The sequence below is a fragment of the Methylobacterium sp. DB0501 genome, assembly GCF_011043735.1.
In the GTDB taxonomy this organism is placed as follows: domain Bacteria; phylum Pseudomonadota; class Alphaproteobacteria; order Rhizobiales; family Beijerinckiaceae; genus Methylobacterium; species Methylobacterium alsaeris.
The window spans coordinates 167,290-221,867 of the sequence record NZ_JAAKGV010000009.1 but is presented as its reverse complement, the minus strand read 5'-3'; the positions used below and the strand labels follow the sequence as shown (position 1 = coordinate 221,867).

General features: G+C 71.1%; 56 protein-coding genes and 1 other RNA gene (2 of these 57 only partly in view). 30 read left to right on the top strand and 27 right to left on the bottom strand.

Features of this window, described 5'->3' with window-relative positions; translation table 11 throughout:
• The 6 genes from G4G93_RS15605 to G4G93_RS15580 form a co-directional block, all read left to right on the top strand.
• Nucleotides 1-1,181, top strand: partial view of a S41 family peptidase gene (locus tag G4G93_RS15605; protein WP_165085325.1) — the 3' portion only. Its footprint begins 148 nt before the window's first position; the window shows 1,181 of its 1,329 coding nt (coding positions 149-1,329); the start codon falls outside the window, past its left edge; it ends in the stop codon at nucleotides 1,179-1,181.
• A gap of 145 nt (nucleotides 1,182-1,326) precedes the next feature.
• A complete protein-coding gene (locus G4G93_RS15600) occupies nucleotides 1,327-2,520 on the top strand; it encodes a divergent polysaccharide deacetylase family protein (RefSeq protein ID WP_165085323.1) in 1,194 nt (397 codons plus the stop codon).
• Between the two features lie 81 nt (nucleotides 2,521-2,601).
• A complete protein-coding gene (locus G4G93_RS15595) occupies nucleotides 2,602-3,135 on the top strand; it encodes an RNA pyrophosphohydrolase (RefSeq protein ID WP_165085321.1) in 534 nt (177 codons plus the stop codon).
• Between the two features lie 49 nt (nucleotides 3,136-3,184).
• A complete protein-coding gene (locus tag G4G93_RS15590) occupies nucleotides 3,185-3,859 on the top strand; it encodes a DUF2939 domain-containing protein (protein ID WP_165085320.1) in 675 nt (224 codons plus the stop codon).
• A gap of 166 nt (nucleotides 3,860-4,025) precedes the next feature.
• A complete protein-coding gene (locus G4G93_RS15585) occupies nucleotides 4,026-4,460 on the top strand; it encodes an Hsp20 family protein (protein WP_165085405.1) in 435 nt (144 codons plus the stop codon).
• A 90-nt stretch (nucleotides 4,461-4,550) separates the two neighbouring features.
• Nucleotides 4,551-4,808 carry a DUF1150 domain-containing protein gene (locus tag G4G93_RS15580; protein WP_165085318.1) on the top strand — a complete coding sequence of 86 codons (258 nt, stop codon included), beginning with the start codon at nucleotides 4,551-4,553 and terminating at the stop codon, nucleotides 4,806-4,808.
• 18 nt (nucleotides 4,809-4,826) lie between these two features.
• Here G4G93_RS15580 and G4G93_RS15575 read toward each other — a convergent pair whose 3' ends face one another.
• The gene (locus G4G93_RS15575; protein WP_165085316.1) at nucleotides 4,827-5,588 is read right to left on the bottom strand and encodes a carboxylesterase; all 762 of its coding nucleotides are present in this window, start codon (nucleotides 5,586-5,588) and stop codon (nucleotides 4,827-4,829) included.
• A 226-nt stretch (nucleotides 5,589-5,814) separates the two neighbouring features.
• On the opposite strand from G4G93_RS15575, the gene G4G93_RS15570 reads away from it, so the two are divergent.
• Together G4G93_RS15570 and infC are read left to right on the top strand one after the other, a co-directional pair.
• Nucleotides 5,815-7,047 (top strand): glycosyltransferase family 4 protein, encoded by a 1,233-nt coding sequence (locus tag G4G93_RS15570; RefSeq protein ID WP_165085315.1) that lies wholly within the window; start codon nucleotides 5,815-5,817, stop codon nucleotides 7,045-7,047.
• A 231-nt stretch (nucleotides 7,048-7,278) separates the two neighbouring features.
• Nucleotides 7,279-7,800 (top strand): translation initiation factor IF-3, encoded by a 522-nt coding sequence (infC, locus tag G4G93_RS15565; RefSeq protein ID WP_063920055.1) that lies wholly within the window; start codon nucleotides 7,279-7,281, stop codon nucleotides 7,798-7,800.
• Between the two features lie 136 nt (nucleotides 7,801-7,936).
• Here infC and G4G93_RS15560 read toward each other — a convergent pair whose 3' ends face one another.
• Nucleotides 7,937-10,201: an amylo-alpha-1,6-glucosidase gene (locus G4G93_RS15560; RefSeq protein ID WP_165085403.1), complete on the bottom strand. Its 2,265-nt coding sequence runs from the start codon at nucleotides 10,199-10,201 to the stop codon at nucleotides 7,937-7,939.
• A 591-nt stretch (nucleotides 10,202-10,792) separates the two neighbouring features.
• Entirely contained in the window at nucleotides 10,793-11,926 is a 1,134-nt protein-coding gene (locus G4G93_RS15555; protein WP_165085313.1) for a glycosyltransferase family 4 protein, read from the bottom strand.
• 349 nt (nucleotides 11,927-12,275) lie between these two features.
• On the opposite strand from G4G93_RS15555, the gene rpmI reads away from it, so the two are divergent.
• The 8 genes from rpmI (at nucleotide 12,276) to G4G93_RS15515 (ending at nucleotide 20,742) form a co-directional block, all read left to right on the top strand.
• Complete coding sequence (rpmI, locus tag G4G93_RS15550) at nucleotides 12,276-12,479, top strand: 50S ribosomal protein L35 (RefSeq protein ID WP_007561407.1); 204 nt, start codon at nucleotides 12,276-12,278, stop codon at nucleotides 12,477-12,479.
• A gap of 65 nt (nucleotides 12,480-12,544) precedes the next feature.
• Complete coding sequence (rplT, locus tag G4G93_RS15545; RefSeq protein WP_048428158.1) at nucleotides 12,545-12,922, top strand: 50S ribosomal protein L20; 378 nt, start codon at nucleotides 12,545-12,547, stop codon at nucleotides 12,920-12,922.
• A 172-nt stretch (nucleotides 12,923-13,094) separates the two neighbouring features.
• The gene (gene pheS / locus G4G93_RS15540) at nucleotides 13,095-14,177 is read left to right on the top strand and encodes a phenylalanine--tRNA ligase subunit alpha (protein WP_165085311.1); all 1,083 of its coding nucleotides are present in this window, start codon (nucleotides 13,095-13,097) and stop codon (nucleotides 14,175-14,177) included.
• A 23-nt stretch (nucleotides 14,178-14,200) separates the two neighbouring features.
• Nucleotides 14,201-14,530, top strand: a complete 330-nt coding sequence (locus tag G4G93_RS15535; RefSeq protein ID WP_165085309.1) for a hypothetical protein — start codon at nucleotides 14,201-14,203, stop codon at nucleotides 14,528-14,530.
• Nucleotides 14,530-15,015, top strand: coding sequence for a hypothetical protein (locus G4G93_RS15530; protein ID WP_165085307.1), 486 nt, complete (start codon nucleotides 14,530-14,532; stop codon nucleotides 15,013-15,015). The genes G4G93_RS15535 and G4G93_RS15530 overlap by 1 nt, the downstream gene beginning before the upstream one ends.
• Before the next feature lie 18 nt (nucleotides 15,016-15,033).
• Complete coding sequence (gene pheT, locus G4G93_RS15525) at nucleotides 15,034-17,457, top strand: phenylalanine--tRNA ligase subunit beta (protein ID WP_165085306.1); 2,424 nt, start codon at nucleotides 15,034-15,036, stop codon at nucleotides 17,455-17,457.
• Between the two features lie 60 nt (nucleotides 17,458-17,517).
• Nucleotides 17,518-18,441: a DUF1186 domain-containing protein gene (locus tag G4G93_RS15520; protein ID WP_165085304.1), complete on the top strand. Its 924-nt coding sequence runs from the start codon at nucleotides 17,518-17,520 to the stop codon at nucleotides 18,439-18,441.
• A gap of 303 nt (nucleotides 18,442-18,744) precedes the next feature.
• Nucleotides 18,745-20,742, top strand: coding sequence for a methyl-accepting chemotaxis protein (locus G4G93_RS15515; protein ID WP_206289787.1), 1,998 nt, complete (start codon nucleotides 18,745-18,747; stop codon nucleotides 20,740-20,742).
• 18 nt (nucleotides 20,743-20,760) lie between these two features.
• Here the strand turns inward: G4G93_RS15515 and G4G93_RS15510 are convergent, their stop codons facing one another.
• Nucleotides 20,761-21,180, bottom strand: coding sequence for a hypothetical protein (locus G4G93_RS15510; protein ID WP_165085303.1), 420 nt, complete (start codon nucleotides 21,178-21,180; stop codon nucleotides 20,761-20,763).
• Nucleotides 21,181-21,213: 33 nt separating this feature from the next.
• Nucleotides 21,214-21,993, bottom strand: a complete 780-nt coding sequence (locus G4G93_RS15505) for a molybdopterin-synthase adenylyltransferase MoeB (RefSeq protein WP_165085399.1) — start codon at nucleotides 21,991-21,993, stop codon at nucleotides 21,214-21,216.
• A gap of 184 nt (nucleotides 21,994-22,177) precedes the next feature.
• On the opposite strand from G4G93_RS15505, the gene dapE reads away from it, so the two are divergent.
• Nucleotides 22,178-23,344, top strand: coding sequence for a succinyl-diaminopimelate desuccinylase (gene dapE / locus G4G93_RS15500; protein ID WP_206289786.1), 1,167 nt, complete (start codon nucleotides 22,178-22,180; stop codon nucleotides 23,342-23,344).
• A gap of 51 nt (nucleotides 23,345-23,395) precedes the next feature.
• Nucleotides 23,396-23,965, top strand: a complete 570-nt coding sequence (locus G4G93_RS15495; protein ID WP_165085301.1) for a hypothetical protein — start codon at nucleotides 23,396-23,398, stop codon at nucleotides 23,963-23,965.
• On the opposite strand, the gene G4G93_RS15490 is transcribed toward G4G93_RS15495, so the two are convergent.
• From G4G93_RS15490 to ffs, 8 genes are all read right to left on the bottom strand, one after another.
• A complete protein-coding gene (locus G4G93_RS15490) occupies nucleotides 23,904-24,269 on the bottom strand; it encodes a hypothetical protein (RefSeq protein WP_165085300.1) in 366 nt (121 codons plus the stop codon). The two genes, G4G93_RS15495 and G4G93_RS15490, sit on opposite strands and share 62 nt — an antisense overlap.
• A gap of 92 nt (nucleotides 24,270-24,361) precedes the next feature.
• Entirely contained in the window at nucleotides 24,362-25,114 is a 753-nt protein-coding gene (gene truA / locus G4G93_RS15485; RefSeq protein WP_165085299.1) for a tRNA pseudouridine(38-40) synthase TruA, read from the bottom strand.
• Complete coding sequence (gene fmt / locus G4G93_RS15480) at nucleotides 25,114-26,046, bottom strand: methionyl-tRNA formyltransferase (RefSeq protein WP_165085298.1); 933 nt, start codon at nucleotides 26,044-26,046, stop codon at nucleotides 25,114-25,116. Before fmt ends, truA begins: the two co-directional genes overlap by 1 nt.
• 1 nt (nucleotide 26,047) lies before the next feature.
• Nucleotides 26,048-26,563, bottom strand: coding sequence for a peptide deformylase (gene def / locus G4G93_RS15475; RefSeq protein ID WP_165085297.1), 516 nt, complete (start codon nucleotides 26,561-26,563; stop codon nucleotides 26,048-26,050).
• Nucleotides 26,564-26,706: 143 nt separating this feature from the next.
• A complete protein-coding gene (recR, locus tag G4G93_RS15470) occupies nucleotides 26,707-27,312 on the bottom strand; it encodes a recombination mediator RecR (protein WP_165085296.1) in 606 nt (201 codons plus the stop codon).
• A 168-nt stretch (nucleotides 27,313-27,480) separates the two neighbouring features.
• A complete protein-coding gene (locus G4G93_RS15465; protein WP_165085295.1) occupies nucleotides 27,481-27,801 on the bottom strand; it encodes a YbaB/EbfC family nucleoid-associated protein in 321 nt (106 codons plus the stop codon).
• 63 nt (nucleotides 27,802-27,864) lie between these two features.
• Nucleotides 27,865-29,790, bottom strand: coding sequence for a DNA polymerase III subunit gamma/tau (locus G4G93_RS15460; RefSeq protein WP_165085293.1), 1,926 nt, complete (start codon nucleotides 29,788-29,790; stop codon nucleotides 27,865-27,867).
• Nucleotides 29,791-29,852: 62 nt separating this feature from the next.
• An RNA gene (ffs, locus tag G4G93_RS15455) (signal recognition particle sRNA small type) lies at nucleotides 29,853-29,949 on the bottom strand.
• A 114-nt stretch (nucleotides 29,950-30,063) separates the two neighbouring features.
• Here ffs and G4G93_RS15450 point away from each other — a divergent pair.
• Nucleotides 30,064-31,065 carry an alpha/beta fold hydrolase gene (locus tag G4G93_RS15450; RefSeq protein ID WP_165085292.1) on the top strand — a complete coding sequence of 334 codons (1,002 nt, stop codon included), beginning with the start codon at nucleotides 30,064-30,066 and terminating at the stop codon, nucleotides 31,063-31,065.
• 43 nt (nucleotides 31,066-31,108) lie between these two features.
• On the opposite strand, the gene G4G93_RS15445 is transcribed toward G4G93_RS15450, so the two are convergent.
• The 3 genes from G4G93_RS15445 to zapE form a co-directional block, all read right to left on the bottom strand.
• Nucleotides 31,109-31,699 (bottom strand): NUDIX hydrolase, encoded by a 591-nt coding sequence (locus G4G93_RS15445; protein ID WP_165085290.1) that lies wholly within the window; start codon nucleotides 31,697-31,699, stop codon nucleotides 31,109-31,111.
• 251 nt (nucleotides 31,700-31,950) lie between these two features.
• Nucleotides 31,951-33,084 carry a M20 family metallopeptidase gene (locus G4G93_RS15440; RefSeq protein ID WP_165085289.1) on the bottom strand — a complete coding sequence of 378 codons (1,134 nt, stop codon included), beginning with the start codon at nucleotides 33,082-33,084 and terminating at the stop codon, nucleotides 31,951-31,953.
• Nucleotides 33,085-33,177: 93 nt separating this feature from the next.
• A complete protein-coding gene (gene zapE / locus G4G93_RS15435; protein ID WP_165085287.1) occupies nucleotides 33,178-34,374 on the bottom strand; it encodes a cell division protein ZapE in 1,197 nt (398 codons plus the stop codon).
• A 200-nt stretch (nucleotides 34,375-34,574) separates the two neighbouring features.
• Here zapE and G4G93_RS15430 point away from each other — a divergent pair, with 200 nt between their 5' ends.
• Both G4G93_RS15430 and G4G93_RS15425 read left to right on the top strand, forming a co-directional pair.
• Nucleotides 34,575-35,144, top strand: a complete 570-nt coding sequence (locus tag G4G93_RS15430) for a GNAT family N-acetyltransferase (protein WP_165085285.1) — start codon at nucleotides 34,575-34,577, stop codon at nucleotides 35,142-35,144.
• Between the two features lie 291 nt (nucleotides 35,145-35,435).
• Nucleotides 35,436-35,633: a hypothetical protein gene (locus tag G4G93_RS15425; protein WP_165085284.1), complete on the top strand. Its 198-nt coding sequence runs from the start codon at nucleotides 35,436-35,438 to the stop codon at nucleotides 35,631-35,633.
• A gap of 70 nt (nucleotides 35,634-35,703) precedes the next feature.
• On the opposite strand, the gene G4G93_RS15420 is transcribed toward G4G93_RS15425, so the two are convergent.
• Nucleotides 35,704-36,756 (bottom strand): phosphotransferase, encoded by a 1,053-nt coding sequence (locus G4G93_RS15420; RefSeq protein ID WP_165085283.1) that lies wholly within the window; start codon nucleotides 36,754-36,756, stop codon nucleotides 35,704-35,706.
• Between the two features lie 173 nt (nucleotides 36,757-36,929).
• On the opposite strand from G4G93_RS15420, the gene G4G93_RS15415 reads away from it, so the two are divergent.
• The 4 genes from G4G93_RS15415 to G4G93_RS15400 all read left to right on the top strand — a co-directional run bounded on the left by G4G93_RS15415 (nucleotide 36,930) and on the right by G4G93_RS15400 (nucleotide 41,474).
• The gene (locus G4G93_RS15415; RefSeq protein ID WP_165085281.1) at nucleotides 36,930-37,532 is read left to right on the top strand and encodes a hypothetical protein; all 603 of its coding nucleotides are present in this window, start codon (nucleotides 36,930-36,932) and stop codon (nucleotides 37,530-37,532) included.
• Between the two features lie 318 nt (nucleotides 37,533-37,850).
• Complete coding sequence (gene rlmN / locus G4G93_RS15410) at nucleotides 37,851-39,155, top strand: 23S rRNA (adenine(2503)-C(2))-methyltransferase RlmN (RefSeq protein ID WP_165085279.1); 1,305 nt, start codon at nucleotides 37,851-37,853, stop codon at nucleotides 39,153-39,155.
• A gap of 15 nt (nucleotides 39,156-39,170) precedes the next feature.
• Complete coding sequence (locus G4G93_RS15405; protein WP_165085278.1) at nucleotides 39,171-39,680, top strand: hypothetical protein; 510 nt, start codon at nucleotides 39,171-39,173, stop codon at nucleotides 39,678-39,680.
• Nucleotides 39,681-39,935: 255 nt separating this feature from the next.
• Entirely contained in the window at nucleotides 39,936-41,474 is a 1,539-nt protein-coding gene (locus G4G93_RS15400; RefSeq protein ID WP_165085276.1) for a sensor domain-containing diguanylate cyclase, read from the top strand.
• Nucleotides 41,475-41,699: 225 nt separating this feature from the next.
• Here the strand turns inward: G4G93_RS15400 and G4G93_RS15395 are convergent, their stop codons facing one another.
• From G4G93_RS15395 to G4G93_RS15385, 3 genes are all read right to left on the bottom strand, one after another.
• The gene (locus G4G93_RS15395) at nucleotides 41,700-42,335 is read right to left on the bottom strand and encodes a LysE family translocator (RefSeq protein WP_165085275.1); all 636 of its coding nucleotides are present in this window, start codon (nucleotides 42,333-42,335) and stop codon (nucleotides 41,700-41,702) included.
• Nucleotides 42,336-42,480: 145 nt separating this feature from the next.
• Nucleotides 42,481-43,743 (bottom strand): porin, encoded by a 1,263-nt coding sequence (locus tag G4G93_RS15390; protein WP_165085273.1) that lies wholly within the window; start codon nucleotides 43,741-43,743, stop codon nucleotides 42,481-42,483.
• A gap of 174 nt (nucleotides 43,744-43,917) precedes the next feature.
• Nucleotides 43,918-44,862 carry a LysR family transcriptional regulator gene (locus tag G4G93_RS15385; RefSeq protein ID WP_165085272.1) on the bottom strand — a complete coding sequence of 315 codons (945 nt, stop codon included), beginning with the start codon at nucleotides 44,860-44,862 and terminating at the stop codon, nucleotides 43,918-43,920.
• A gap of 106 nt (nucleotides 44,863-44,968) precedes the next feature.
• On the opposite strand from G4G93_RS15385, the gene G4G93_RS15380 reads away from it, so the two are divergent.
• From G4G93_RS15380 to G4G93_RS15365, 4 genes are all read left to right on the top strand, one after another.
• Nucleotides 44,969-45,235 (top strand): DUF1127 domain-containing protein, encoded by a 267-nt coding sequence (locus G4G93_RS15380; protein ID WP_246736790.1) that lies wholly within the window; start codon nucleotides 44,969-44,971, stop codon nucleotides 45,233-45,235.
• A 94-nt stretch (nucleotides 45,236-45,329) separates the two neighbouring features.
• Complete coding sequence (locus G4G93_RS15375; protein WP_165085270.1) at nucleotides 45,330-46,460, top strand: zinc-dependent alcohol dehydrogenase family protein; 1,131 nt, start codon at nucleotides 45,330-45,332, stop codon at nucleotides 46,458-46,460.
• A gap of 347 nt (nucleotides 46,461-46,807) precedes the next feature.
• Nucleotides 46,808-47,245: a Tellurite resistance protein TerB gene (locus tag G4G93_RS15370; protein WP_165085268.1), complete on the top strand. Its 438-nt coding sequence runs from the start codon at nucleotides 46,808-46,810 to the stop codon at nucleotides 47,243-47,245.
• A gap of 60 nt (nucleotides 47,246-47,305) precedes the next feature.
• Nucleotides 47,306-48,181, top strand: coding sequence for an NAD(P)-dependent oxidoreductase (locus G4G93_RS15365; RefSeq protein ID WP_165085267.1), 876 nt, complete (start codon nucleotides 47,306-47,308; stop codon nucleotides 48,179-48,181).
• 164 nt (nucleotides 48,182-48,345) lie between these two features.
• Here the strand turns inward: G4G93_RS15365 and G4G93_RS15360 are convergent, their stop codons facing one another.
• From G4G93_RS15360 to G4G93_RS35955, 5 genes are all read right to left on the bottom strand, one after another.
• A complete protein-coding gene (locus G4G93_RS15360; RefSeq protein WP_165085265.1) occupies nucleotides 48,346-48,690 on the bottom strand; it encodes a nitrile hydratase accessory protein in 345 nt (114 codons plus the stop codon).
• Nucleotides 48,687-49,376 carry a nitrile hydratase subunit beta gene (gene nthB, locus G4G93_RS15355; protein ID WP_165085263.1) on the bottom strand — a complete coding sequence of 230 codons (690 nt, stop codon included), beginning with the start codon at nucleotides 49,374-49,376 and terminating at the stop codon, nucleotides 48,687-48,689. Before nthB ends, G4G93_RS15360 begins: the two co-directional genes overlap by 4 nt.
• The gene (nthA, locus tag G4G93_RS15350) at nucleotides 49,373-50,041 is read right to left on the bottom strand and encodes a nitrile hydratase subunit alpha (RefSeq protein WP_165085262.1); all 669 of its coding nucleotides are present in this window, start codon (nucleotides 50,039-50,041) and stop codon (nucleotides 49,373-49,375) included. Before nthA ends, nthB begins: the two co-directional genes overlap by 4 nt.
• 53 nt (nucleotides 50,042-50,094) lie before the next feature.
• Nucleotides 50,095-50,895, bottom strand: a complete 801-nt coding sequence (gene soxA / locus G4G93_RS15345) for a sulfur oxidation c-type cytochrome SoxA (protein ID WP_395410968.1) — start codon at nucleotides 50,893-50,895, stop codon at nucleotides 50,095-50,097.
• 159 nt (nucleotides 50,896-51,054) lie between these two features.
• On the bottom strand, nucleotides 51,055-51,483 hold the full coding sequence (locus G4G93_RS35955) for a hypothetical protein (protein WP_246736789.1): 429 nt from the start codon (nucleotides 51,481-51,483) through the stop codon (nucleotides 51,055-51,057).
• Nucleotides 51,484-51,661: 178 nt separating this feature from the next.
• Between G4G93_RS35955 and msrP the strand changes: the two genes are divergently transcribed.
• Entirely contained in the window at nucleotides 51,662-52,636 is a 975-nt protein-coding gene (gene msrP, locus G4G93_RS15335) for a protein-methionine-sulfoxide reductase catalytic subunit MsrP (protein ID WP_165085261.1), read from the top strand.
• A gap of 98 nt (nucleotides 52,637-52,734) precedes the next feature.
• Here msrP and G4G93_RS15330 read toward each other — a convergent pair whose 3' ends face one another.
• Both G4G93_RS15330 and G4G93_RS15325 read right to left on the bottom strand, forming a co-directional pair.
• Nucleotides 52,735-54,084, bottom strand: a complete 1,350-nt coding sequence (locus tag G4G93_RS15330) for an MFS family transporter (protein ID WP_165085260.1) — start codon at nucleotides 54,082-54,084, stop codon at nucleotides 52,735-52,737.
• Between the two features lie 300 nt (nucleotides 54,085-54,384).
• Nucleotides 54,385-54,578, bottom strand: partial view of an ABC transporter substrate-binding protein gene (locus tag G4G93_RS15325; RefSeq protein WP_165085259.1) — the final stretch only. It continues 1,237 nt past the right edge of the window; the window shows 194 of its 1,431 coding nt (coding positions 1,238-1,431); its start codon lies off the right edge, out of view — the gene reads right to left on this strand; the stop codon is at nucleotides 54,385-54,387.

Below are 54,578 nucleotides of genomic sequence, written 5' to 3'. Positions count from 1 at the left end.
TCGAGAAGATCCGCACCGACTACGTCGAGAAGCCCGACGAGGCCAAGCTGATCGAGGCGGCCGTCAACGGCATGCTGACCTCGCTCGACCCGCATTCGAGCTACATGGACGCCAAGAGCTTCCGTGACATGCAGGTCCAGACCAAGGGCGAGTTCGGCGGCCTCGGCATCGAGGTCACGATGGAGGACGGCCTGATCAAGGTCGTCACCCCGATCGACGACACGCCGGCCGCCCGCGCCGGCCTGCTGGCCAACGACGTCATCACCCAGATCGACGGCGACCAGGTCCAGGGGCTGACCCTCAACCAGGCCGTCGACAAGATGCGCGGCCCGGTCAACTCGCCGGTGAAGCTCAAGATCACCCGCAAGGAGGCCAAGGAGCCGCTCGAGGTCACGCTCAACCGCGACCTGATCCGGATCAAGCCCGTCCGCTCGCGCACCGAGGGTGGCGACATCGGCTACATCCGCCTGACCCAGTTCAACGAGCAGACCTATGACGGCCTCAAGGCCGCGATCGACAAGCTCTCGACCGACCTGCCGGGCGACAAGCTCAAGGGCTTCATCATCGACCTGCGCAACAACCCGGGCGGCCTGCTCGATCAGGCGGTGATGGTCTCCGACGCCTTCCTCGACCGCGGCGAGATCGTCTCGACCCGCGGCCGCAACCCGGACGAGACCCAGCGCTTCTCGGCCAAATCCGGCGACCTGACCAAGGGCAAGCCGATCGTGGTGCTGGTGAACGGCGGCTCGGCCTCGGCCTCCGAGATCGTCGCCGGTGCGCTCCAGGACCACAAGCGGGCCACCGTCCTCGGCACCCGCTCCTTCGGCAAGGGCTCGGTGCAGTCGATCATCCCGCTCGGCGGCAACGGCGCCCTGCGGCTCACCACCGCGCGCTACTACACCCCGTCCGGCCGCTCGATCCAGGCCAAGGGCATCGAGCCCGACCAGGAAGTGCTGCAGGACGTGCCCGACGAGCTGAAGGGCAAGGACGAGACCAAGGGCGAGGCCGGCCTGAAGGGCCACCTCAAGCAGAAGGACACCGAGGAGCGCGGCGGCTCGTCGGCCTACGTCCCGCCGGATCCGGCCAAGGACAAGCAGTTGATCGCGGCGGTCGATTTCCTGCACGGCGTGCAGAAGGGCGCTGCCAACACCGCCAAGACCACGGTCCCGAACCCGAACTGACGCCGCGAACGCACCCGGAGACGGGCGCGTCCTGCGCCCGCCTTAACGCAGCGTTTACCACGAAGGCCCGCAATACCGGTCGAACGACCGGCGCTGCGGGCCTTCCGCTTATCCAGCAGCGACACGGTCGCGGGACCTCACGCCTGTGCCGCTCGCGTCCGACACCATCCTGACCCGTCCGCTCGGGCTGCGGGACGCGGCGACCGCCCGCGCCGCGCGCTGGCGCGCCGCCCTGACGCTCCGCGGGCTCGCCGGCGCCGCCCTCGGCGCGAGCGCCCTGGCGCTCGCCGCCTTCCTAGTCCTCGGCGACGACCCGCTGGCGGGCGAGCCCTACGCCGTGGTGACCATCGCCGTGCGGGCGCCGAGCACCCCCGTGCCCGAGCCGGCGGTCCCGGCCCGCCCCGACCCGGCGAGCCGCACCGCCGACGAGGTCGAGCGCGCCTCGGGCGTCTCGGTGAGCCGGCCGGACGGCACGGCGGCGCCGGATTCGGTGGTGATCCGGGTGCCGGGCAACGGCCCGGTCCGGCTCAAACCCGCCCCCGACCCGCGCCTCTCCGAGCGCGGCCGCTACGGCCCGCTGCCGAGGATCGGGCCGGACGGCGCCCGTGCCCTCGACGTCTATGCGAGGCCCGAGGCCGCAGGGCTGGAGCGGGGCGGGGCGGTCGCCGGCCGCATCGCACTGGTCGTGTCGGGCCTCGGCATCGGCCAGGCGGCGACCCAGGACGCGGTGCAGCGCCTGCCGCCGGCGGTGACCCTCGCCTTCGCGCCCTACGGCGCCGACGTCACCCGCAGCGCCGCGCGCGCGCGCGAGGCCGGGCACGAGGTGATGGTCCAGGCGCCGATGGAGCCGTTCGACTATCCCGACAACGATCCCGGCCCCCAGACCCTGCTGGCCGGTGCCAAGCCCGCCGAGAATCTCGACCGGCTCGCCTTCGTGCTCGCCCGGGTGCCCGGCGCAGTCGGGGTGACGAACTTCATGGGCGCGCGTCTCACCGGCGAGGCCACCGCCCTCGAGCCGGTCCTGCGCGAGATCGGCGGGCGCGGCCTCGGCTTCCTCGACGACGGCACCTCGCCGCGCTCGCTGTCCCGCGAGGTCGGCCGCAAGGCCAAGGTGCCGGTGGCCCGGGCCGAGATCGTCGTCGACGCGGTGCCGCGCCCCGACGCCATCGACCGCGAGCTCGCCCGGCTGGAGGAGGCGGCGCGCAAGTCAGGGTTCGCCCTCGGCTCGGCCACCGCCCTGCCGCTCTCGATCGACCGCATCGCCCGCTGGGCGCGGGACCTCGAATCGCGCGGCATCCTGCTGGTGCCGGCGAGCCGAGCCATGCGTTCAGGCGCGTGAATCGCCGGCCGTCCCCCGCTCACCCCGCAATTTCGCCGGATCTCCAGTCCACAGCCGGAGAAATTGCTCTAAGGTCGCCCCATGGCTTCGCTTCACCGCCCCGAGACCGCCCTGGCCAACCTTCCCTACAGGCCCTGCGTCGGCATCGCCCTGTTCAACCGCGACGGCCTGGTCTTCGCCGGGCACCGGCGGCACGATTCCGCCGATCTCGGCGCCCATGCCTGGCAGATGCCGCAGGGCGGCATCGACGAGGGCGAGGCGCCGCGGGACGCCGCCTTGCGCGAGCTCTTCGAGGAGACCAACGTGGCGCCCGCTTCCGTGCGCCTGCTCGCCGAGGCGCCGGGCTGGTACTCCTACGACCTGCCGAGCTTCGCGGCGGGCAAGCCCTGGAAGGGGCGCTATCGCGGTCAGACCCAGAAATGGTTCGCCTTCGCCTTCGAGGGCGACGAGCGTGAGATCGACATCCTGCGGCCGGGCGGCGGCGCCCACAAGGCGGAGTTCGACGGCTGGCGCTGGGAACCGCTGGCCAACCTCGCCGCACTGGTGATCCCGTTCAAGCGCCCGGTCTACGAGCAGGTGATCGCCGCCTTCGCCCATCTCGCGCGCCCGGCGTGACGGTTCCCCCGCGCCCTTCCGATCGCGAGACCGCGACGCGCAGGATTCCATGACGCGCTGGTGGCTCTGCGGCTTCGGCGTCCTGCTGCTGTGGGTCGCCTACGGGCTCTCGCCCTATGTCGCGCTCTACCGCCTGTCGCAGGCCGTGCAGGCCCACGACCCGGCGGCGGTCGCGCAGCGGGTGAACTTCCGCACCCTGCGGCTGTCCCTTACCAAGCAGGCCCTCGCGGCCTCGCTCGATGCCATCGCGGCCCGACGCGACCTCTCGGCCCGGGAGCGCACCATCCTCACCGAGGCGAGCGGAGCGCTGGCCGGACCGCTGGTCGAATCCCTCGTCACGCCCGAGACCCTGATCGACCTCCTCGACGACGGCTGGCCGGTCCGCGCCGGCCTCGCGCGCCGGACCCCGCCCGGCGATGCCGCCGACAAGGACGCGCCCGCGACGGAATCCGCCTCTCCTCCCGACGCGTCTCACCCCGAGACGACGGGCGGCCTCGGCCTGCACGCCTCGACCGCGAGCCAGCTCTTCGCCCTGTTCCGCTCGGCCGAGCCGCGGGGCTTTCGCGGGATGGTGGTGAGCTATCCGCCCGACCGGCCGCTCGAGAACCGCTTCCGCCTTCGCTTGCGCCTGCGCGGCTGGACCTGGCGGGTCGTCGACCTCGAACTGCCCTCCGCCCTGCGCGAGCGCATCAGCCAGCGGCTCACCGGCGCGATGCAGCGCTGACCGCGCGGGGGGCACTTCCAGCGGCCACGCTTCCCCTTGATGCGGGGAACCGCCCCCCTCATATCTCGGGGCGGGGCCGGCGGAGTTGCGGTCGGACCCGGCGGGTGCTGCGAATGCGGGCCCGGACCTGACCGAAGTGCCTCCGCAACAGGGCTTCGCCGACACCATGACGCGTCCATCGCCGTTCGGGCATCCGTTCCTGCTGGGCTTCGACGAGATCGAGCAGGCGCTCGACCGCGTCGCCAAGGCCGCCAATGACGGTTACCCGCCCTACAACATCGAGCGCCTGCCCCGAACCGAGCGGGAGCCGGAGCGGCTGCGCATCACCCTGGCGGTGGCCGGCTTCACCCGCGACCAGCTCGACGTGACCCTTGAGGAGAGCCAGCTCATCGTCCGCGGCCGCCAGGCCGACGACAAGAGCCGGACCTTCCTGCATCGCGGCATCGCCGCGCGGCAGTTCCAGCGCGCCTTCCTGCTCGCCGACGGCATGGAGGTGCTGGGCGCCGACCTGTCGAACGGCCTCCTGTCGATCGACCTCGCCCGGCCCGAGCCGGAGCGCATCGTGCGACGGATCGACATTGGGGCGCGCGACGCCGAGTGACCGTCCCCATATAGGGGTTACACTGTCGGCGGGCCGCTTCGGGGCCTTGGCCGACGACCCGTCCTGCTGCCTTTGAGAGGAGGGCGCATCATGTCCGACACCATCCAGAACCTCGACCTCGACCCCTCTGCGCTCGCTGCGCTCGGCGAGGGCCACGTGGCCTATGTCCGCGCCATGCGCTCGGAGGAGGTGAAGCGCCTCTTCCCCGAGGCGCCTGACCTCACCCCCGGTCTCGACCTGTTCGCCCTGCTGTCGGCGAGCGGCGCCCCGATCCTGCTAACCGACAGCCGCGACGCCGCCTTCGCCAATGCCTGGGCGCACGACCTGCAGGCGCTCAGCGTGCACTGAGCGCCCGCGGGCGGGGCCTCAGCCTTCCGGTGACGCGATCCCCTCGACCGCCGCGACCAGGCGGTCGAGGTCGGCCGGGCCGGAGAGGCGGTGATCGCCCTCCTTGACCAGGGTGAGCACCACGCCCGCCTCCGGCAGCCGCTCGACGAGCCGTAGCGCATGGCGCCACGGCACGTCGGGGTCGGCCATGCCCTGCAGGATGTGTACCGGGCAGCCGGGATCGATGGACTTGTCCAGCATCAGGTGGCGGCGCCCGTCCTCGATCAGCGCGCGGGTCACCGGCGTCGGCTCCGGCGAGTATTGCGATTCGCGCCGCCATACGCCGTCGCGCAGGATCTGCGTCCGGATCTCCTCCGGAAACTGCTCCCACATCAGCGCCTCGGTGAAGTCCGTCGCCGGCGCGATCAGCACCAGGCCGGCGGGCCGGACCTTGGCGGCGGCCAGGAGGGCGATCCAGCCGCCCATCGACGAGCCGACCAGTACCGGGCGCCGCGGCGCCAGGGCGGCGATCACGCCTTCCGCATCGGCGAGCCAGTCCGAGATCGTGCAGTCGGCGAAATCTCCCTCCGATTCGCCGTGGCCGGCATAATCGAGGCGCACGAAGGCGCGGCCGGTCCTCGCCGCCCAGGCATCGAGCGCCTCGGCCTTGGTGGCCCGCATGTCGGAGCGGAATCCGCCGAGCCAGACCACCGGCGGGCCGGCGCCCGGCCGCACCAGGGTGGCGAGGCGGCGCCCCCCGACGGTCAGCATGGTGGCGGGTGGGCGATGCGTGTCGTCCATACTTTATCCCCGTTATTCCGGCATCGACCCTGGTCGCGGGCCGTCCGTGACCAAGGTTTACCGATCCGCAACGGCGTCGGGCCACCTTGATGCATCGTCCCGGTGCGGATCGTGACAGGCGGCTTCTACACCGGCGGCCGCCGGCGCACCCTCAATTCCTGCGCGGAGCGGGCATCGATACGCCACGAGTGCTGCGATCAGACCCCTGACCCTGACCCGGAGTCCCATGCCGTCGAGCCAGGCCACGCCGTTCCCGGCCGCGAGCCATCCGCTGGCGGGCCGGACCATCCTGCAGATCATCCCCGAGCTCGACGCCGGCGGCGCCGAGAGGACCGCCGTGGACGTGGCGGCCGCCCTCGCCTCGGCCGGCGCCCGGGCGCTGGTCGCGACCGAGGGCGGGCGCCTCGTCGGCGAGTTGCAGGCCAAGGGCGGCGCCTGGGTGCCGTTCCCGGCGCGGACCAAGAACCCGCTCGCCATGGCGCTCAATGTCGGGCGGCTCGCGCGGATCTGCCGCGCCGAGCGGGTCGACCTGATCCATGCCCGCTCCCGCGCCCCGGCCTGGGTTGCCTTGGGCGCGGCGCGGCGGCTGCGGATCCCCTTCGTCACCACCTATCACGGCAGCTATGCCGGCCGCTCGCCGGCCAAGCTCCTGTACAATTCGGTGATGGCCCGCGGCGACGTGGTCATCGCCAACTCGCACTTCACCGCCGACGCGATCCGGCGGCTCTTTCCGCAGGTCGCCGGGGATCGGGTGCGGGTGATCCACCGCGGCACCGATCTGGCGGCGTTCGCCGCCGGGCAGGTGGCGCCGCAGCGGGTCGAGGCGCTGCGCCGGGCCTGGGGTGTCGCCCCGCACGTGCGGGTGGTGCTGCTCGCCGCCCGGCTCACCGCCTGGAAGGGCCACCGGGTGCTGATCGAAGCCGCGGCCGCGCTCCGAGCCCAGGGGCTCGGCGACTTCACGGTGGTGCTTGCCGGCGATCCGCAGGGGCGCACCGCTTACCTGCGCGAGATCGACGCGATGATCGCCGCCCACGGCCTCGCGGGCCAGGTCAAGCGCGTCGGTCATTGCAGCGACATGCCGGCGGCCTACCGGGCCGCCTCGGTGGTGGCGGTGCCCTCCACCGAACCCGAGGCCTTCGGCCGCTCGGCGGTGGAGGCCCAGGCCCTCGGCACGCCCGTCGTGGTCTCCGATCTCGGCGCCGTGCCCGAGACGGTGCTGGCCCCGCCGGAGGTGCCGGCGCATGAGCGCACCGGCTGGCGCGTCCCGGCCGGCGACCCCCAGGCCCTGGCCGGCGCCCTCGCCGAGGCGTTGCAGCTCGGCGCCAGCGCCCGCGACGCCCTGGTGCGCCGTGCCCGCCGCCACGTCGAGACGCATTTCTCCCTCGAGCTGATGCTGGCCGACACCCTGGCGATCTATGCCGAGCTGCTCGGGACGGCGCCGGACGGGGAGGGGACGTAAGGCGATGCCCGGGACCCGCGGCGGTCGCGGCTTCACGGATGCTTGACCGGCCCGCAACCCACAGAGGCCTCCGCGAGTTGACAAATTGGGCGATCTCGCCAAGGTGATAGCGTACACCGGAGTATGCTCGCGCGGTGGTTCGGGGCCGACCCTGAGGGGCGTTCGGTCAGCGGACCGCCGACCGACGACGTGATTGAGGAGAATGAAGCCATTCGCAGACCTATGAGAGCCATGCCGGCCCCGCAGAAGGACGGGCCGCGCGCCAACCGAGACATCCGCGGCGTCCGCGAGGTGCAGCTCATCGACGATACCGGCCAGAACCGCGGCGTCATGGGCTTCTTCGAGGCGCTGCAGGTCGCCGAGGAAGCGGGCCTCGACCTCGTCGAGATCGCGCCGAACTCCGTGCCTCCGGTCTGCAAGCTTCTCGACTACGGCCGCTTCCGCTTCAACGAGCAGAAGAAGCAGGCCGAGGCGCGCAAGCGGCAGAAGACCGTCGAGGTCAAGGAGATCAAGCTCCGGCCCGGCATCGACAAGCATGACTACGAAGTCAAGATGAAGGCCGTGCAGCGGTTCTTCGAGGAAGGCGACAAGGTCAAGGTGACCCTGCGGTTCCGCGGCCGCGAGATGGCGCACCAGGATCTGGGCCTGCGCCTGCTCGAGCGCGTCAAGGCCGAGACGCAGGAGATCGCCAAGGTGGAGAGCGAGCCGCAGCTCGAGGGCCGCCAGATGATCATGATCCTGGCGCCGCGCTGAACGCAGCGTCGGGCCCCACCGCGCTCCAGGGCGCGGCACGGATCACGGAAGCGCTTCGGGCACGGGCCTGTCGTCGAAGACCCGCGCGAGAAGCATCGAAGGGCCGGGCATGTCCCGGCCCATCGCATTTTCGAGGCTACTTCAGCAGCACTACCTGCGCGTCGCCGGTCCGGCGCAGCACGTTCACCGTCACGTCGGTACCGTGGCGGTGCAGCAGCAGGTCGACGTGGCTGTCACCGAGCTTCAGGTTGCGGATCAGCACGTCGTCGAGGAAGGCCGGCAGGATCGGATCGCGGAATCGGATCCGGTTGCGGTCGTGCCGCAGTTCGAGCCCGAGGCAGGCGGCCAGGAACGCGAAGGGCGCCGCCGCCGCCCAGGCCTGCGGGCTGCACGCCACCGGATAGTTGGTCGGCCCGCGCTGCTTGCGCTGGATGAAGCCGCAGAACAGCTCGGGCAGCCGCCGCCCCTCCTGGTAGAGGGAGGCGCCGTGCTGGCCCTCGAAAACCCGCGCGGCCTCCGCCTTCAGGCCGTAGCGGGCGAGGCCGAGCGCGATCAGCGCGTTGTCGTGCGGCCAGATCGAGCCGTTGTGGTACGACATCGGGTTGTAGCGCGCCTCGCCGACCGCGATGGTGCGCACGCCCCAGCCGTTGAACCCGTCCTTCGACATCAGCACCGCGGCGACGCTCGCCGCCCGCTCCGGATAGGCGATGCCGGTGAAGAGCGCGTGGCCGGCATTCGAGGAGCGCACGGCGCAGGGGCGCTTGTCGCCGTCGAGGGCGATGGCGTAGGTGCCGATCTCAGCCAGGTAGAACTTCTCGTCGAAGGCCTGGCGCAGCCGCTCGGCCTCGCCCTTCAGGCGCTCCGACAGCACATCGTCGCCCATGAGCGCGGCGAGCTTCGAGGCACCCTTCTTGGCGGCGTAGACGTAGCCCTGGACCTCGCAGAGCGCGATCGGCCCCTGCGCCATGCGGCCGTCGGCGTGGAAGATCGAATCGTGGCTGTCCTTCCAGCCCTGGTTGGCCAGGCCCTTCTCGGTCTCGCGGGCGTATTCGACGAATCCGTCCTTGTCCCGGTCGCCGTACTCGTCGATCCAGTTGAGGGCCGCCAGGATGTTGGGCCAGATCGCCTTGATGGTCGCCTGATCGCCGGTCTGCTCGTAATACTGCCCAGCCAGCATCACGAAGAGCGGCGTCGCGTCGATGGTGCCGTAATAGAGCCGGAACGGCACCTCGCCGAGAATCGCCATCTCGCCGTTGCGGGTCTCGTGCAGGACCTTGCCGGGCTGGGCGTCGGCGGCCGGGTCGACCGTGGTCGCCTGCGTCGCCGCGAGGTGGCGCAGCACGCCCTTGGCGATCTCGGGATCGATCCACAGGGTCATCATCGCCGTGATGATGCCGTCGCGGCCGAAGACCGTGCTGTACCAGGGGATGCCGGCATAGGGGTAGATGCCGTTCGGCGTGCGGCTGAGCAGCATGTAGAGGTCGGCCGTCGAGCGGCAGGCGGCCTCGTTGAACTGGTCGTTTGAGCTCTCGATCGTGGTGATGTTGGCGGTGGCCTTGCGCAGGTCGCGGCGCGCGTCGCGGTAGGCCAGCGCGAAGGTCATGCCCTCGCCCTTCGGGTGACCGTCCTCGCGGCGCGGGCTCGGATAGGCCGCGTGGGTGAAGGGCAGCGCGCTGCCGACCACCGCCTCGCCGTCGCGGCTGTGATCGACCGTGTCGCAGATCGCCCGCACGAAGATCGAGGCACGCCCACCCGGGGCGAGCTTGACCTCGAACTCGGCCTTGTGCGCCTCGAGCCGCACGGGCTTGGGGCCGAAGCGCAGGCGGGTGGTGCGGCGGCGGGCGTCGAGCCCGTCATAGGTGAACGTCACCTCGCTGGTCCCCGTCACCTCGACGCTACGGGTGCCGCGATGGGCCCGATCGCTGCCGCGCACCTCGAACAGGTCGCGGAAATCGGCGTCGAAGCTCAAGGCGACGCGCAGGTGCCGCGCCTTGGTGTCGTAGTTGCGCAGGCCGATCCGGTCGTAGCAGGTGCCGCGGAACAGGAATTTCGTTCGCTCCAGCGCGATGATCTCACGCGGGATGCTGGTCTCGTCGCCGGCATCGAGCCGGATGTCCGGCGTCGTCAGGTCGACCGAGAGGGCGCCGTTATCGTCCTGGACGACGGAGCCGAGCAGCATCGGCCGCTGGCCCTCGACGGTCAGTTCCAGCCGCGACAAGAAGCGCGTGTCCTGGAAGTACAGCCCCTCGGGCCCAGGGAAGACGCCGATATCGCCGTAGCTGTCGAGCACCGCGAAGGCGTCGCCATGCTTGAGCGAGCGCAACTGGCGCTCGACCAGCGAGGTCTGGGCCTCGATGTGGTACTGCGGCAGCGTCTCGTCGTCGGGGGCGGTCGCGACCATCGGCACGATTGGACTCCTTCATCGCTCCGCGAGGCGTCGCGGGGATCGGGGGGCGAGATCTGGGGGGCTCCGGGCGCGGGGCGCACGGGCGATTCGCGGGTCGGGACCCACGCTAGGGCGAATGTGGGCCATCATGCGGCGGGCGCCAGGGGGGAAACGGCGGGGGATCGGCCCGGATTTCGGGCAGGGGCGCCAAGCCGGCGCGGGAAGGCGCCCCTTTCCGCTCGGACCGGTGCCGGTTGGGCCCCGGAGGTTTCCCATCCACCGCGTCACACGATTTCCGATCGATCGCTTCGCGATGCGGAGATCAGCTTCGGCCAGAGGCCGCGTGGGCCGATGATACGAAGTCCGGGGCCGCGCAGCGGAGCCCGGTATCCGGAACCACGGATTGTTCGGGATCAAGCGCAGAGGGGTCCGCCGCGTTCGTCATCACCGGAATGTCCGGTTTTTAAGGCTCCGCTGCGCAACCCCGGATTGACCGGGAGGGCATGGTTGCCGTCGGGAGCGACCGAGGGTTTCGGCATAAGAAAAAGGCCCGGCCCCTTGCGGGGACCGGGCCTCGTCTCGTTCGTCGGCCGGTATCGGGGCGGATCAGACCGCGCGGAGCACCGGATGCACCGTCGCGCCGTTGGCAGCCCCGTTGAGGGCGGCGGGGGCTCCGATGGTCAGGCCCGGGATCTTGATCGCGTCCAAGTCGCCGGCGAGCAGCGATTCGTAGGCGGCGACGTAGGAACGGGCCATGACGCTCGCGGTGAAGCGGGTCTCGAAGTAGCGGCGCACGCCCTCGCGGCTCATCGCCTTGCAGGTCTCGACCGCCGCGATGGCCTCGTCCATCGAGTCGACCACGACGCCCGAGACCCCGTCCTTGATGACCTCCGGCACGGAGCCGTTGCGCCACGCGATCACCGGGGTACCGGCCGACATCGCCTCGATCATTACCAGGCCGAAGGGCTCCGGCCAGTCGATCGGGAAGGCGAGAGCCAGGGCGTTGCCGAGGAATTCGTGCTTCTGATCCTCGTTGATCTCGCCGATATACTCGACCAGCGGGTGGTGGGTCATCGGCTCGATGACCTCGTCCCAGTATTCCTGGTCGGCCTTGTCGACCTTGGCGGCGATCTTCAGCTTCACGCCCGAGGCCTTGGCGATCTCGATGGCGCGGTCGGGGCGCTTCTCCGGGGAGATGCGGCCGAGGAAGGCGAGGTAGCCGCCGTCCTTCGGCTTGGCCGAGAAGCGGCAATTCTCCGCCGGCAGGCCGTGATGGATAGTCTGGAGCCAGTTGGCGTTCCCGGGCATCGGCCCGCGCTGGTGGTCGGAGATCGACACCAGGGGCATGCCCGTGAAAGTGCGGTAGACCGGCATGAAGTCCGGCACGTCGAGCCGCCCGTGCAGGGTGGTGACGCACTTATGGTTGAATTCCTCGAACAGCGGGTACTGCAGGAGGTCGATGTGGAAGTGGATGACGTCGAACTCGTCCGCGCGCCGGCGCAGGTGGTACAGCATGGCGAGGTGGCTGGCGACGTGGTCGCGGATGCCGGCGAGGCGCAGGCCCTCCGGGCAGCAGGCGACCAGCTTGGCGCTCGTCTCCGAGTCGCCGCTCGCGAACAGCGTGACGTCATGGCCCTGCCGGACCAGCTCCTCGGTCAGCCAGGAGACGACACGCTCGGTGCCGCCGTAGAACTTCGGCGGAACGGCCTCCGCGAGAGGGGCTACCTGGGCAATGCGCACGACGGATTCTCCTGAGACGCCCAACGATGGCGGGTCATGTTGGGGGGAGTTAAGCAGGATGGGGCCTGAGCGGGACATGAACGAAACCGCGCACCCGAGCTTATGGTTCCGGTGCGGCGCACAACGCCAGCGCGAGGGCCCGGTCGTTCCCGTGTCACACAGGGGTGCAGCGCCCGACGATGCGACGATTGCGTGAAACGCCGCGCCCTGCTATAGCGCGCGCCTCGCCGAACCGCCCGGCCGTGAGGGCTGCCGTGGCGGTTCGTGTCGCTCCACACCATCGATCGAGCGCGATCGTCGGGGCCCGCCCGTGGCGGAAACCCGGTGGAGTTCGCGTCAGGAGAGCAAAATGCCCAAGCTGAAGACCAAGTCGGGCGCCAAGAAGCGCTTCAAGATCACCGGGACCGGCAAGGTCATGTACGCCCAGGCCGGCAAGCGCCACGGCATGATCAAGCGGACCACGAAGCAGATCCGCAACCTGCGCGGCACGACCACCCTGTTCGAGGGCGATGCCGCCAACGTGAAGAAGTACTTCCTGCCGAACGCCCGCTAAGAACCGGCTTCGCCGAGAAGACGCTTCGTCCCGCATCTGTTTCGTAGAACCCCCAGGAGATCACCATGGCCCGCGTCAAACGCGGCGTGACCAGCCACGCCAAGCACAAGAAGGTTTTCAAGGCCGCCAAGGGCTATTACGGCCGGCGCAAGAATACGATCCGGATCGCCAAGCAGGCGGTCGAGAAGGGCATGCAATATGCCTACCGCGATCGGAAGAACAAGAAGCGCAACTTCCGCGCCCTGTGGATCCAGCGCATCAACGCCGCGGTCCGTCCGCATGGCCTGACCTATTCGCGCTTCATCGACGGCCTGGCCAAGGCCGGCGTGCAGGTCGACCGCAAGGCGCTCTCGGAGCTCGCCATTCACGAGCCGGCGGCCTTCGTCGCCGTGGTCGAGAAGGCCAAGTCGGCCCTGCCGGCCGAGCTCGTGAAGGCGGCGTAACGCCGAAGTCACGGCCCGCGCCTGCGCGGGCCTTTTCGGTTCCCTCGACGACCGGACATCACGGCCCGCCCTCGCGGGCCGTTTTGCGTTGCGAGGGGGCCATCCGCCCGCCCGGGTTGACGGGGTGGGCGGCGCGTTGCAGGGCATCCGCCGAGCCCCGATTGAGCAGACCATGACCGATCTCACCAGCCTCGAAACCGATCTCCTCGCCCAGGTCGCCGGCGCCATCGACGAGGCGGCGCTCGAGGGCGTGCGCGTCGCCGCCCTCGGCAAGAAGGGCGCCGTCTCCGAGCTGCTGAAGACCTTGGGGAGCATGAGCCCGGAGGCGCGCAAGGAGCAGGGCCCGCTGATCAACGGCCTGCGCGACCGGGTCCAGGGCGCGATCCTGACCCGACGCGAGACACTGGCCGAAGTAGCCCTCGCTGCGCGGCTTTCCGCCGAGCGCATCGACGTGACGCTCCCGGTGCGCGAGGGGCCGGAGACGCGCGGGCGCATCCATCCGATCACCCAGGTGATGGACGAGATCACGGCGATCTTCGGCGATATGGGCTTCTCGATCGCGGAGGGGCCCGACGTCGAGACCGACGATCTGAACTTCACGGCGCTCAACTTCCCCGAGGGCCATCCGGCCCGGGAGATGCACGACACCTTCTTCCTGCGGCCCGACCGGGACGGGAAGCGCAAGCTCCTGCGCACCCACACCTCGCCGGTCCAGGTCCGCACCATGCGCTCCGTGCAGCCGCCGATCCGGGTGATCTGCCCGGGCCGTACCTACCGGCACGATTCCGACCAGACCCACACCCCGATGTTCCACCAGGTCGAGGGCCTGGTGATCGACCGCCAGGCGAACATCTCGCACCTGAAGTGGATCCTTGAGGAGTTCTGCAAGGCGTTCTTCGAGGTCGACAGCGTCAAGATGCGCTTCCGGCCGTCGTTCTTCCCCTTCACCGAGCCCTCGGCCGAGGTCGACATCCAGTGCTCGCGGAAAGGCGGCGAGATCCGCTTCGGCGAGGGCGACGACTGGCTCGAGATCCTCGGCTGCGGCATGGTCCACCCGAACGTGCTGCGGAACTGCGGCCTCGACCCGGACACCGTGCAGGGCTTCGCCTGGGGCATGGGCATCGACCGGATCGCGATGTTGAAATACGGGATGCCGGACCTGCGCCCGTTCTTCGAGGCGGATGTCCGCTGGCTCGAGCATTACGGCTTCCGGCCCCTCGACATCCCGAGCCTGGTCGGCGGCCTGACCGGCTAAGAGACGCTTGCGCGAGGCGCACCATGACCGTGGACGAGATCACGACGATCGCCGATGAGATCCTGAACCGGTATCTCACCGCATCCGGCTACGAGCGGGTCGAGGTGCGCCCGGGCTACAACCAGTCCGACGAGCCGTCGCTGTTCGTCGTCGCTCATATGAAGCCGGGCTCGGGCGTGACCGGGGGCAAGGAGTCCAATGCAGCCAATGCGGCGCTCTGGCTTGCCTTGCGTGAGATGGGGGAGGAGCGCTTCCCCTATCTCGATTTCGATTATCCGGACGACGAGATCTTCGAAGGTGACGACGAAGATGATCGGGAACTGGATGATCGGGATTCGGAAGTGAACGCGTAATGGCGCGGCTCGGCAATCCCCTCGTCTACGATCTCCTCGTCGTCGCCGACATGCTCGCCGCGCAGCGTGGGCGCCGCAACCTGCAGAAGGTCGCGATGCGCCGTGCCATCAGCAGTGCCTATTACGCCGTATTCCACGGGCTCTGCTTCGTGAGCACGCGCGCGCTCGGCCTCTGGCGACGAGACCCGGCGCTGACCGAGCCGGTCTACCGGCTCCTTGACCACGGCCAAATCCGAAGGCGCCTGGCCGCGCGGGAGGCGGCCGAACTCGGACCGATCGTCGTCGAGATCGGCGCAGCCTTCGCCTATCTCCGGGATCGCCGGCATCAGGCGGATTACAGTCCGCCCAGCCTGAATATCCATCGCGACGTGACTCGCAACATCGTGGCCCGCGCGAAGCAGGCCGTCGCCGATCTCGAAGCCCTCGACGACGACCAGTGCCGCCACCTGGCCGTCCTCCTCATCACGAAGACCCGGCTCGCCTGAGCCGAGAGGTTAGATCCCATGAAATTCACCCTCTCCTGGCTCAAGGACCACCTCGACACCGACGCCTCCCTCGACGCGATCGTCGAGACGCTGACCCGCATCGGCCTCGAGGTCGAGCGCGTCGAGGACAAGGCGGCGGCGCTCGCGGCCTACCGCATCGCCGCGGTGCTCACCGCCGAGCAGCACCCCAACGCCGACCGCCTGCGGGTCTGCACGGTCGAGACCGGCGAGGGCGCGCCCGTCCAGGTCGTCTGCGGTGCGCCGAACGCGCGCGCCGGCATGAAGACCGTGTTCGCCCCTCCGGGCACCTACGTGCCGGGCAAGAACATCACCCTGTCGGTGGGCGTGATCCGCGGCGTCGAGAGCCGGGGCATGCTGTGCTCGGGCGCCGAACTCGGCCTGTCGGACGACCATGACGGCATCCTCGATCTGCCCGCCGACGCGCCGGTCGGCCAGCCCTTTGCTGCCTTCGCCGGCCTCGACGACCCGGTGATCGAGATCAACCTGACCCCGAACCGGCCCGATTGCACCGGCATCCACGGCATCGCCCGCGACCTCGCGGCGGCCGGTCTCGGCACCCTGCGGCGCCAGCAGATTCCGCCGGTACGGGGGGAGGGGGCCTGCCCGGTCACGATCACCCGCGACTTCGCCCCCGAGGACGCGCATCTCTGCCCGCTCTTCGGCCTGCGGCTGGTGCGCGGCGTCAAGAACGGGCCGTCGCCCGAGTGGATGCGCCGGCGCCTGACCGCGATCGGCCTGCGGCCGATCAATGCGCTCGTCGACATCACCAACTACGTCACCTTCGACCGCGGTCGGCCCCTGCACGTCTTCGACGCGGCCAAGGTGAAGGGCAACCTCACCGTGCGCCGCGCCCGCGACGGCGAAGAGGTGCTGGCCCTCGACGGCCGTCAGTACCGGCTCGACGACGGCGCGATCGTCATCGCCGACGAGACCGGCGTCGAGTCGATCGCCGGCATCATGGGCGGTGAGCATTCCGGCTGCGACGAGGGCACGACCGACGTGCTGATCGAATCCGCCCTGTGGGATCCGCTCACCATCGCCCGCACCGGGCGCCGCCTCGGCATCGTCACCGATGCCCGCTACCGGTTCGAGCGCGGGGTCGATCCGGCCTTCGCCCTGCCGGGCCTCGATCTCGCGACCACGCTGGTGCTCGACCTCTGCGGCGGCACCCCGAGCGAGGCGACCGTCTCGGGCGAGGCGCCGGACACCGATCGCATCATCGACTTCCCGTGGACCGAGGTGCGCCGGCTGTCGGGCCTCGACCTGCCGCGGCCCGAGATGAAGGTGACGCTGGAATCGCTCGGCTTCCACGTCGCCGGCTCGGGCGACCGGGCCAAGGTGCTGTCCCCGTCCTGGCGCCCGGACGTCGAGGGCAAGGCCGACCTCGTCGAGGAGATCGTGCGCATCGCCGGCCTCGACCGGATCGAGCCCAAACCCCTGCCGCGGATCGAGGCGACCGTCATCCGCCCGGTCCTGACGGTGATGCAGAAGCGCACCCGGCAGGCCAAGCGCGAATTCGCCGCCCGCGGCCTCGTCGAGGCGGTGACCTGGTCGTTCATCGCACATGCCGACGCGACCCTGTTCGGCGGCGGCAAGCCCGAGCTGGCGCTGGCGAATCCGATCGCCGCCGACCTGTCGGACATGCGCCCGAGCCTGGTGCCGGGCCTCGCCCGCGCCGCGCAGCGCAACGCCGATCGCGGATACGGCGACGTCGCCCTGTTCGAGGTCGGGCAGTGCTTCGCCTCGGACCAGCCGGAGGGGCAGACCACCAAGGCGACGGCGCTCCGCCGCGGCTCCGCCCGCCACGGCGGCGGCGGCCGGCACTGGGACGGCGCCGCCCGTCCCGTCGACGCCTTCGAGGCCAAGGCCGACGCGCTCGCCCTGCTCACGGCGCTCGGCGTGCCGACCGGCGGCCTCCAGGTCGTGGCGGGTGGGCCGGACTGGCTGCATCCCGGCCGCTCCGGCACGCTCCAGTTCGGGCCGCGCAACCAGGTCGGCTTCTTCGGCGAATTGCATCCGCGGGTGCTCAAGGCCCTCGACATCAAGGGCCCGGTGGTGGTCTGCGAGATCACCCTCGACGCCCTGCCGGTCCCTAAGCACCGGCCGACCAAGATGAAGCCGGCCGTACACCTGCCCGACTTCCAGCCGCTCACCCGCGACTTCGCCTTCGTGGTGTCGCGCAGCGTCGCGGCGGGCGACATCCTGAAGGCGGCGCAAGCCGCCGAGCGCAATCTCGTGACCGGCATCGAGGTGTTCGACGTCTACGAGGGGCCTGGGATCGGCGAGGACCAGAAGTCCGTCGCCGTGGCGGTGCGGCTCCAGCCGACCGACCGCACCCTCACCGATGCCGAGATCGAGGCCGTGAGCCAGAAGATCGTCGCCGAGGTGACGCGCAAGACCGGCGCGACCCTTCGGGGCTGATTCCCCAGCATGCCGGCGGCGCGGTGCGCGCCGCCGGACAGACGGAGCGCGGAGGCGGGCATGGCGGATACCGATCTGATCCGGGAACTCTCGGCGGCGACCTACCTGCCCGAGGAGGCCCTGAAAACGGCGCTGGCGGCACCGGACGCGATCGCCGAGCCGGTCCTCGAGATCCTCGGCCGCGCCGCCGACGGCGAGGCCGAGGCGCTGACCGAGCCCGAGCGGACCCTGCTGTTCTGGGGCATCCACGTCCTCGCCTCGGCCCGGGATACCCGCATCCAGGCCCCCCTGATGCGGCTCCTGCGCCGCGACGACGACGCGATCTCGGCGGCGCTCGGGGAGGATTACCCGAACACCCTCGCGGCCCTCGTCGCCGGCAGCTTCGACGGCGATGCCGACCGTCTGCTCGCAGCCATCGCCGGCGAGGCTCCCGTCGGCATCGCGCGGATGCAGCTCTTTCACGCCCTCGCGCTGCTGACCGCCGACGGGCGCATCGACCGCGAGACGGTGAAGGCGTTCCTGGTTCGCTTCGACGACGAGCGTCTGGCCCCGCCCGATGCCGAGGAGGTCTGGCAGGGTTGGGAGGACGCGGTCTCGCTGCTGGGCCTCGACGACCTCGTTCCCCGCCTCAAGGCGGCGCTTAAGGACGGCCGCAACACCGGCAACGTCGTCGATTGGGACACGGTGCAGGAGACCGTGAAGGAGGCCCGCCTGCGGCCGAAGAGCCGCGACCGCTTCGACGACCTGCTGGTCGACTATCTCGACGACCTGATCGGGGCGCTGGGGCATACCCGCGAGGGTGCCTACGACCACCTGCCCGACCTCGACGAGGACGGCCTGCCAATCCCCGAGCGCAACCCCTACCGAGACGTCGGCCGCAACGATCCGTGTCCCTGCGGCAGCGGCAAGAAGTTCAAGAAATGCTGCCTCGACAAGGTCGAGCAGGGCCTGGCCGCCCTGCCGCCGCTGCCGCCCATGCGGTGACGGCCCGGGCGCGGGCCGAAAGCGGCGCAGCAGTCTGGCTGGCACATCGGTGTGGCCGGGGTCTCGACGGCGCGCACACGTCCTCTACATGGTGGCCGCCTGCCGCTCGGCATTCGAAGCACGGCGCTGCGTCGGCTTCCCTTCGGCCGTGCCGCAGCGTGCAGAGATCGAAAGATTGCGCGCGATATAACAGTTACGGCAGGGACAATCTCAAAATCCGACCAATTTTCTGCCGCTTTACGAAATATTTTTGAGATTGACGCAAGGTTCCGGGGAAACCGTGTCCAAGACTGGAAACCCGCGATGCGTATCCAACTGCGTGCGCGCCTCTACGGCGGCTTCACGCTCCTGGCAATTCTTGCCGCCGTGATGGGCGGATTTTCCTACCGCCAGCTCGACAGTCTCGACCAGACTTATCAGATCAAAGGGCAGATCGAGCAGGCGGCGCGTGAACTGTTCACGCTCACCGGCCTCATCGACCGCTTCACGGCCCAGGCCACCCGATATCGGGTCATGCAGACGCCGGAGGCCGAGGGCGGAATGCGCTCCAACCTCGGTGAGATCGTCCCGCTCGCCGAAGGTCTCGCCCAGCGGGCCATGATCGAGGAGCGGCGGGCGCTCTACAGCGACCTGGGCCGGCAGGCGGACCGCCTCGCGGCGGAGATCCCGCGGGTGGTCGCGCTCGGCACGCAGATCCGTGAGAACAAGGCCGGCGTCTATACCTCGGGCGACGATCTGACCAAGGCGTCGGGGGCCCTCATCGCCCAGCTCCGGTCGGGCGGCGACGAGACGACGCTGGCCTACGCAGTGGAGATCGAGCGCACCCTGCTGCTGTTCCGCGTCATGAACTGGCGCTTCCTGGCGACCACCGATCCGAAGACCCGCGCCCTCTCCGCCGCGCAGTTCACCAGCGCGGAGGCGACGATCGCGAAGCTGAAGGGCCTGAACCTGACGCTGGCGCAGCGGCGGGACCTCGGCACGGTCGAGGAGGCGCTCCACCGCCTCAACCGACACATCACGGCGGCGGCCGCGGCGATGCTCGAGAGCCAGGCCCTGTACCAGGACAGCATCACACCCAAGGCGGAGGCGATCGCGGCCGCGGGCGCCACCGTGCGCGGCAAGCTCGAAGCGGCGGTCCAGGAGATCGACGCCAACACCGCCGGCACGATGCGGGCGGCCAAGCAGGTGCAACTCGCGCTCCTCGCCCTGATCCTGGGCCTCAGCGCCGCCCTGGCGGTCCTGATCGGGCGCAGCATCACCCGTCCGATCATCGGCATGACCCGGGCGATGAGCCGGCTTGCGGCAGGCGAGACCGCGGTCGTGGTACCGTCGCAGGACGCGACCGACGAGATGGGCGAGATGGCGCGGGCCGTGGAGGTCTTCCGCCGGAACGCGGTCGAGCGCCTCGCCCTCGAGGCCGACCGGGAGGCGCAGGCCTCCGCCCGGCAGCGCCGCGCCGACCGGGTCGACGCGCTGATCACCGCCTTCCAGCAGCGGGTCGCCGGCTCGCTCGAGATCGTCACCTCCGCCGCCTCCGAACTCGACGCCACCGCCCGCTCGATGACCCAGGTCGCCGACGGCACCAACGCCCAGGCGGTCGCCTCCAGCGCCGCCGCCGAGGAGACCTCCGCCAACGTCCAGACCGTCGCGGCGGCGGCGGAGGAGATGGTGGCCGCGCTCGGGGAGATCGAGCGGCAGGTGATCCATTCGCGGGAGGTCGCCGGGCACGCCGCGAACGAGGCCGAGGCCACGAACCTCGCCATGGCGAGCCTCGGCACCGCCGCGAACCAGATCGGCGCTGCCGTCACCACGATCTCGGCCATCGCCAGCCAGACCAACCTGCTGGCCTTGAACGCCACCATCGAGGCGGCCCGGGCCGGCGAGGCCGGGCGCGGCTTCGCGGTGGTGGCGGCGGAGGTCAAGGAACTCGCCGGCCAGACCGCGCGGGCGACCGAGGAGATCGGCGGCCAGATCGGCGCGATCCAGGACGCCACCGCCCGGGCGAGCGCCGCCATCCGGCAGATCGGCGGCACGATCGCGGCCCTGAACGAGATCAGCGGTGCCATCGCGGCGACGGTGGTGGAGCAGACCGCCGCGACGACGGAGATCTCCCGCAACGCCACGCAGGCGGCGAGGGGCACCCAGGACGTCTCGGCGAGCGTCGCCCGCGTGCTGAGCCTGGCCGACGAGACCGGCGGCGCCGCCTCCCAGGTACTCATGGCCGCCGCCGAGCTGGCGACGCAATCGCTCACCGTCAAGCAGGAGGTGGACGGCTTCCTGGGCGACATCCGGGCGGCGTGAGCGGCCCCTCGGTTGGTCTCAGCGCGCGTAGGAGAACGTCGCGCAGAGGCCGGAACCGGATTCGCCGGCCGGGAGGGTCTCGCCGCTGAACGCGGCGAGGGTCAGCGACCGGCCGGCGTCTTTCCGATAGGCGACGATCCAGCGCACCGGCGCTCCGCACAGGGTGTTGCCGTGCAGGAGCTTGGGATCGGCGGGTGGCGTCACCTTCAGGATGCGCGCCGGCACCGGCCCCGACAGGGTAGCGAAGGCCGGCACGTCGGCGGCGACGGAGAGCGGCACGATCCGGCCCGCCGCGACCAGCCGCGTGGGCGATAACGAGATGTCGCCGGTGATCGCCATGGCTGTCTTGCTCAAGGCCGTCCACCGCTCGGCTCCCGGACCTGCGAGAACCGGAGCGGCCGCGAGCAGCGAGGCAGCGACGAGATAACGGCGCATCATGCGATCAGCCCTCCGGCGCGCCCTCGCGGCCGCTCACGCCGCCGTCCCGCTCAACGGGTTGCTCGGGTCCCAGGCATAGGACAGCGTCTCGAAGCGCAGCGAGCGGGCATCGACCATCAGCAGGCGACCGACCAGGGGCTCGCCGAAGCCGGCGACGGCGCGGATCACCTCCAGCGCCATGAGCGAGCCCATCAGGCCGGCCAGCGCCCCGAGCACCCCGGCCTCGGCGCAGGTCGGGACCGAGCCGACCGGCGGCGGGCTCGGGAACAGGCAGCGATAGGTCGGGTTCGGCCGGCCGTCCGGTCCGGTCTCGTGGGCCCGGATGGTGGTGAGCGAGCCGTCGAACTGGCCGAGGGCCGCGGTCACCAGGGGTCGGCGGGCGCGGTAGCAGGCATCCGAGACGGCGTAGCGGGTGGCGAAATTGTCCGAGCCGTCGGCGACGAGGTCGTAGGCCGCGATCAGGCCTTCGGCATTCTCGGGGGTGAGCCGGGTGGCATGGGTCTCGATCCGGACGTTCGGGTTGAGCCGGGCCACGGCTTGCGCCGCGCTCTCGACCTTCGGGCGGCCGATGTCGGGCGTGCCGTGGATCACCTGGCGCTGCAGGTTCGAGAGCGAGACGGTGTCGTCGTCGACGATGCCGATCGTACCGATCCCGGCTGCCGCGAGGTACTGGATCAGCGGTGCGCCGAGGCCCCCGGCACCGACCACCAGCACCCGAGCGCTCTTGAGCCGGACCTGGCCGGGGCCGCCGACCTCCCGCAGCACGATATGGCGGGCGTAGCGTTCGATCTCGTCGGGGCTGAGCGCGGTCATCCGGCACAGGTAAGCGAGACGCACGCCCCGGGGAAGGCTTTTGACGGGAAGGCCTTCGACGGAGGGCCTTCGACGGCGGCGGTTCTCATCCGCGCCGTTCGGCGCTACGCCTCGCGACGGATCCTGCCCTCGAACCGCCGGCTGCCCCGTGACCGATTCCCATGTCCCCCCGACCCCTCCGCCGTTGTCCCTGGCCCAGGGGCTGATCCGCTGCCCCTCCGTGACGCCGAACGAGGGCGGGGCGCTCGCCTACCTGGCGGGGATCCTGTCCGAGGCCGGCTTCACGGTCGAGCGGCCGGTCTTCTCGGAAGCAGGCATGCCGGACATCGAGAACCTCTATGCCCGCATCGGCGAGGGGCCCTGCCTGCTGTTGGCCGGGCATACCGACGTGGTGCCGCCGGGCGACGCGACGGCCTGGCGCCACGACCCGTTCGGGGCCGCGATCGAGGGAGGGGAGCTGTTCGGCCGCGGCGCCGTCGACATGAAGGGCGGCATCGCCTGCATGCTGGCGGCGGTGCTGGCCTTCCTGGCGCGGCGCGGGCCGGATTTCGGCGGCGCCATCGCGTTCCTGATCACCGGCGACGAGGAGGGGCCGGCGGTGAACGGCACGGTGAAGCTCCTCGACTGGGCACGAGCCCGGGGTGAGCGCTTCGCCCATTGCCTGCTCGGCGAGCCCACCAATCCCGACACCCTGGGCGAGATGATCAAGATCGGCCGGCGCGGCTCGCTCACGGCCAACCTGACCGTGCACGGCGTCCAGGGCCATGTCGCCTATCCGCACCGGGCCGAGAACCCGATCCCCGGCCTCCTGCGCCTGGCCCAAGGCCTGCTCGCCGAACCGCTCGATGCCGGCACGGCGCATTTCGATGCCTCGAACCTCGAATTCACCACCATGGATGTCGGCAACCCGGCGACCAACGTGATCCCGGCCGAGGCGCGGGCGACCTTCAACATCCGCTTCAACGACCTCTGGACGCCCGAGACCCTGGCGGCGGAGCTGCAACGGCGTCTCGCCGCGGCCGCGGGCAACACGGTGCGCTACAGCCTCGACGTGCGGCCGACCAATTCCGTCGCCTTCCTGACCGAGCCCGACGCCTTCGTCGAGCAGGTGGCGGATGCGATCGAGGCCGAGACCGGCCGCAGGCCCGCCCTCTCGACCACCGGGGGCACCTCGGATGCCCGCTTCATCAAGGATGCCTGCCCGGTGATCGAGTTCGGTCTCGTCGGGCGGACGATGCACCAGGTCGACGAGCGGGTCACGCTCGCCGATCTCGACCGGCTGACGGCGATCGTCGGTCGGGTCCTGGACGGGTATTTTCCCGGCGCTGCCGCGACGCACCATCCGGCTTGACCGGCCTTAGACGAAAGTTGAATCTGGCGGTCTCTATCCTGGAGGCCGCCGATGTTCGTGAGCGCTGACGAGGTCGCCCGCTCCCTGCGCGGGACCGCCGGACTGATCGGGCGTCGGCCGGACGCCCTGCGCCACTTCGACGTCAGCGAGCGCGGCTTCTGGCGCTCCTTCGGGGCGGTCTGGCTCACGGCGCCGGCGGTGACGGTGGCGTTGTTCCTGGAGCGTGGGGCCGGCACGGCGCCGTTCCAGCTCGACCACGTGACGGCAGCCCTGCTCGCCGGGCTGGCGGCGGCGTTCCTGCCGGTGCCCCTGGCGATGATCGCGGTCCTGCGCCGCCTCGACCGGACCCGGGCCTACGTGCCCTTCGTGGTCGTGACCAACTGGCTCCTCGCCGCGGGCCTCGTCGCCCTGGCGCTGCCGGGCTGCCTGCTGCTCCTCGGCCTCGCGACGCCGGGCCTCGCGGCAATCGAGGCCGGTGCCTTCGCGGTGGTGTTGCTGTGGCTGCACGGCCGCGCCGCCCGGGCGATCCTCGGCCTGCCGGGACCCGCCGCGGCGTTGGTCACCTTCGCCTGCTTCGGGCTGATCGTCGGCTTTGCCGGCGGGGCGCATGCGCTGGTGTGATCGGGATTCCAGCCGCGACCAGCGTGCCGAGCTCCACGGTCATCCGCTGCTCCAGGAGCTTCATGTCGGCCCGGGCGCTCGCCGAGCCGAGATCCACCCGGTGGGACAGGTCTGCGATATCCGCTTTCGGGCGGCCCTCGGTCTCCCGTAGATCCACCTTCAGCCGATTGTCATTCTCCCGCAGATCAGCCCGTGGAGAAGTCTCGACTTCGCGCAAATCTGCCCGCAGCGAAGCCTCGGACTTCTGCAGGTCCGTTCTCAGCGCGACCTCGATCTCCCGCAGGTCGGCCTTGGTCGCGAGCAAAGCCAGATCCGACTCGCGCCCGTCCTTCAGCGTGCCCGATGCTCACGATGCCGGAAACGCCGGATCCGGCCAAGCGCCCGGATGGCGCCGGGTCAGCCGAACTCCGCCGGATAATCCACCCCGATCAGCGTCAACCCGCCCGAGGGCGCGAGAGGCCCGCAGCGGGTACGGTCGCGGGAATCGAGCACGTCACGCACGCCCTGCGGCGTCAGCCGGCCGCCGCCGGCCAGCATCAGGGTACCGACCATGCCGCGGACCTGATGGTGCAGGAACGAGCGCGCCGCGGTGACGACGACGATCTCCTCGCCCTCGCGGGTCACGTCGAGCCGGTCGAGGGTGCGCACCGGGCTGTTGGCCTGGCACTCCGCCGCCCGGAAGGCGGAGAAATCGTGCCGGCCGAGCATCAGCTGCGCGCCCTCGTGCATCAGCCCGGCATCCAGCGCCCAGGGCACGTGCCAGACGAAGCCGCGGGTCAGGGCCGGCGGGGAGCGGCGGTTGAGGATGCGGTAGCGGTAATGGCGCTTGATCGCCGAGTGGCGTGCGTCGAAATCCGGGCTCACCGCGGCGGCCGAGATCACCGCCACCGGCTCCGGCCGCAGATGCGCGTTGGCGGCGTCGCGCACGGTGTCGGTGCGCCACGGCTTGTCGAGGTCGAGATGGACGACCTGATGGGTGGCGTGCACCCCGGCATCGGTGCGCCCGGCGCAGTGGACCCGCACCGGCCCGCCGACGAAGCGGGCGATCGCCTCCTCCAGCGCCTGCTGCACCGAGCGGTCGGCGGCCTGGCGCTGCCAGCCGGCGAAGGCGGTGCCGTCATACTCGACGACGAGCTTGTAGCGGGGCATCAGGCGAGGCGGGTGCCCGGCTCGAGCCGGCGGCCGCGGGCGAAATCCTCGAACGGCATCGCGCCCTTGCCGGCGGGCTGGACGGTGACGAGGCGCAAGGCGCCCTCGCCGCAGGCGATCGTGCCGGCCGCGTCGAGGAGCGTGCCGGGTTCGCCCGATCCGTCGGCGAGACGGGCGCGCAGCACCTTCACCCGCTCCGGCCCGCGGCCGAAATCGGCCATCAGGTAGGCGCCCGGGAACGGCGACAGGCCGCGCACCCGGTCATGGAGGGTTTCGGCCCCTTCCGACCAGTCGAGGCGCGCCTCCTCGTTGGTGATCTTGTGGGCATAGACGACGCCCTCGGACGATTGCGGCCGGAATTGCAGGTTGCCGCGCTCCAGCGCCCCGAGCGCCCGCGCCATCAGGTCGGCGCCGAGCGGCATCAGCCGGTCGTGCAGCTCGCCGGAGGTCATGTCGGGGGTGATGGCCACCCGCTCGACCATGCCGACCGGGCCGGTATCGAGGCCCGGCTCCATCCGCATCACCGCGACGCCGGTCTCCTCGTCCCCGGCCATCACGGCGCGCTGGATCGGCGCGGCACCGCGCCAGCGCGGCAGCAGCGAGGCATGCAGGTTGAGGCAGCCGAGGGACGGCGCGTCGAGGATCGCGGGCGGCAGGATCATGCCGTAGGCCACCACCACGGCGACGTCGGCCTCGTGGGCGCGGAACGTCTCGGCCGCTTCCTCGGTACGGAGCGTCGCCGGCGTCAGCACCGGCAGCCCGAACTTTTCCGCGAGCGCCTGGACCGGGGAGGGGCGCAGGGCCATGCCGCGGCCGGCAGGTGCCGGCGCGCGGGTATAGACCGCCACGACCTCGTGGCCGCCGCCGACGATCTCGGCCAGCGTCGGCACCGCGAAATCCGGGGTGCCCATGAACACGACCTTGAGGGGCATCCTAGGCGGCTTCGCGCTTGGCCGCCTTGGCGAACTTCTTCATCACCCGATCGCGCTTGAGCTTCGACAGGTGGTCGATGAACAAGACGCCGTTGAGATGATCGATCTCGTGCTGGAGGCAGGTGGCGAGCAGGCCGTCGGCCTCCTGCTCCACGGTCTCGCCGTCGAGGGTACGGAAGCGCACGCGCACCCGGTCGGGGCGGATCACCTCGGCGTAGTAATCGGGGATCGACAGGCAGCCTTCCTCGTAGGTGCGGGTCTCCTCCGAGGTCCAGACGATCTCGGGATCGAGCAGGACCAGGGGGCTGCGCTCGTCCTTCTCCTTCGACGTGTCGATGGTGACGATGCGCACCGCCTCGCCGATCTGGATGCCGGCGAGGCCGACGCCGGGCGCGTCGTACATCGTCTCCAGCATGTCGGCCGCGAGCTTCCGCACGTCGCCGGTGATCGTACCGACCGGAGCCGAGATCTCGCGCAGGCGCGCGTCCGGAAGGATGACGAGGGGACGGATGCTCATTCGGGCGCCAGCAAAGTCGGGGGGCCGGGCGCCGCAGCGGCGCCCGCAAGTTTCCGGGAAATAAGGATTCGTCTCCGCCGGGTCAAACCCGATGATGGGGCCCGCCGGAGCACCGCCCGATCGCGCGGCCCTCCGGCCGTGCTCTAGAACGCGGTGCGCTGCCGGATCGCCGCCGAGAGGGTGCCCTCGTCGAGATAGTCGAGTTCGCCGCCGACCGGCACGCCGTGGGCGAGCCGCGTCACCTTGATCGGCAGGTGGGTGAGCAACTCGGTGACGTAGTGGGCGGTGGTCTGGCCGTCGACGGTGGCGTTGAGGGCCAGGATCAGCTCCCGCATCTCCGGTGCGCTCACCCGCTCGACCAAGCGGCTCAGGTTCAGGTTCTCCGGCCGCACCCCGTCGAGGGCCGAGAGCACGCCGCCGAGCACGTGGTAGCGCGCCGTCACGGCGCCGGAACGCTCGAGCGCCCAGAGGTCCGAGACATCCTCGACCACCACCAGCATCGAGGGATCGCGGCTCTGGTCGCGACAGATCGTGCAGGGATCCTGCGTGTCGACGTTGCCGCATTCATGGCAGACCACGATCCGGTCGGCGGCGATCCGCATGGCGTCGGCGAGCGGTGCCAGCAGCGTCTCGCGCTTCTTGATGAGCTGGAGGGCGGCCCGGCGGGCCGAGCGCGGCCCGAGGCCGGGCATGCGGGCCAGGAGCTGGATCAGCCGTTCGATCTCCGGACCCGCGACGGCCTGGGGCATGAAATTCGGGCCCTGCTCTAGGAATGAAACGCAATGTCCCTCCCCCTTGTGAGGAGGGGGAGAGAGCTTCAGCAGATTTCGCAAAAGCAGTTGCCGGTTTTGCGACAAAAATCTGCGACAAACGAGAGCCCAAGCGGACGACGCGTTGGCCGGCCAACGCAACTCCGCTTAGAACGGCAGCTTCATGCCCGGGGGCAGCGGCAGGCCCTTGGTCAGTTCCTGCATCCGCTCCTGCGCGGCACGCTCGGCCTTGGCCTTGGCATCGGTGAGAGCCGCGACGATCAGGTCCTCGAGAATCTCCTTCTCGTCAGGCACCAGCAGCGACGGGTCGAGGGTGAGACCCTTCACGTCGCCCTTCGCGGTCATCGTCACCGAGACGGAGCCGCCGCCGGACGCGCCCGTGACCTGGACGCCGTCGAGCTCGGACTGAAGGTCGGCCATCTTCTGCTGCATGGCCTGGGCCTGTTTCATCAGTCCCATGATGTCCATGGCGGCGTCCTCGTGCTGTGAGAGAGAAATCCAAACGGATGTGGGGTGCCGGCGGCCCGTTCGCTACAGGTCCGGATCGTCCGCCTCCGGCGGCGGGATATCGCCCGTCACGGCCGGGTCGGGTGCCTTGTCGCGCACGTCGACGATCTGGGCGCCCGGGAAGTTCTTCAGCACCGCCTGGACCAGCGGATGGCTCGCAGCGCCTTGGTGGCGGCTCTGGACCGCGGCCTTGGCGCGGGCGTCGAGCGTCGCCTCGCCGTCCTCCTTGGACAGGGCCACCACCCAGCGCCGGCCGGTCCACGCCTCGAGGGCGCGGGCGAGATCGGTGCCCAGCGTCGGCCGGCCGCCCTCGGCGAGGCGGAACTCGATGCGGCCATCCTCGAACCGCACCAGGTGGGCGTCGCGCTCCAGCGCCATCTTCAGGCCGATGTCCCGGCGCTCGTCGGCGAGCGCGACGACGTCCTCGAAGCGGCGCAGGCGCGGGCCGGAATCCGGCTTGCTCGCGGGGGGCGCGGACTGGACCAGGGTCGGGCGCGGCATCGCCGGGGGCGGGGCGGGGCGGGGCGCCGCCTCGACCGGGGGCGCCTCGGGCAGGCTGCGCGCCAGGGCCGGTGCGGCGGCGCTCGTCGCACGCAAGGTGGGGACGGGGGCGGGGCTCGCCGCCGGCATCACCGGGGCGACCGGGGAAGCCACCTGCATCGAGGGCGCGGAGGCGGGAGCCGCCGACGGCGCCCGGGCCGGCAGGGCGAGGCTGCCGCCGTCCTTGATCTGGCGCAGGGCCTCGTCGGGGGTCGGCAGGTCGGCGGCGTAAATCAGGCGCACCAGCGCCATCTCGGCCGCAGCCAGCGGCCGGGCTGCCGCCTGCACCTCGGGGATCGCCTTGAGCAGGATCTGCCAGGCCCGCGACAGGGCGCGAACCGAGAGCCGGTCGGCGAAGTCGCCGCCGCGCACCCGCTCGACCTCGCTGAGCGAGGTGTCGGAGCGCGCGGAGTCGGGGGCGAGCTTCAGCCGCGTGACGAGGTGGGTGAACTCGGCGAGGTCGGACAGGACCACGCCGGGATCGGCCCCGGCCTCGTGCTGGGCGCGCAGCTCCGCGAACGTGGCGGGCACGTCGCCGCGCATCGCCGCCTCGAACAGGTCGACGACCCGGGCCCGGTCGGCGAGGCCGAGCATGTCGCGCACCGTCTCGGCGGTGACGTGGCCGGCGCCGTGGGCGATCGCCTGGTCGAGAAGCGACAGCGAGTCGCGCACCGACCCCTCGGCGGCCCGCGCGATGGCGGCCAAGGCCTCGGCCTCGGCCGAGACGCCCTCGGCATCGCAGATCTTCTGGAGATGGGCGATCAGGGCGCCGGCCTCGACCCGGCGCAGGTCGAAGCGCTGGCAGCGCGACAGGATGGTGACCGGAACCTTGCGGATCTCGGTGGTGGCGAAGACGAACTTCGCGTGCGGCGGCGGCTCCTCCAGCGTCTTCAGGAAGGCGTTGAACGCCTTCTCGGACAGCATGTGGACCTCGTCGACGATGTAGACCTTGTAACGCGCCGAGACCGGGGAATMTCGKATGCCGTCGATGATCTGGCGGACGTCGTCGATGCCGGTATGCGAGGCGGCGTCCATCTCCAGCACGTCGATGTGCCGGGATTCCATGATGGCGGCGCAGTGCAGGCCGAGACGGGGCAGCCGGATCGTCGGTCCGGCATTGGCATCGTCGGGCAGGGCGTAGTTGAGGCCGCGGGCCAGGATGCGGGCGGTGGTGGTCTTGCCGACGCCGCGCACGCCGGTGAGCATCCAGGCCTGCGGGATGCGGCCGGCCTCGAACGCGTTCGCCAGGGTGCGCACCATGGCGCCCTGGCCGATCAGGTCGTCGAAATCCTTGGGTCGGTACTTGCGCGCCAGGACCCGGTAGGCGGGAGCCGGCCGACGGCTTTCGGCCGCGCTGAACCCGGGGAGACCCGGCTCGTCGATCGAGGGCGTGCCGGAAGTCTCGTCCATGCGCTCGCAGGGTCGTGAGGGCGGCCCCCGGAGGGGGGCGCACGCGCTCCTGAAAGGGGAGGGGTGGGAGGCTGGACGAAAACCCGCTCGGTCTCGTTAGGGCTGCTTCCTTCCGGACCTGACCCGGTTGGCGAGTGAAACGTCCCTCGCCAACCTCCCGAGGCTTATATGGCGGGACACCGCCGGAAACGCAAGCGTGGCCTCGACCGGGAGCCATGCCCCACGGCGGCCCAGTGTTGTAAGAGCCTGCTATCCCCACCGGAGTCCCGCCCGATGCGTCTCCCGCTCCTCGCGCTCTGCCTCGTCTCGGCGTCTCTGGCGTCCTCTGCCGCCATCGCCGCCCCCTCCTACGGGTCCGAGCTCGAGGGCTTCGACTACCCCTACCCGGTCAGGCGCCACGCCTTCGCGTCGCAGGGGCAGGAGGTGTCGATGGCCTTCATGGACGTGGCGCCGGAGCGGCCGAACGGCCGCACCGTGGTGCTGCTCCACGGCAAGAATTTCTGCGCCGCCACCTGGGGCGACTCCGTCGGCGTGCTGGCCCGGGCCGGCTACCGGGTGCTCGCCCTCGATCAGGTCGGCTTCTGCAAGTCGACGAAGCCGGCCGGCTACCAGTTCAGCTTCCAGCAGCTCGCCGCCAACACGAACGGCCTCCTCGCCGCCCTCGGCATCGGGAAGGCGACGATCGTCGGGCATTCGATGGGCGGCATGCTGGCGGCCCGCTATGCCCTGATGTTCCCCGACGCGGTCGAGCAGCTGGTGATGGTCGATCCCCTCGGGCTCGAGGACTGGCAGCAGAAGGGCGTGCCCTACCAGACGATCGACGCCGCCTACGCCGCCGAACGCAGGACGAATGCGGCGAGCATCAAGGCCTACCAGCTCAAGTTCTACTACGACGGCCAGTGGAAGCCGGCCTACGACCGCTGGGTCGAGATGCAGGCCGGGCTCTATGCCGGCCCGGGCGCCGAGCGGGTGGCCCGGAACCAGGCCCAGACCTCCGACATGGTGTTCACCCAGCCGGTCGTGCACGAACTCGACCGGTTGCGCGTGCCGACGGTGCTGATGGTCGGGACCAAGGACCGCACGGCCCCGGGCGCCAACCGTGCCGCGCCGGCCCTCGCCGAGACCCTGGGACGCTACGACCGGCTCGGGCCGGAGGTGGCGGGGCGGATCAAGGACGCGCGGCTGGTGACGTTCGAGGGCTTGGGCCACGCGCCGCAGGTCGAGGCACCGGACCGGTTCCACGAGGCGCTGCTGCGGGAGCTGGCGGGGCGATAAGGGCCGGTCCCGACGCGCCTGCACCGGGACCGCCCACGCCCGATCACACGCCGCGCACCAGCCGCAGCAGATCCTCCGGCAGATCGCCCCGCCGGGCCCGCTCGGCGAGGCACAGGAGCAAAGCCACGCTCGGCCCGTCGGTGATCGCCCCCGTCAGCGCCTCGCCGACGGCCTCGGCGAAGGGGAGGCGGCGCAGCCGCAGGCTCTCCTGCGGGTCCGGGTGGGCCGGGCCGCGGCGCAGGTTCCAGGCGACGAAGCCCGGCACCCGCTCGCTGGAGATGCCCGGCGAGGCGTCGAGGCGCAGCAACTCGAGCCACGACTCGGCCTCGTCGCCGGTCTCCTCCTTCAGCTCGCGCCGGGCCGTGGCGAGCGCCTCGTCGGCGACCGGGCCGGAGCCGCGCGGCAGCTCCCAGGTGAAGCGGTCGAGCACGTAGCGGTACTGGCCGATCAGGCTGACCCGGCCCTCGGGATCGACCGGCAGCACCGCGACGCCGAACACCTTGAACCGCAGGGCGACATGCGGGTGCTCGCGGCCGGATTCATGGCGCAACCGGTCGAGGTCGAGCCCGAGATAGCGGTCCTCGTAGCGGCGCTCGCGCGAGAGCGTGACCCAGGGATTGCGGCGGTCGATCATGGCGGGCCCTCATGCGCGGCGCCCAGCCCTCGCGGCTCAGCGTCCGTGAGCTGTCCAACCCGCGACCTCATCCGGAAGTGCCGGTCGATCGACGCTCGCCGAGCCGCGACGGAGGGCTCCAGGGCTTGCGGAAACGTCTGCAGCCCCCCGTCGAGGTCGGTTCGTCGTCGATGGGCCGGCCCCCCGGGATGAGGCCGGAGAGGGGAGAACGAGAACGCCCCTCTGCCCCGATCCTCAGAGCCGCCGACGCCTCACAGCGTCTCCAGCAACCGCTGCATCAGCCGCATGCGCGGCGCGATCGACGAGATCAGGCCGTATTCCTGGAGCGTGTGCGCCCCATCGCCGTCGATACCGAGGCCGTCGAGGGTCGGGATGCCGAGGGCCGCGGTGAAGTTGCCGTCCGAGCCGCCGCCGGTGAGCGGCACCTCGCCGAGATCGATCCCGAGCTCGTCCCGGGCCAGCGCCCGTGCACGGGCGTAGAGCGCCGCACCGGCCCCGGCATCGTAGGGCGGGCGGTTCATGCCGCCGGTCACCGTCACGCGAAAGTCCGGCGAGGCGCGCAGGCCCAGGATCCGGCCGGCGTAATCCTCCCCGTCGGCGGCGGTCACGACCCGCAGATCGACGGCGAAGCGGCAGTGCTGCGGCACCACGTTCTCGGCGGTGCCGCCATTGATCGTCCCGACCGTCATGGTGACGCCGCGGGCGTAGTCGGTCAGGCCCTCGATCTCCAGGATCAGCCGGGCGGCCTCGCGGATGGCGTTGCGGCCGTCGGCGTGGCGGGTGCCGGCATGCGACGGGCGGCCCTCGACATGGACGTCGAAGCGGCCGACGCCCTTTCGCCCCGTCACCACCTTGCCGCCGTCGCGGCCGGGCTCGGTGACCAGCACGGCGGCGCTTTCACGCCCCAGATCCTCGATCAGCCCGCGGGTCGATTGCGAGCCGGTCTCCTCGTCGCTGGTGAACAGGAAGGTGAGGGGACGCCGCGCGCTCGTCCCGCGCGCCGCCGCGAAGGCCTGGAGCGCCAGCCAGGCGCCGCCCTTCATGTCGTAGACGCCCGGTCCGTAGAGCCGGTCGCCCTCGACCCGCACCGGCAGGTCGTGGGCGAGCGTGCCGATCGGATGCACGGTATCGAGATGCGACAGCACCAGGATGCCGGGCTCACCCGTCCGCGGTCCGGCCCGCAGGATGAGGTTGTCGCCGAACCCCTCGCGGCCCGGCACCCGCTCGGCGGCGAGGCCCAGGCTGCCGGCCTCCTCGGCGACGAGGTCCATCATCCGGTTGACGCCCTCGGCCGAGTCCGTCGGGCTCTCCACCGCCAGCCAGCGCGAGATCGCCGCGACGGCGCGCTCGGGCGAGAGGTCGATGGGCAGGGGAGAGGGGGTCATCGGGGGCCTCGGAGGAGATGGTCTAACGACGGGGTTGCGACACCGCATCGGCGCGTCGATTGCGGCGCAATCAAGAAGCGCGCCGGCCGGGACTCAGGTTTCCACCAGCCCCGTCGTGCTGCCCGTCGCCTCGTCCGGCCGGCCATGCGGCAGGGCGAGATAGTCCTCCGAGCGCATCTCGATCAGGCGCGAGACCGTGCGCTCGAACTCGAACGCCTCGCGACCCGAATCGGCGAGGTAGAGGCCCGTCGGCTCGGCCGCCGCGGAGGCGAGGAGCTTGGTGCGGGTGTCGTAGAGCGCGTCGACCAGGATGATGAAGCGCTTGGCCTCGTTGCGCTGGGGCATGTCCATCACCGGGATCTCTTCCACGATCACGGTGTGGAAGCGCTCGGCGAGCGCCAGGTAATCGGCGGCGCCGAGGGGCCGGGCGCAGAGATCCGCGAAGGTGAAGCGGGCGACGCCGCCGACGGCCTCGGGGATCGCCACCTCGTGGCCCTTGACGGTGATGGTCGTCGGCCGCCCCTGCGGCTCGCCCGACAGGGCCCGGAACGCGTCCGTGAGCGCCCGCGCGGCCGCCTCGTCCGCCGGCACGTGGTAGACCGGGCTGCCGCCGAGCTTCTCGAGCCGGAAATCGGTGCGCGAATCGAGCCGCACCACGGTCACCCGCTGCTTGAGCTGGTCGATGAAGGGCAGGAACAGGGCGCGGTTGAGCCCGCCCTCGTAGAGCCGGTCGGGCTCGACGTTCGAGGTCGCCACCATCACGGTGCCGCGGGCGAAGAGCGCCGTGAACAGGCGCCCGAGGATCATCGCGTCGGCGATGTCGGTCACCGTGAACTCGTCGAAGCAGAGCAGGCGCGCCTCGACCGACAGCGCCTCGGCCACCAGCTGGATCGGATCCTCGCCCTTCGCCGTACCCTGCTTCACGGCCTGCCGATGGCGGTGGATGCGCTCGTGCACGTCGCCCATGAAGGCATGGAAGTGCACCCGGCGCTTCGAGCCCGGCGCGGCCTCGTAGAACAGGTCCATCAGCATGGTCTTGCCGCGGCCGACCAGGCCCCAGACGTACAGTCCGAGGGGACCCGCCGCCGGCTCCGGCTGGCGGCCGAACAGCCGGCCGAGGAGGCCGGGGCTCGACGGCGGCGGCGCCGCGGCGAGATCGCCGATGAGCCCGTCGAGCCGGGCGACGAGATCGGTCTGGGCGGGATCGCGCTCGATCGCCCCCGACTCGACCAGGGCGTCGTAGCGGGTGGCGACCGGGCCACGGGCGGCGGAAGCGGGGCTTTGCGTCACGGGAAGGGGATTATCGCGGCGCGCGGGCCCGCGCAATGCGGTGAGATCATGGCGGCGGCATGCGTCGACGGCACGGCCGGCGTGCCGTGCAACGCCGGAACGGCGCTCCCATCTGCTGCATTGCACAATCCCGGCCGGCGGCCGGGGTCAGGAAACGCTCGAAGACGTGCAGCCCCCTTCGTCAGGAGTGCACCTCGAGAATGCAGAACATCCATCCCCCCGCCGGCGCCCTGGTCCGGCGCCTCTGGCCGACCGACCGCGACGCGGTCGTCACCCTGTTCCGGGGCCTCGATCCGGGATCCCGCTTCGACCGGTTCATGGGCGCGGTGAGCGAGGCGGCAGCCGCCGCCTATGCCGCCCGTGCCGTCTCCGCCGAGGGCCTGATCGTCGGCGCCTTCACCGACGGGCTCTTGCGCGGCGTCGGCGAGTTGCGCCCTGCCGGCTTGAGCCGGGAGGCCGAGCTCGCCTTCGCGGTGGCGCCCGGCCATCGCGGCCGGGGCTTCGGCGCGGCGCTCGGCGCCCGTCTGACCCAGGCCGCCCGCAACGGCGGCACGCGCCGGCTCCACCTGCGCTGCCTGTCCGGCAACCGGCCGATGCGGGCGCTGGCCAAGCGCCTCGGCGCGGACTTCGCCACGGGGAGCCGGGAGATCCACGCCGTCCTGGCGCTCAGCCCGCCCACCGCCTTCTCGCTCTGGAGCGAGGGTGTCGGCAACCTGCTCGACGTCGCGGCGGCGGCCTCGACGACGTGGCCGGTGCTGCCGGTGGCGTGAGAGCGGGCTCGTCCTGGATCCGCGGACGTCAGACCCGCCGCGACATTCCGGGGCCGCGCAGCGAAGCCCGGAACGCCGCCGCGGATGGAGCCGGGGAGTCCGCTGGATCACAGCGTCAGGGCGAATCACGCCGAAGCGTGGCGACGCCGCCGACGGATGAAGAAATCCTTAAATCAAGGCGTCCCTTCGCCACCATCCGGCCCCGCCCGTGCCGGATTCCCCGGCTCAAACTGCTCGCCGGGACGCAGAACCCTGGACGCAAGAACCTGGACGCAAGAGGGGGACATCCGGATGCAGACCGGCCGTACCACGCGCGGCGAGGAAACCGCCGCGCTCGAACGCTCCGTCGCGGCAGCGCTCCGCACCATCGCGGCCGTCCGGGCCGAGCGCAGCGCGCCGCAGGTCCGCTCCGCGCGCCTGCGGCTCGCGACCATCTACGGCGTCACCCGCCTGCAACGGCGGCGCGAGCGCGAGGCCGCCCAGGCGTGACGGGCCGCCCGTAGCGGCGGATGTCCGGCGCGGCGGCGCCGAGCCGCACGCCCGGGACCGCCGGTCTTCGTCACGCCTGCGCCAGCTCCCAGCCCCGCTCGGCGAGCGCGATGCCGAGCGCGCCCTTCTGGCTCGCCTCGTCGCTCGAGGCGTTGCCGGCCTTCGAGCGGGCGAGCACGCCCTCCAGGATCACCGCCAGGCGAAACAGCGCGAAGGCGACGTGGAACGGCGTGATGCCGTCGCGCCGGCCGGTGCGCTCGCAGTAGCGGCGCACGTACTCGTCCTGGGTGGGGATGCCGAGGGCGGGGAGATCGCGCCCGAGCATGCCGCGATAGGCGGACGGGTCGGTGTTGTAGGCGATGCAGTTGTAGCCGAGATCGGCCAGCGGGTGGCCGAGCGTCGCCAGTTCCCAGTCGATGATGCCGATCACCCGCGGCTCGGTCTTGTGGAAGATCATGTTGTCGAGGCGGAAATCGCCGTGGACGATCCGGGTCTCGTCGCTGTCGGCCGGGATGTGGGCCGGCAGCCACTCGGCGAGACGGTCGATCGCGGCGTTCTCGCGGGTCTTCGAGGCGGACCATTGCTTCGACCAGCGCTCGATCTGGCGCTGGAAGTAGTTGCCGGCGCGGCCGAAATCGGCGAGCCCGATCGCCCCGGGGTCGACGAGGTGCAGGCGCGCCAGGGCCTCGTTCATGCCGTAATAGATGCCGGCCCGCTCCTCGCGCGGCAGTTCGGGCAAGGTCGGGTCCCAGAACACCCGGCCGTGCAGCCGCTCCATCAGGTAAAACGGCGTGCCGATCACCGCCGGATCGGCGCAATAGGCCACCGCCTGCGGCACCGGCACGTCGGTGCGCGACAAAGCCTGCAGCACCCGGAACTCCCGGTCGACCGCGTGGGCGGAGGGCAGGAGCTTGCCCGGCGGCTGCTTGCGCAGCACGTACTCGCCGGCCTCGGCCATGACCAGGAAGGTCGGGTTCGACTGCCCGCCGCGCATCTGCCGCAGCTCGCGCAAGTGCCCCAGCCCCTGCTGGGCGAGGAACGCGTCCAGCGCCTCGGTCGGGAAGCGGTGCGCCTCGCGCACCGGGATGGTCTCGGGCAGATCCGACGGGGATGGGGCAGTCATGCGACCTTCGCGGCCTCTCGCGTGCGTTTCCTGGCCGGACCATGCCCCACCCGCCGCCCCGGGTCATTCCTGCAGTGCAGCAATTCGTCGGGACCTGTCGATAGCTCGCTGATTTCGCCGCATTTTCCGGCGATCGGGTGGGCAAGCGCACCCCCCGCGACTAGAGTGCCCGCATGATTCGCGCATCCCTCCTCGCCGCCGCCGGCCTGTTCCTCCTCGCCCTGCCCGCCGCGGCCAAGCCGAAGCCCAAGGCGGAGGCCGCCCCCCCGAGCCTCCAGGCGAGCCCGATCGGCACCTTCGGCGACTGGAACGTCTTCGCTGCCGGCGAAGGCAGGTCGCGCATCTGCTACGCCATCAGCCAGCCGCAGGTGCGGCTGCCCAAGAGCCTCAAGCGCGACCCGGCCTACCTGTTCGTGACGGTGCGCAAGGGCGAGAAGGTCAACAACGAGGTCGCGGTGATGCTGGGCTTCGCGCCCAAGCCCGGCAGCGGTCAGGCGACGACCACCGCGGCGGCGAACGGCGCGGTGCCGGCCTCGGCGTCCTCCGCCTCCGATCCCAGCCTGGCGATCGGCTCGGCCCGCTACGCGCTGGTGGTGAAGGGCACCAATGCCTGGGTGCAGAACCCGGCCGACGAGAGCAAGGTCGTCGCCGAGATGAGCCGGGGCAAGAAGGTGGTCGTCAAGGCGGTCTCGCAGCGCGGCAACGCCTCGACCGACGAATACGCCCTCGACGGCTTCGGCGAGGCGATGAAGCGCACCCGCGAGGAGTGCAAGTAAACCGCTTCGCGACATCCCGGGGCTCGCTGAGGGCAAGAACCCGGGATCCATGACCGCTGAGGCTTCCGAAGAGGGCGAACAGCTCTCCGCTCCATCCTGCCCCGTCAGCGGTCACGGGTCCCGTGTTCCGCGGCGCGTCCCCAGGACGACCAGGAGGGAGGACGACCAGGAGGGTTGCAGTGGCGTCGGTGGTGCGCCGTCGACGGATCCCGAGCCGGCCCATTCCAAGTCAGCCCATTCCAAGCCGGCCCATCGCGTTTCGGCCCGAATACCCCTATATGCGCCCTTAATCCGTTTCATCCGAAGGTTCACAAGATCATGGCGACGGCGTCGTTCGACACCGCCCGGCGCGGGAATGGCGCCGTCCCCCAGCAGGCCCCGGCGATCGAGAAGACGCCCGAGATCCGCCCCGAGGCGCTGGAAACCACCGGTCCGACCTCCCTCGTCGGCCTGACCCGCGAGGCCCTGAAGGGGCGGCTCGCCGCCATCGGGGTGCCGGAGCGCGAGCAGCGCATGCGCGCCGGCCAGCTCTGGCACTGGATCAACGTGCGCGGCGCCGCGTCCTTCGACGAGATGACCAATGTCAGCAAGGTGCTGAAAGGTCAGCTCGCCGGCATCCACACCCTCGACCGGCCCGAGGTGGTGAGCGAGCAGGTGTCGCGCGACGGCACCCGCAAGTGGCTGATCCGGATGCCGCCGACCGGCCGGCACGACCACAATCGCGGCGCCGAGATCGAGTGCGTCTACATCCCGGCCAACGACCGCGGCACGCTCTGCGTCTCGTCGCAGGTCGGCTGCACCCTGACCTGCTCGTTCTGCCACACCGGCACGCAGCGCCTGGTGCGCAACCTGTCGTGTCAGGAGATCGTCTCGCAGCTGGTGGTGGCCCGCGACCGCCTCGGCGACTGGCCCGGCAAGACCCCGCCGAAGGGCGCCTTCGTGCCGGTCGACGGCTCGCGCTTCGTCTCGAACATCGTGTTCATGGGCATGGGCGAGCCGCTCTACAACGTCGACAACGTCATCGACGCGGTCGGCGTGATGAGCGACCACGAGGGCCTCGGCCTGTCGCGCCGGCGCATCACCGTCTCGACCTCCGGCGTGGTGCCGCAATTCGAGCGGCTCGGCCTCGAGGCGAACGCCATGCTGGCGATCTCGCTCCATGCCGTGCGCGACGACCTGCGCAACGAGCTGGTGCCGCTCAACCGCAAATACCCGATCCGCGAGCTGCTCCAGGCCTGCCGCGACTATCCCGGCGTGTCGAATGCGCGCCGCATCACCTTCGAGTACGTGATGCTGAAGGGCATCAACGATTCCGACGCCGACGCCCGGGAGCTGGTGCGCCTTCTCAAGGGCATCCCGGCCAAGATCAACCTGATCCCGTTCAATCCCTGGCCCGGCTCCAAGTACGAGTGCTCGGACTGGGAGCGGATCGAGCGCTTCTCCGAGGTCGTGTTCAATGCCGGCTACGCCTCGCCGGTGCGTACGCCGCGTGGCCGCGACATCCTGGCGGCCTGCGGCCAGCTCAAGAGCGAGACCGAGAAGCTGCGGGCCCGTGCCCGGATGATGCTGGAAGAGGGCATCGGCGCCGAGGGCGTCTATGCCGGCGCCCACGACGACGATTGACGACGACGGTTGACCATGTCCCTCGGCCGCCTTCTCGCGATCGGCGTCGCACTCATGATGGCGATCGCCTGCGGGGCGATCGCCCTCGGCATCGGCGTCGCGATGGACCCCGTCCTGCGCGACGTGCTGGCCCAGTTCGGCCTGTCGGGCCTCGAAGCCGTGCTGGCCGACCTCGCCGAGGGCTACGCGCCGGATCCCGGCATGGTCGAGGGGGCGGTGAATCTCGGCCGCGCGATCCTGCTCCTCGTCGCGGTGCCGCCGGCGCTCAACGCCGTCGTCGGCGAGGTGCTGGGCTGGCGCTCGCTCGCCTGGTACGGCGGCGCCACCGGCCTCCTCACAGCGCTGCTGCCCTGGTTGATGCGCGGCGCCGGCGGGCCGGTCGTTCAAGGTGCAGGGGCCGGGGAGGGGCGGGTGACCGCGATCCTGTTCTGCACCGGCGGGATCGCCGGGCTGGTCTACTGGCTCGCCGCCGGCCGCTTCGCCGGGCGCGGACCGGCGACGATGTGGGCCGCGCCGCGGCGCTGACGCGGCAGCGGCCGGTCAATCGCGTCCGCGACACCCGTCCGTCTGCCCAGTTCCCTCGCAAGTTCCCTTGCAAGTTCCCCTGCAAGTCCTCTCGGAAGCCCCCCGCGCGATCCGCTTCGTCAGCTTTTGTTAGATCCTGTCACCGGCCGTCGAGTCCGTGCGGCACGCGGAAATGGACGCGGCGTGAAAGCCCTGTTTAGACTCGGTGGGGCGAAATAGGGCGTCATCGAACGCCTTCCAGAGAGACCTCCGCCGATGTCGCCGCCGCGCCGCTTCCTCGCCGGCCTCCAGACCGCCCGGGTGTGGATCGCGCTCGGCGTTCTGGCACCTCTCGGCATGCTGCTCGTCTCCGGCTTCATGCTGGCCGAGCTGCGGCACGAGATCTGGACGCGGGCCGAGGAGACCTCCCGGAACCTGCTGCAGGTGATCGAGACCGACATCGTCCGCAACGTCGAGATCACCGACCAGGCGCTGCGGGGCCTGATCGACAAGGTCCAGAGCCCCCTCGTCGCCGAGGCGCCGGAGGCCCTGCGCCGGATGGTGCTGTTCGACCGGGTCGTGACCGCCGACGGGGCGGGCATCCTGGTCCTGTTCGACGAGCACGGGAACGGCATCCTGAACTCGCGCTACCCGTCGGGCGCCGGCGGCAGCTTCGCCGACCGCGACTACTTCCAGGTCCACCGGCTCGATCCGGATCTCGGACTCTATATCAGCAAGCCCTACCGGTCGCGGATGTCGGGCGCCTACACGGTCGCCTTCAGCCGCCGGATCGCCAAGGCCGACGGGTCGTTCGGCGGCGTGGCGGTGGCGACCCTGAAGCTGTCCCACTTCACCCAGATGATGGCGAAGATCGACCTCGGGCGCGACGGGAGCATCAACCTGATCCGCCGGGACGGCATGCGGATCGTGCGCTTCCCCTACGACGTGCGCGACGTCGGTGCGGACCTGTCGGGGCAACCGAATTTCCAGCGCGCCCTGGCCGAGCCGGACGGGAGTTTCGTCGAGCGCGCCGACCGCGACGGCGTCCACCGGCTGTTCACCACCACGCGGGTCGGCGACCTGCCGCTCATCCTGGCGATCGGGCTCGGCACGGAGGCGATCGAGGCCGGCTGGCGCACCCGGGCGCTGATGATCGGCGCCACGCTGCTGGCGTTGTTCGGGCTCGCGGTCACGCTGGCGCTGCTGTGCGGCCGGGAGCTCCGCCGCCGCAGCGCGGTCGAGGCCGAGCTCGCCCGCCTGTCGATGACCGACGGTCTGACCGGGCTGCCGAACCGCTGGCGCTTCGACGAGGCCCTGCGGCAGGCCGGGGAGGCGACGGCCGGGGCGGGGCAGCCGCTCGCGCTGCTGATCGTCGATGCCGATCACTTCAAGCGCTTCAACGACCGCCACGGCCACGCGGTCGGCGACGAGATCCTGCGCGGCCTCGGGCGGTGCCTCTCGGCGGCCCTCCACCGGCCGCACGACCTCCTGTGCCGGATCGGCGGCGAGGAATTCGCCGTGATCCTGCCCGACATCGACGCGGACGGGGCGGCCCGGGTGGCGGAGCGCCTGCACGAGACGGTGGCGACCCTGGCGGTCGCCTCGGCCGGCATTCCGGCCGGCGCGGTGACGGTGAGCATCGGGCTCGCCCAGGCGGCCTGCCCCGTCGCGCGGGCCGAGCTCTACCGGGCGGCGGATGCGGCGCTCTACGCCGCCAAGCATGGCGGCCGCAACCGCACCTGCCGGGCCGAGACGCGGCCGGCGGCCCCGCACCTGCGTCTTGTCGCCGGCACGGGCGGCGTCGGGGTGCCTTAAGCAGAGTTCGCAAAAGCGGTTGCCGATTCTCCAACGCAAGTCTGCTCGGAGCAGCGCCCGATTGCGTCGCAACGCGGTGCACGACACGGGCGGAAAGCTTGCCGGGCTTCCTGCCGGTGTCTCGTACCGTGGCACTGCCGTCGGACCGTGCGCCAGGTCCTTGGTCATGCAGCATCGTCGGCGACGAACCGGTCTGCGCTCCGTCGGAACAAGCGCCGGAGCGGGTCAGCGCACCGTCAGGAGGATGCGGGCCGCGAAGGTCCCGAACAGGCCGGCGAACAGCCAGTCGATGCCCCGCATCAGCCGCGGCCGGGCCTGGAGCGCGCCGGTGACGCGGGCAGCGCCGAGCACCATCAGGATCCCGAGCGGCAGCGACAGGGCGATGAAGGTGAGGCCCAGGAAGGCGAGCTGCCCGGTCGGGTCGGGGGCGTCGGCGCGCACGAATTGCGGCAGGAAGGTCAGGAAGAACAGCACCACCTTGGGGTTGGTGAGGTTGACCCCGAGGCCGAGGCAGAAGGTGCGCCACAGCCCGCCCCGCACCGTCTCGACGCGGACGGTGAGCGCCGAGCCGCGGCGCAGGGCGTCGATGGCGAGCCAGCCGAGGTAGAGCGCCCCCACCACCTTCAGCACCGTGAAGGCGGTGGCCGAGGCCGCGATCAGCGCCGAGATGCCGAGCACCGCGGCGAGCGTGTGGATGAGCGTCCCGAGACTGGTGCCGAGGACCGTGACGATCCCGGCCCGCCGCCCCGCGCCGATGGTGCGGGCGAGCGTCAGGCTCATGTCGGGCCCGGGCGTGACGAACAGCACCAGGCAGGCGGCGAGATAGGCCAGCAGCGTCGGGGTATCGGGCAGGAAGCTCATCGGCGGCTCCGGGGGAGAGCCCCGTCTGTATCCGCACCCGGGCCCGGCTCAAAGCCGCCTGAAACGCGGAGCGCCCGCCCGGGGGACCTCGGGCGGGCGCGAATGACGCTGGTTCGATGGGACGGCGTCTTTGATCGGGATGGCGTCAGAAGGTGATGCCGCCCTCGATCATGTAGCGGTCCTGCGAGGTGCGGTTGCCGGTGCGGCCGAAGCCGGTGCCGAGCGTCCCGAAGGCGAGATCGCCGCGGGTGATGTCGTAGAGCTGCACCCGCGAATACTCGCCGCGCACGAAGAAGCGGTCGAAGGTGAAGGTCGGGGTGACGGTGAAGGAGAGCGCCGAGCTGCCCGCGCCGTAGAGCAGGCTGGTGCCGCCCGAGAACCGGTCGCCGGTCTGGGTGATGTACTCGACGCGGCCGGCGAGCGCGAAGTTGTCGGTGAAGGCGTAGCTCGCCAGCACCGCGCCGCCGTAGGTCGAGGCGCCCTCGGCGATGCCGATCTTGAAGTCGCGCGCGACGTTCGTATACTGGAAGTAGGGCGTGATCGTCCACGGCCCGTTGGAATAGGTGTAGTTGATCGACAGGATCCCGCTGTTCTGCTGGAACAGCGGCGTCGCGTAGGAATAGCGCAGGCTGCGCGACAGCACGTCGGTGCGGTCGAGGTTGAGACCGCCGTTGATGCCGAAGCTGTTGTTGTCGTCGAGCTTGTAGGTGACGGCGCCGGTGAGCCAGCTGATGTTGCCCGAGAAGAACCCGTCGGTGCCGGCGACCGAGGCCGACCACGGACCGTCGCTGTAGTTCACCTGGACGCCGTGGTTGATGATGTTCTCCTGGTTGAACAGGAGGCCGCGCGAGATGTTCAGGTTCTGGAAGGTAAACGGCGCCTCGGTGCCGATCAGCGTCGGCATGCGGCCGCCCTGGATCGACCAGTTGTCGTTGAACACGTACTTGCCGAAGGCGACCGGCAGCGGCGTGAACAGCAGGTCGGTCTGGTCGAGGGCGCTGTAGTTGAGGAAGCCGAGCGACGGAATCGCGTAGGCGCCGGCCTGGACGTAGAACTGGAACGGACCGTCGGCCTTCTGGATCCAGCCCTGGATGTTGGTGAAGTCGACCCGCGCCGCCCGGTCGCTCGGCAGCGGCGCGGCCGAGAACGGGAAGGGGTTGGTCTGGGTATAGGCGTAGCCGGTGATCGCGCCGCCGACATAGATGTCGCCGAAGCCGCCGAGGGTGACGCAGGACGGGTTCGGGTTCGGCTTGATGATGCCGCCATAGGCCGGCAGCGACAGGGTCGCCTTGCAGCGCTCGACCACCGCCACAGGAGCCGGGGCCGGAGCCGCCAGGTCGGCGGCGTAGGCGGAGCCGGACGACAGCAGGGCGACGGTCAGGCTGCTGAGGGTGAAGCGCATTGCCACGGGGGAGAATCCATCTGGAAACCAACTGCGGCCAAGCTGGCAGTGTGGCCGCACGATGGCAAAACCGTTTGTTGTGCGTTTGCTCAAAAATTGGGCAAATCAGGATCTCACGAGTCGCTGTCTGTAGTGCCGTGTCTTTCGCGCAACGCACAAAAGTACTTGGGTGCCGTACCGTCAGGAAGTGCCGAAGCTTCCGGTGGGACGATTCCTCTCGGTCGGGCCCACCGGAGCGGCGAGGCCGCACGCCTCCTCGGCCAGCGTCCGCCGCAACCAGTCGATGAAGGCCGCGGCGGCGGGGGAGAGCGGACGGTCGGCCGCCGGCAGGGCCGCGAAGCCGTCGGGGAAGCGGTGGAAGCCGCAGGGGGCGACGAGGCGGCCGGCCGCGAGGTCGTCGCGTACCACCATCCCCTCCACCACTGCGACGCCGAGGCCCGACAGGGCGGCCTCGATGCACAGGCCGGTATGCGGAAAGGCGAGGTCGCGCTCCGCCTCGATCCGCCAGCCCGCCGCCGCCTCCCAGGCCGGCCAGGAATGCGGGGTGTACTCGTGCCGGATCCGGGCCGCGGCGGCGAGGCGCCGGCCCTCCGCCCGGACCGGGTAGCCGGGCGCGCAGACGGCACCGAACGCCACGTCGCCGAGGCGGATCGCCCGCGCCTCGTCGCGGATCGGATGGGCGAGCCGGTCCCAGGTCAGCACCAGGTCGGCGCCCTCGTCGCGGATCTCACGGGCCGAGGTCATCGACAGGCGCACCTGCACCGTCGGCCGCTCGCGGTAGAAGCCCGCGAGGCGCGGCACCAGCCAGCGCATCGCGAAGGTCGCTCCGCAGGCGAGGTGGACGTTGGCGCCGCGCCCGGCATCGCGCATGCGCCGATAGCCCCGCTCCAGGTCGTCGAGCACGCCCGTCACCACGCTCCGGAAGGCCTCGCCGGCCGGCGTGAGCCGCAGGCCCGTGCCGGCCTTCTCGAACAAGAGGGTTCCGGCCTGCTCCTGCAAGGCCCGCACCTGGCGCGACACGGCTCCGTGAGTGCGCCCGAGCTCGTCCGCCGCCCGACTGACCGAGCCGAGGCGCGCCGCCGCCTCGAAGGCGCGCAGGGAGGAGAGCGGCGGCAACTGGCGCATCGGTCGATCCGTGAGTTTCGCGCACGAAGCCGGCGCAAGAACTCAATATACGGCCACCCGCCGTTCGGGTAGCTCGGCAGGGCCAGACACGAAGAGGAGACCTGCCGTGGCCGCCACCGTCATCCCGTTCCCGACGCACCGCATCGCGGCGCCTCCGCGGATGCCGAGCGTGAGCCGCGCGCACGAACCGCGCCTCGCCGGCGTGGCGATCCTGCGCGGCTGGGCCCGGCGCTGGGTGGCCCGGCGGGCCCTCGCGCGCGACCTGCCCTGGACGACCGACGAGGCCCTGGCCGATATCGGCCTCAGCCGCCGCGAGGCGGAAGCCGAGGCGCGCCGGCCGTTCTGGCGGCCGGGCGCCGGCGACGCGGCGTGACCCATGCTTCGCGGCCGGTTGACCGGCCGCCTTGCCGCTGCCAGCCTGCCGCGATCGGGGCCCGTCGGAGAAGGCCCCGCCGGGAGAACCCATCGTGTCCCTACGCGTTCGCGCCGCCGTGCTGCACCACGCCCCCGTGGCGCGGCCCTATGCCGAGACCCGTCCGCTGACCATCGAGACGATCGAGCTCGATCCGCCGGGGCCGGACGAGGTGCTGGTGAAGATCGCGGGCGCCGGCCTGTGCCACTCGGACCTCTCGGTCATCAACGGCGACCGGATCCGGCCGGTGCCGGTGGCTTTGGGGCACGAGGCGTCGGGAATCGTCGAGGAGCTGGGAGCGGGCGTCACCGACCTCAGGCGCGGCGACCACGTGGTGATGTCGTTCGTGCCGACCTGCGGCGGCTGCGCGCCCTGCCGCGAGGGCCGCGGCGCCCTGTGCGAGCCCGGCAACGCCGCCAACGGCCGCGGCACCCTCCTGTCGGGGGCCAAGCGCATCCGCTGCGACGGCGTCGAGGTGAGCCACCACAGCGGCGTCTCGGCCTTCGGCGAGTACGCGGTGATCTCGCGCCGCTCGATCGTGAAGATCGATCCCGACATCCCCCTCGTCGAGGCGGCCCTGTTCGGCTGCGCGGTGATGACCGGCGTCGGCGCGGTGGTGAATACCTGCCGGGTGCAGATGGGCCAGAGCGTCGCGGTGGTGGGCCTCGGCGGCGTCGGCCTCTCGGCGCTGATCGGTGCGGTCGCCAGCGGCGCGGGCCGGGTGGTGGCGGTCGATCTCTCCGAGGACAAGCTGCGGGTCGCCCGCGCGCTCGGCGCCACCGACACGTTCCTGGCCTCCGATCCCGACGCCGTGGCGGCGATCCGCGACGCCACCGAAGGCGGCGTCGACTACGCCCTGGAGATGGCGGGCTCCGTGAAGGCCTTCGACACCGCCTACCGGATCACCCGCCGGGGCGGCACCACCGCGACCGCCGGCCTCGCCAACCCGAACCACAGCTTCACCCTGCCGCCGGTCGGCCTCGTCGGCGAGGAGCGGGTGGTGCGCGGCAGCTACATGGGCTCCTGCGTCCCGGCCCGGGACATCCCGCGCTACATCGCGATGTATCGCCAGGGCCGCCTGCCGGTGGACAAGCTGATGACCGGCACGCTCACCCTCGACCAGATCAACGAGGGTTTCGACCGGCTCGATCGCGGCGAGGCGATCCGGCAGGTGATTGCCATGTAGGCGCGGGCACCCTCCGGGTCGTTCCGGCCTGGGCGACGCCGCCCCGGAACGGCCCGGAGGACGGCAGCCCCGTCGCGGGACGAGGGCGAGGCACGGGCTTCACGGCACCGGCTCCGGGGCTTTCCCGATCGCGAGGCGGCGCTGCGTTCACATGGTCCCCGGGCGTGTTGGGAAGGGCACGCCCGGGGATTTTCTCGCGCGGATCGCGCCCTCCGGCCGTACCGTCCACCCTGCAGCCTCGCGCCGCCCTTGCCCGCCGCCGCGCCGTCATGCTTCGATGGCGGCTCTGCCGCAACGATGGGCCTGCGAGCGGCCGGCCCGAAGGATCTTCTCATCAAGGACGTGCCATGGGGCTGTTTCAGGATGCCTTTGCCCGGGTCGGCCGGGTCGTCATGTCCTATGCCGGCGACACCGCCTTCCTCCACGCCGCCTGCTCGGCGGCCGCCACCGTGATCCTGGCCGACCAGGAGATCGACGAGGAGGAGATCGAGACCGCACTGACCGATCTCAGCAACAACCCGGTCCTGCACAAGTCCTACGGCGTGCTGAAGCTGGAACAGGAGCTGCACGAGGCGATCGCCCGGGCGAAGAGCCGGGCCGGGCGGCTCGAGAACCTGCGCCTCGTCGGCGCCATCGCCGACCGGGCGCTGGAGCAGCGCCAGGACATCTTCCTCATCGCCGCCGACGTCGCCGACCAGGGCGGCATCAGCGAACTGGAGCACAAGGCGCTGGCCGAGATCGCCGAGGTGCTCGGCGTCGAGAAGGCGGCGCTTCTCGGCGTGTGAGGGCCTGACACCGCAGGCCCGCGCCATATCTCCCGCCCGACGACGGCGGGAGTGTTCGCGATGGATGTCGGATTTCTCGGGCTCGGCCGGATGGGCCGGCCGATGGCGCTCAACCTCATCAAGGCCGGCCACCGGGTCCGGGTCTGGAACCGCTCGGCGCAGGCCGCCGAGGATCTGCGCGCCCACGGCGCCGAGCCGGTGGCGACGCCCGCCGAGGCTTTCCGGGGCGATGCCGCCGTAACGATGCTGGCCGACGACGCGGCTTTGCGCGCCGTCATCGTCGAGGGCGGCCTGCTCGATCAGGCCGAGAAGCCGGGGCTGCACATCGGCACCAGCACCATCTCGGTCGCTCTCGCCGAGGAGCTGGCGGCCGTGCACGGCCGGGCCGGCGTGGCTTACGTCTCCGCCCCGGTCTTCGGCCGGCCGGACGTCGCGGAAGCGGGAAAGCTCAACATCCTGGCCGCCGGACCGGACGCGGCGATCGCCCGGGCGCAGCCGCTCCTCGACGCGATGGGGGCGAAGACCTGGCGCTTCGGCGAGGCGCCGGCCCGGGCGAACGCGGTCAAGCTCGCCGGCAACATGATGATCGTCGCGGCGATCGAGGCGATGGGCGAGGCCGCGGCGCTGGGGGAGGCCCATGGGGTTCCTGCGGCCGACCTCCTCGACCTCCTGACGAACACGATCTTCGCCGCGCCGGTCTACAGGAATTACGGCGCCTCGATCGCCGCCGGCCGCTACGAGCCGCCGGGCTTCGGGCTGGCGCTCGGCGCCAAGGACGTGCGCTTGGCGCTCGCCGCCGGCGAGGCCGCCCGGGTGCCGATGCCGCTCGCCAGCGTCCTGCGCGACAGCCTGCTCGACGCCCTCGCCCATGGCGACGGGGAGAAGGACCTGGCGGCGCTGGCCACCGTGTCGGCGCGGCGGGCGGGGCGGGAATAATCTCCGGCGCCTGACCCGACCCCTTGTCCGGACGACGGCAGAAAAGCGGAAGGAGATCCGGGAAAGGGCCGCGTGGAAGGAGAGCGCGGCCCTTCATACGACTTCCAATTGATTGCTCGGCGATTGCTGCGCAATCGGGTTCGCAAGGCGGAAGTCGGCGTCGCTCAAGCGTCCGGAGCTTCCGGCTCCACCACGCGGGTCGGTGCTGCGAAGTCCGGATCGTTCTCCAGCAGGATCGGCTGCCCATGCGGCGTCGCCGCCGCCGCGCGGGCGAAGGCGGCGCGGCGCGCCTCCAGGGCCGACGGGCTGGTCAGCCCGCGCTCGGCGATCAGCGCCTCGATCGTCTCGAGCCACAGGGCGTAATCGGCGGTGCGGTCGCCGTGCCGGCCGAGGGCCCGGGCCCAGTCCGACCAGGTGAACAGGCCGGCATCGTGCAGCGACACCACCAGCGCGAAGGTCTGCGCCTCCCAGGGGGCGGCGAAGACCGGGGGTTCGGGCGGGCGGCTCATGAGCGGGACGATTCCGGCGCCGGCCCCCGCGCCGGTTCGAGGTAGCTCTCGAAGGCGTTGACCGAGACGGTGAGCCCCGGATCGGCATCCTCGCCCCACAATTCCACCGCCGCGAAGCGCACGGTGTAGAGCCATTGAGGCGCCTCGCCGGCGAGCGCGGCATTGGTGTCCGGGAAGACGAAGCCGCCATGGACCCGCTCGACCGTGCCGGTCCGGCCGCGGACGTAGCGCGGCAGGCGGGTATGGCCGGTCGGGTTGACGATCTTGGCCCGCACCTCGTCCCCGGGGGCGAAGCGGGCGGGATGGGGCACCGGCCGGTCGCTCGGGAAGCCGCGGGCGAAGAGCGGCGCCACCTCCTCGGCCTTCAGCACCCGGGCGACCGGGGCCGGCGGCGCCAGGGCCGCGCCGGCCGCGAGTTCGCCGGCCTCGACGAGGCCGTGCTGCTGCACCTGCTTCTCCAGGGCCCGGAACCAGATCCGGTAGTAGCTGGAGGTCAGGTACTCGCCGGGCGGCAGCGATTCGCGGGCGGCGCGGCTGGCATCGAGGTTCCAGGCGCCCGTGTAGCCCATCGCCATCGCCATGGCGAAGACCCGGCGCTCCCAGGCCGCATGGAACCGGGGCTCGTCCGCTTCGAGGCCGAGCGGGCCGAAACCCTGCATGCCGCCGAGATCCTGGCCGCCATTCATGCGCGGGCCCCCCGGTCGGGGCTGGAGGGAAGCCCGGTGCCGATCATCGAATCGCGGGTGACGAGGTCGGCGAGCGCGGCCTCGTCGAGATGGTCGGTGCCGGCGGGGCGCATCGGCAGCACCATGTAGCGGAGTTCCGCGGTCGAATCCCAGACGCGGATGCGGGTCTCGGGCGGCAGCACCGTGCCGAACTCGGCCAGCACTCCGCGCGGGTCGATCACGGTGCGGGAGCGGTAGGGCGGCGACTTGTACCAGACCGGCGGCAGGCCGAGCACAGGCCAGGGATAGCAGGAGCAGAGGGTGCAGACGACGACGTTGTGCTCCTCCGGGGTGTTCTCGACCACCACCATGTGCTCGCCGCCGCGCCCGCCGACGTCGAGCTCGCGCATCGCCGCGCTGCCATCGGCCAGGAGCCGCGCCTTGAAGGCCGGATCGACCCAGGCCCGTGCCACCACCCGGGCGCCGTTATGCGGCCCGACCTTGGTCTCGTAGGTCTCGATCAGGGTGTCGAGGGCGGCCGGATCGACGTAGCCCTTCTCGACCAGGATCGATTCGAGGGCGCGCACCCGCAGGTCCATCGGCGACAGCTCGCTGCCGTGCGGGTGGTCGTGGTCGTGGTCGTGCGAATGGTCGTGCTCGTGGTGGTGATCGTGGTCTTGCGCCATGCGGAGCCTCCCGGAGCCGGGAGGATACGCGCCTGGGTCTCACACCGCCACCGTCACGGGCGCACGGCCGGGCTCTCGACGGGCAGGGGGGCGGCGCGCTGCATCAGGTAGAGCGTGAGCGCCACGACATCCGCGGAGCCGGGGGTGAACGGCTCGGCCCGCATGCCGGCGAGGCAGTTGCGCAGGCGCCGCTCCAGCGAGCCGAGATCCTGCCATTCGAGCCGGTAGAGCGGGTAGCCGGTGGGGTGGCCCTGCGGAATCGTCGCGGCGCCGAGGCGTCCGCCCCGATGCGCATCGTGGCAGGCGGCGCAGGAGAAGCCGAGCTGGCCCATCGGGGTCTCGAACAGCTTTCGGCCCTCGTCCCGGGCCGGTCCGAGGCGCGGGTCGACGGGGGGCGCCAGGGGCAGCCCGCGGGAGAGGCGGCCGAGATAGGCGGTGAGCGCGAGGAGGTCGTGGCCCTCCCGCGGCAGCGGCGCCGCTTCCTGGTGGCGGGTGCGGCAGAGGTCGATCCGGCCTTCGAGGTCGACCGGCCGCGCATCCGCCTCGTCCCATGCCGGGTAGCGGGCGGCGACGCCGCGCATCGACGATTCGGTGTGGCAGCCGGAGCAGGCGGGAGTGCCGGGGGAGGGCGGGCGGGCGAACAGCTCCGCGCCGTCCTGAACCCAGAGCATGCCCGGATTGGCGGTGTCGTCGGCTTGCATCGCCCGGGTCTCGGGCGCCATCTGGTCGAAGCCGGAGCGGCGCTCGGCGGGCGGGATGCCCTGCGCCGCGGCCGCGCCGAGGAGCGTCGCCGCGAGGGCGAGGCCGACGGCGGTCCGGCCGAGCATGGCGCGTAGCCTGGGGGCGTGGCTCATGGACGTAGCCTATACGGGAGACGGCTCATCCGCACGCGGGGCTCGGCTGCGCCGCCTCCACTCCCTCGCCGTCATCCCTGGGCCGCGCGGCGGAACCCGGGATGGCGGCGAGGGGGGCGATGTCGGACGCTACAGGGCTGGTCTGAGCCGAACCGGCCGTCAGATCTGCCGGACCTCGCCGGGCTTCAGCTTCATCCGGGCGGCGAGGCGGTCCGAGAGGGTGCCGCTCAGTTCCACCGCAGCCTCGGGCACCGCCCCCTGCACGGCAGCCACGGCCGCCAGGGGGTCGGTCGCCATGGCGACGTAGACCCGCAGGGCCGGGGCGCTGGTGCCGTCGTCGGCAGCGGAGACCGCGACCGTGAAGGCGGTGTGTTTCGGCTTCTTGGCGGCCAGCTTCTTCGTCGACGGAGCCTTGGCCGACGGAGCCTTCTCGGACGGAGGCTTCGCGGACGACGTCTTCACCGATGGAGCCTTCACCGACGGCGTCTTGGCCGACGGCGTCTTGGCCGATGGAGCCTTGGCAGATGAAGCCTTGGCCGATGGCTTTTTGGCGGATGAAGTCTTGGCGGACGAAGTCTTGGCGGGCATCGCTCTCTATCGCACGGTGCGCCGCCGCTGTCGCCGCTCGCGCACTGGCAGCCTCCGGTTTTCCAGCCGGATGCAGCATCGCCGGCCTGACCTGCGAGCCTCGCTGAACCGTGACTTGCGCCGCGGCCCGTCCGCCCCGATGTCCGCTGCAGCATTCCGCCGTTCAGGGACCACGATCATGCTCATCAGGATCAAGCGCGGCTGGGAGATGCCCGAGCGCCTCGCCACCCCCGAATCGGTCTTCCTCAACCGCCGGGCGCTGCTGGGCGGCAGCCTCGGGATGGCGGCGGCCTCGCTCGCCGGCGGGCCGGCCCTCGCGGCGCTGCCGGGCGAGGGGACGGGCGCGGTGAAGACCGCCGACCTCTATCCGGCCAAGCAGAACCCGGCCTACACCCTCGACCGCCCGGTGACGGCGGAGCGCTACAGCGCCGACTACAACAATTTCTACGAGTACGGCACCAACAAGACGGTGACGCCGGGCTCGAACGCCCTGAAGGTCCAGCCCTGGACCATCAAGATCGACGGGCTGGTCGAGACGCCGTTCGAGATCGGCTTCGAGGATCTGGTCCGCAAGATGGCGCTGGAGGAGCGGCTCTACCGCCACCGCTGCGTCGAGGCGTGGTCGATGGCGGTGCCGTGGACCGGCTTCCCGCTCGCCGCCCTGGTGGCCCTGGCCAAGCCGAAGGGCGAGGCCAAGTACATCCAAATGCAGACCTTCATGGACAAGGCGATGGCGCCGGGCCAGCGCGCCTTCTTCTACCCCTGGCCCTACACCGAGGGCCTGACGATGGCCGAGGCAAGCAACGAGCTCGCCTTCATGGTGACCGGCGTCTACGGCAAGCCGCTCCTCAACCAGTTCGGCGCGCCGCTGCGGCTCGCCGTGCCGTGGAAGTACGGGTTCAAGTCGGTGAAGTCGATCAACCGCATCACCTTCACGGCGGAGCGGCCCAAGACCTTCTGGGAGGGCCTGCAGGCCTCGGAATACGGCTTCTGGGCCAACGTGAACCCGGCGGTGCCGCATCCGCGCTGGAGCCAGGCGAGCGAGCGGGTGCTGGGCACCGACGAGCGGGTGCCGACGCTGATCTACAACGGCTACGGCGCCCAGGTCGCCGACCTGTACAAGGGGCTCGAGAAGGAGCGCCTGTTCGCGTGATGCCGTCGGGTTGACCCGTCCCTCGCGAGGGACGGGCAAGCCCGAACGGGCGCCGGACGCTCTCGCATCGACGGGTCGATGCGAGAGCGTCCGACCGGTCAAGCCGTCCCGTCGCCTTGCAGGTAGCCGGAGCGGCGGCTGTCGGGCATCTGGAGCGAAACCAGGAACGCGATGGCGCACATCGCCGTCACGTACCAGTAGAAGGTGGTCTCGGAGCCGGCCTCCTTGAAGGTCAGCGCCACGAACTCGGCCGAGCCGCCGAAGATCGCGTTGGCGATGGCGTAGGACAGGCCGACGCCCAGCGCCCGCACCTCGGCCGGGAACATCTCGGCTTTCACCAGCCCGCTGATCGAGGTGTAGAACGAGACGCACAGCAGGGCCGCGGTGATCAGCGCGTAGGCCAGGATCGGGTTCTGCGCGCCGGCGATCGCATGCAGCAGCGGCACCGTCAGCAGCGTGGTCGAGGCACCGAACAGCAGCATCGCGGTCTTGCGGCCGAACCTGTCGGCGAACATGCCGAACAGGGGCTGCACCACCATGTAGGTGAACAGCACCGCCGTCATCACCAGGTTTGCGGTCTTCTTGTCCATATGGGTCGTGTTCACCAGGTACTTCTGCATGTACGTGGTGAAGGTGTAGAAGATCAGCGAGCCGCCGGCGGTGTAGCCGAGCACGGTGAGGAAGGCGCGGCGATGGTTGCGCCAGATCGACGCCATGCTGCCGGCCTCGCGCGAGGTGCGGGTCTCGGCGGTCGAGGTCTCGTGCAGCGAGCGCCGCAGGTAGAGGGCGACCACGGCCGCCGCGGCGCCGATGAAGAACGGAATGCGCCAGCCCCAGGCGGTCATCGCCTTGTCGTCGAGGGTCAGCGTCACCAGCACCACGACGAGGGAGGCCAGCAGCTGCCCGCCGATCAGGGTGACGTACTGGAACGAGCCGTAGAAGCCGCGCTTCCCCTTGAGTGCCACCTCGCTCATGTAGGTCGCCGAGGTGCCGTACTCGCCGCCGACCGAGAGCCCTTGCGCCATGCGGGCGAAGAGCAGCAGCACGGGGGCGAAGATGCCGATCTGGCCGTAGGTCGGCAGGATCGCGATGACGAGCGAGCCGGCGCACATCATCATGACGGAGATCAGCATCGAGGTCTTGCGGCCGTAGCGGTCGGCGACCCGGCCGAACAGCCAGCCGCCGATCGGCCGCATCAGGAAGCCGATGGCGAACACCGCCGCGGTGTTGATGAGCTGCACCGTCGGGTCGGAGCCCGGGAAGAACACGTCCTTGAAGTAGATCGCCGTGAAGGCGTAGGCGTAGAAATCGTACCACTCGACGAGGTTGCCCGACGAGGAGCCGATGATGGCCTTGATGCGGGCCTTGTTGTCGTAGGCCGCGATGGTCGGATTCGGCGAGGCGAGGCTGTCGGCCGGTCCGGGCCGGCTCTGGGCGGTGGTGGTCATCGCGGGGTCTGTCTCCTCCCGGGGGTGAGCGATGGCGGCGTGGCGCGGGCCGTGGGACCTCGCGCCGTGCCACGCACTAGGAGAATGCCGCGCCGGGGTACAGCCCCGCACCGCACCCATCCGGCGTTTTCGTGCCGTCGCCGCAGGCTACCCCAAGGATAGGCGCCTGACCGAAGGTCCCGGGACGCGCCGAATGCACGTCGAGGGTGATCGCAAATGGGACGGAGAAACCGGCCGGAACAGGACGAACATCGTTTTGCAACGCATTCATCCCGCGAGGACTTGGTGCGAGAGACCCGGTCACGGCCGCGCCGGGCAGGCCTCCTTGGATCCGGTCTCCCGCGGCCCGGCTGCGGCGCTGCCGGTGCCGGTCGCGGCGCGCTCGGCATAGGCCGCCACGGCGGCGTCGAGATGGGTCCCCAGGCGCTCGCGCGGCACCGGGATCTCGTCGCCGACCTGGACCCAGCGGGCGCCGGTCCATTCCAGGATGGTGA

Excerpts from the sequence above, each read along its gene's own strand:
- G4G93_RS15595 (WP_165085321.1), top strand. The coding sequence starts at position 2,602 with ATGGCTTCGCTTCACCGCCCCGAGACCGCCCTGGCCAACCTTCCCTAC.
- G4G93_RS15590 (WP_165085320.1), top strand. The coding sequence starts at position 3,185 with ATGACGCGCTGGTGGCTCTGCGGCTTCGGCGTCCTGCTGCTGTGGGTC.
- G4G93_RS15585 (WP_165085405.1), top strand. The coding sequence starts at position 4,026 with ATGACGCGTCCATCGCCGTTCGGGCATCCGTTCCTGCTGGGCTTCGAC.
- G4G93_RS15580 (WP_165085318.1), top strand. The coding sequence starts at position 4,551 with ATGTCCGACACCATCCAGAACCTCGACCTCGACCCCTCTGCGCTCGCT.
- G4G93_RS15575 (WP_165085316.1), bottom strand. The coding sequence starts at position 5,588 with ATGGACGACACGCATCGCCCACCCGCCACCATGCTGACCGTCGGGGGG.
- G4G93_RS15570 (WP_165085315.1), top strand. The coding sequence starts at position 5,815 with ATGCCGTCGAGCCAGGCCACGCCGTTCCCGGCCGCGAGCCATCCGCTG.
- infC (WP_063920055.1), top strand. The coding sequence starts at position 7,279 with ATGCCGGCCCCGCAGAAGGACGGGCCGCGCGCCAACCGAGACATCCGC.
- G4G93_RS15560 (WP_165085403.1), bottom strand. The coding sequence starts at position 10,201 with ATGGTCGCGACCGCCCCCGACGACGAGACGCTGCCGCAGTACCACATC.
- rpmI (WP_007561407.1), top strand. The coding sequence starts at position 12,276 with ATGCCCAAGCTGAAGACCAAGTCGGGCGCCAAGAAGCGCTTCAAGATC.
- rplT (WP_048428158.1), top strand. The coding sequence starts at position 12,545 with ATGGCCCGCGTCAAACGCGGCGTGACCAGCCACGCCAAGCACAAGAAG.
- pheS (WP_165085311.1), top strand. The coding sequence starts at position 13,095 with ATGACCGATCTCACCAGCCTCGAAACCGATCTCCTCGCCCAGGTCGCC.
- G4G93_RS15535 (WP_165085309.1), top strand. The coding sequence starts at position 14,201 with ATGACCGTGGACGAGATCACGACGATCGCCGATGAGATCCTGAACCGG.
- G4G93_RS15530 (WP_165085307.1), top strand. The coding sequence starts at position 14,530 with ATGGCGCGGCTCGGCAATCCCCTCGTCTACGATCTCCTCGTCGTCGCC.
- pheT (WP_165085306.1), top strand. The coding sequence starts at position 15,034 with ATGAAATTCACCCTCTCCTGGCTCAAGGACCACCTCGACACCGACGCC.
- G4G93_RS15520 (WP_165085304.1), top strand. The coding sequence starts at position 17,518 with ATGGCGGATACCGATCTGATCCGGGAACTCTCGGCGGCGACCTACCTG.
- G4G93_RS15515 (WP_206289787.1), top strand. The coding sequence starts at position 18,745 with ATGCGTATCCAACTGCGTGCGCGCCTCTACGGCGGCTTCACGCTCCTG.
- G4G93_RS15510 (WP_165085303.1), bottom strand. The coding sequence starts at position 21,180 with ATGATGCGCCGTTATCTCGTCGCTGCCTCGCTGCTCGCGGCCGCTCCG.
- G4G93_RS15505 (WP_165085399.1), bottom strand. The coding sequence starts at position 21,993 with ATGACCGCGCTCAGCCCCGACGAGATCGAACGCTACGCCCGCCATATC.
- G4G93_RS15495 (WP_165085301.1), top strand. The coding sequence starts at position 23,396 with ATGTTCGTGAGCGCTGACGAGGTCGCCCGCTCCCTGCGCGGGACCGCC.
- truA (WP_165085299.1), bottom strand. The coding sequence starts at position 25,114 with ATGCCCCGCTACAAGCTCGTCGTCGAGTATGACGGCACCGCCTTCGCC.
- fmt (WP_165085298.1), bottom strand. The coding sequence starts at position 26,046 with ATGCCCCTCAAGGTCGTGTTCATGGGCACCCCGGATTTCGCGGTGCCG.
- def (WP_165085297.1), bottom strand. The coding sequence starts at position 26,563 with ATGAGCATCCGTCCCCTCGTCATCCTTCCGGACGCGCGCCTGCGCGAG.
- recR (WP_165085296.1), bottom strand. The coding sequence starts at position 27,312 with ATGCCCCAGGCCGTCGCGGGTCCGGAGATCGAACGGCTGATCCAGCTC.
- G4G93_RS15465 (WP_165085295.1), bottom strand. The coding sequence starts at position 27,801 with ATGGACATCATGGGACTGATGAAACAGGCCCAGGCCATGCAGCAGAAG.
- G4G93_RS15450 (WP_165085292.1), top strand. The coding sequence starts at position 30,064 with ATGCGTCTCCCGCTCCTCGCGCTCTGCCTCGTCTCGGCGTCTCTGGCG.
- G4G93_RS15445 (WP_165085290.1), bottom strand. The coding sequence starts at position 31,699 with ATGATCGACCGCCGCAATCCCTGGGTCACGCTCTCGCGCGAGCGCCGC.
- G4G93_RS15440 (WP_165085289.1), bottom strand. The coding sequence starts at position 33,084 with ATGACCCCCTCTCCCCTGCCCATCGACCTCTCGCCCGAGCGCGCCGTC.
- G4G93_RS15430 (WP_165085285.1), top strand. The coding sequence starts at position 34,575 with ATGCAGAACATCCATCCCCCCGCCGGCGCCCTGGTCCGGCGCCTCTGG.
- G4G93_RS15425 (WP_165085284.1), top strand. The coding sequence starts at position 35,436 with ATGCAGACCGGCCGTACCACGCGCGGCGAGGAAACCGCCGCGCTCGAA.
- G4G93_RS15420 (WP_165085283.1), bottom strand. The coding sequence starts at position 36,756 with ATGACTGCCCCATCCCCGTCGGATCTGCCCGAGACCATCCCGGTGCGC.
- G4G93_RS15415 (WP_165085281.1), top strand. The coding sequence starts at position 36,930 with ATGATTCGCGCATCCCTCCTCGCCGCCGCCGGCCTGTTCCTCCTCGCC.
- rlmN (WP_165085279.1), top strand. The coding sequence starts at position 37,851 with ATGGCGACGGCGTCGTTCGACACCGCCCGGCGCGGGAATGGCGCCGTC.
- G4G93_RS15405 (WP_165085278.1), top strand. The coding sequence starts at position 39,171 with ATGTCCCTCGGCCGCCTTCTCGCGATCGGCGTCGCACTCATGATGGCG.
- G4G93_RS15400 (WP_165085276.1), top strand. The coding sequence starts at position 39,936 with ATGTCGCCGCCGCGCCGCTTCCTCGCCGGCCTCCAGACCGCCCGGGTG.
- G4G93_RS15395 (WP_165085275.1), bottom strand. The coding sequence starts at position 42,335 with ATGAGCTTCCTGCCCGATACCCCGACGCTGCTGGCCTATCTCGCCGCC.
- G4G93_RS15385 (WP_165085272.1), bottom strand. The coding sequence starts at position 44,862 with ATGCGCCAGTTGCCGCCGCTCTCCTCCCTGCGCGCCTTCGAGGCGGCG.
- G4G93_RS15370 (WP_165085268.1), top strand. The coding sequence starts at position 46,808 with ATGGGGCTGTTTCAGGATGCCTTTGCCCGGGTCGGCCGGGTCGTCATG.
- G4G93_RS15365 (WP_165085267.1), top strand. The coding sequence starts at position 47,306 with ATGGATGTCGGATTTCTCGGGCTCGGCCGGATGGGCCGGCCGATGGCG.
- G4G93_RS15360 (WP_165085265.1), bottom strand. The coding sequence starts at position 48,690 with ATGAGCCGCCCGCCCGAACCCCCGGTCTTCGCCGCCCCCTGGGAGGCG.
- nthB (WP_165085263.1), bottom strand. The coding sequence starts at position 49,376 with ATGAATGGCGGCCAGGATCTCGGCGGCATGCAGGGTTTCGGCCCGCTC.
- nthA (WP_165085262.1), bottom strand. The coding sequence starts at position 50,041 with ATGGCGCAAGACCACGATCACCACCACGAGCACGACCATTCGCACGAC.
- soxA (WP_395410968.1), bottom strand. The coding sequence starts at position 50,895 with ATGAGCCACGCCCCCAGGCTACGCGCCATGCTCGGCCGGACCGCCGTC.
- G4G93_RS35955 (WP_246736789.1), bottom strand. The coding sequence starts at position 51,483 with ATGCCCGCCAAGACTTCGTCCGCCAAGACTTCATCCGCCAAAAAGCCA.
- msrP (WP_165085261.1), top strand. The coding sequence starts at position 51,662 with ATGCTCATCAGGATCAAGCGCGGCTGGGAGATGCCCGAGCGCCTCGCC.
- G4G93_RS15330 (WP_165085260.1), bottom strand. The coding sequence starts at position 54,084 with ATGACCACCACCGCCCAGAGCCGGCCCGGACCGGCCGACAGCCTCGCC.